Source organism: Pseudomonas corrugata (genome assembly GCF_001269905.1).
In the GTDB taxonomy this organism is placed as follows: domain Bacteria; phylum Pseudomonadota; class Gammaproteobacteria; order Pseudomonadales; family Pseudomonadaceae; genus Aquipseudomonas; species Aquipseudomonas corrugata.
Map to the genome: position 1 here is coordinate 112,216 of NZ_LHVK01000004.1, position 57,489 is coordinate 169,704.

Genomic DNA, 57,489 nt, shown 5'->3' on the forward strand with positions numbered 1-57,489 from the left:
TCTCTAATGGTGCCCGCGAGGCAGCAATGAGCCTGGATATAAAGGTGGTGCTGATTGATGGCTTGGAGTTGGCACGGCTGATGGTCGAAAACAATCTGGGTTGTAACGTGAAGCAGGTTTACGAAGTTAAGCAGCTAGATAGTGATTACTTCGTGGAGGACTGACAGGAATTTCACTATCCCAACAAGGAGTATCCAGGACTCCTTGATAAATCGGGCGGACCTCCTCACCGCATGCACTACCCAAACGAGACGACGTATGCTTAATCAAAATTTGCTGAATGACTTCTCGACTTTGTTTGCCTATAGTTGGTATCGCGACTTCCCCTTGGATGGTTATAGCCGTGACATCGGCTCCCTCTCAGATTGGAATATCCATACCGGATACACCGTGCGCCGTGTCGCCGACCTAATGGGCTATTTCGCACACTTCGAGTCTGGCAATCGAACTGACGCGGTGATACGTGATACTCAACGGGCACCCATTGTTTTCGCCGAGTGGGAATGGTTAAGTCCTTATGAGAACAATATCAACGAGCCTGAAAAGCTCTGCAATGCAGCCCTCAAAGAGCGACCAGGGTTCTGCTTCCTGTTTAGCTATGCGCCGGTAGGAACAATTGAAAGGCAGCTGGGCTATATTTCCAGCAAATGGAACGCTGACGTACCGCTGCTTGTATCACTTGTGGAATTCGAGGGATGTACTACACGTATCTTCAAGGGCATGTCTATATATCGTTTCGACGGCGGAACTTGGCAATTACTGCGAGAGCAGCAAGCATTAGCTTGGAATGTACAAGGTGCGCGTTGGGCATAATGCTCCTACTTGAATTTAGAAGCTAACCTAGCCAGCCATCGACGCTTTTGCGCAGTTGGCCCCAGCTCAAACAACACAGGCTCACTATTCAAGATGAAAGCAAGGCGCACGGCTTTCTCGAAGCAATCAGCTTCTTTCGGCTCACACTGCGATAAGCGGTACCGACAATAGCGATTAAATAAGTCAGCCAGCATAGCTACTGGTCTAGGGCTCTGCCGTGATCATGATCGACATCAGCGATTAAATGAAATGTCACAGCTAAAACGGAACAACGGACCCTCGGCGCTCCCAAACCTGACAGTTCATTGCCGCGAGTTCTCGGGGACAGAAAAGGTCTTGCCAGGCAAGACCTTTTCTCAGACAGGGATAGGCAACTCCCCCGCTACCTCACCTCAACAATATCCAAAGCCCGATTCGCCAACAGCTCACTCAACTCAATCACCTGCAAAATCCCCAACGCCACATGCCGCCTTGACCCATCCAGGTCAAACGCCAGATCGCTGATCATGGCGTTCGCCGAAGCCAGGTTCTCACTGAGGTTCGCAAGCAAACACTCAGAATCAACATCAGGCGCGATAAGAAACAGCGGGTGAGCGTTGTCGGACGTTTCTTTTTCGGGTGTGGGCTTCAGATAGAAGTCCAACGCTCGCGCAGCAGCGTCGTCGAGTTTTTTGTTTCGGGCCGATTGGGCGCGGGAGACGGTATCGTCTGTGGTTGGAGGATTCGGAGTAACTTTTGCCATTGTCTTGCTTCCTGTAGTTGGAGCCATCACCCGCTCGCGACTAAACGATGGGAGGCAGCTGTACGCAGGTTAGTCGACCGGGGAAACAAGAAACCGGCGCGTCCGAGGACGCCCTGCGCACAGCCACCATCGAGTGCAGGATAGGAATCCTGACTGGATGACGCCTTGCACAACCTGTTTCACCCTGGGCGACTAAACCCGATCACTGATGAGCAGTGACGGATTCAAACTACCGAGGTGCCCCAAGACGCACAAGCCGGCGGATTCTGGCGTAGTTGTAGGCAATGGCGCAAGGCGATGTCGGTCGTGGCTAGTCTCGTGGAGTCACGATAAACAGCGGGCCGGAAGGTTGCTGATACACAGCTATCGCGAGCAGGCCCGCACCCAGGGGATTGGGTGTGGGCCAGGTGATCATGTTGCAGAGACGTAGCGTGTCATCCATCGTCAGGTTCTGCCTTTGTTGGGCTACTGCTTATAAACGCCGAGCCATCAGGCATTGTTCTTTCCCCCACGCCTCGAAGCGCTCCACCTCTTCCCAGCCCAGCTTGGCGTAGTAATGACTCTGGCTGTGGGTGTGCAGGTACAAGGTGGAAAATCCAGCCTCTCTCGCGTGAGTACAAATGCCTTCGATCAACTGTGCGGCGAGCCCTCTGCGTCGGGCTTCTGGTGCGATGTAGACGCATGCCAACCATGGCCCCAGTTCTGGCCGGTCGGGCAGGTCGTTGTCGGCCAATGAGGCGCCGCCCAGTAGTTGGCCTTGTTCCGTGGCGATCAGGCATTTCCAGCGTCCATCGTGTTGTCCGGCCGAGAATTCGTGCTGCCAACTGGCGAGAGATTGTTGTGTGAATTCGTAGCTGAACTCCTGATAAAGCCATTCGGCCATCAGGTCGCATTTGTCCATGTGGTGACTGAGCCAATCCATTTGCAGCATGTGGGGCGCTCCTTGGGTGTTCTCTGGTATCACTGATGAGCAGTGACAGGCCTCAAACTACCGACCCAACCCAAGGCGCACAAGCCGGCGGACTCTGGCGTCATTGCAGACAACGCTGCGAGGCAGTGTCGGTTGAGGGGTTTGTCAGGGACATCAACGCAGCATGACCGTTGTTGGCCCCGATCCACGGCGAGTAGACTGACTCACGGTGTGCAGGACGCCATTCCACGGCGGCGTCGAACAGACGGCGAGCATGTCGCTGCCAGTGTACTGAAGGAGAAGAAGCATGAGCCTACCGCCCGACGGGCTTCCCATTTACAGGGTGCTGACAGGCCCCGACGATGCTGCATTTTGCCATCGGGTCAGCGATGCCCTGAAAATGGGTTATGCGCTGCACGGCGGTCCGGCCGTCACGTTCAATGGCGAGCGAACCATCGTCGCTCAAGCGATTATCTGGCCTTCGGGTTCAGGCACGACGGTGCCTTCTGACGAGACCAGATAGCACTAAAAAGCCATGACTCCATCCGGCAAACGGATTGGATCCAGGGCTTGTCTCAAGGTGCGTAATGGGGCTATTTTGTGTCCGCATAAGAATATAGCCGTTCGAAATATTATGACTTCAAGTCAGGTGCAAGCCGTGCGATTCGTCTCGAACAGGAAATTCGAACGCGACGCTCCACTCCCTTGGGCGGGCTTGTGATTCGAACAACTGGGGCAGCGTTCCCCATGACAGTCTTCCTTATTCAAACGATCCGAACTTTCGGATTGCTGCCAATGAAAATGTATGTGGGGTGGCGACTCAGCCACGAGCACACGGATGTTCATAACCTTGCGTTATTAGCCTGATAACGCAGTGGCTTACAGGGAGGTTGACATGCTGGATCGCCAACAGTTGGAAGCGTTTGCCTGTGTCATTGAGCATAAGAGTTTTGAACGCGCAGCCTCGGCGCTCAACATCACCAGCGGTGCCATTTCGCAACGAATAAAGTCGCTGGAAAACTCGCTTTCAACCATCCTGGTCATTCGCGAAAGACCGATCCACCCCACGTCAGCCGGCCAGGCCCTACTGCAGCATGTCTCGGCATTGCGCTCGCTGGAACATGATGTCCTGAGGCTGCTTTCGCGCAAGGGCAATACCAATTCAAAGATTGCCATTGGTGTACATCCCGACTCGCTCAACACCTGGTTCGCCCCTTTACTGATCGAGTTGATGCGCGCCGAACAGGTCTGTGTGGAAATCATTTCCGATGACCGCTGCTCCAGCCTGAACATCCTCAAACGCGGGGATGTCCAGGGTTGCGTTTCGGTGGTTGCCGAGCCCCTCGATGGATTTGAAGTCCATCCGCTGGGGGCCATGGAATACAAATGCGTCAGTACACCTGACTATATGCACCGCTATCTGGCCCGGGGCATGGGCACGCATTCGCTGCTCGATGCGCCGGCGATCACCCGCGGGCGCAATGACACGCGCCATACGGCCTTCCTCCGCGAACTGCTTGGTGTTTCGATCGAGCGCTTCCCTTGTCATTACTTGCCTTCATTGCCCATGGTCCAGGATGCGGTCCTGGCGGGGCTTGGCTATACGCTGATGCCTGCGGATGTCGCCGCGCCGTTGCTCGAAGAGGGGCAGTTGGTCGATCTGATGCCGCAAAACTGCTACAGGGAACCCCTTTACTGGCATGGCTGGATGAACCACTCAGTGGTCAAGGATCTGGTGGGAAGACGCATCATCGATACCGCCAGCAAGTCCCTTCAACCCGCGCCCTGTTGAGCGATCCGTAACGACGTCAAGGCTCGTTAAGCGTTACTGCCGTCGCTTTAAAAAATCTAACGCGCCGTTTGCGCGTCATGCTTGGGCGTAGACTCAAGTGACATCAAGACAGGGTGAGTGAGGGGGCTCGTCATCGTGAAAAGTACTGGATCGGATGCTTACCACGCGCACCCCATGGCCCCCGATGCCATATTGAGATGTTTGACTGATTCCATGGGGAGCGATACCTGGCAACGGGTCCTCGCCCACCGTTTCTCCACGCCGGATGACTGTGTCGCGGAGATATTCAATTCCCGCCGGCCGGGCGGTGCCTATCTCTGTACGCGCTGGGACGGGGTGCCGTCGGGCTGGGCCGTGTACTTTCGGTTTCACGAACGCGCCGGCTACGACGGCAGCATGAAGCTGGTCCTGCACAGTGAGGACGAAGACGCCAGTTCCACTGTTTTCGACGTGCTCTCCACGGCGTGCGTTTCAAGGGGAATAGAGCAAGGCGTTCACACGCTGATCAGCGTGGTGGACAGCCATATGCAACACCATGCCTCATGGTTTTCCGACAGCCCCTTCCTGTTGGGCGGCGCAGTAGGCGCACGCGGAAATTCGATGCTGAACGTGTTTTACAGGAAGTTACTAGATGATTCGGCCGGCCACTCCCGATGATTTGCCCTCCATGGTGGAAACCTACAATCAGGCCATTGCCGACAAGGTATTCGCCAACTGCGATGTCCCCCACGACTCGATTGAAAAGTTCAGGCTGACCTATTTTGGAAAAGATCGGCGCTTTGCCGTGCTTGTCTATCTATCGAGTGATGGCGATACGGTCGCGTGGGGTGCCCTGAAGCCATTTTCCGCCCGGCCCGACGACGAAACCATGGCGGAAGTCGCCGTGTATGTGCGGCGAGACATGCGCGCACGCGGGGTCGGTATTCGATTGTTGCAGGCCCTGGAGGTCTCGGCCCGGGAGGCAGGTTTCGAATCGTTGGTCGCCATTATCCTGGGGCCGAATCACGCCAGTGCCCGCGGGTGCAAGTCTCAGGGCTTTGCCGAATGTGTACGGATTCCTCGAATCGCAAGGCTGGAAAACAATCTGGTCGACATAGTCTGGCTACAGAAAAAAATGGAAGGGAATGCTCATGGTTTTGATCGTTGACGAGTCGTATCAGCTGGGAACCTTTCGTGACAACGAAGACTCCCTGCGCCGCCTGAAATCCCAGGCAGGTATTGCGCTGGACCTGGAGTTCGATCACTTGAGGCAAGCCGGCCTGACCCAGGGACAACGGGTTCTGGATGTCGGCTGCGGTCCCGGCATCATCACCACCCAGATCGCGCTTCGTGCCCAGCCAAGCCGCCTGACGGCACTGGATTGCAACGAAACCAGTATCAGCGAAACGCGCAAGCAATTGTCCAGCGCCGGGATTGACGAAGCGCAGGTACGCCAATGCAACCTTTATGACGACAGCCTGACCGACACCGGGCAGTTCGATTTCAGCTATGCGCGGATGGTCTTCCAGCATTTGTCGGACCCGTTGAGCGCCTTGCGCAATATCCACCGCAGCCTGGCCATCGGCGGGCGACTGTGTATCTGCGACATTGACGACCGTTGGTTCGGCGCGTCACCCCAGCCGCCCGAGCTGCAGTCATTTCTCGCTCGCGTGGCCAGGGCTCAAGCCGCTCGCGGAGGCGATCGTCACGTCGGCAGCAAGCTGGCGAGTTACCTGGAAGAAGCCGGCTACGGCGATATCCGCTGCAGCATGTTGCTGGTCTCCACCTCGTTGATCGGCGCGAGCGCCTTCTGCGACCTGGTCTTTGGCTACAAGATGGAAGTGATTCCAGAAGACGAACTCGAACTGGCCCGACGCGAGATGGCCGTGATCACGCAAAGCATCGAGAGCCCGGGCGGTTGGGCGGGGATCGGCGTATTCTTCGTCTCTGGAGAAAAACAGTAACTGAAAGGAATCGAGCACATGCCTGACAAAACCGAACTCAACCAGAAAATTGCTCCCACGGCGCGGATTGCATCGAGTGCTGTCCTGGAAGGCAATGTGTCCATCGGTGCCGGAACGGTCATAGGGCACGGTGCGGTCCTCGTCGCAGAAGGCGGTGAGCTGTCGATCGGGGAAAACTGCATCGTCATGGAAAATGCAGTGATACGCAGCACCGCCCATGACGACTGCCACATCGGCAATCACGTGATGGTGGGACCGCACTGCCATCTGACCGGTTGCCGCATCGATGACGAGGTGTTTGTCGCAACCGGTGCGTCCGTCTTCAACGGCGCTCGCCTCGGCAAAGGCACGGAGGTCCGCATCAACGGGGTGGTCCATATCAAAACCGTGCTGGAGGCAGGCACGACGGTGCCGATCGGCTGGATCGCCGTGGGCGATCCGGCACAGCTCTTTTCTCCGGACCAGCATGATCAGATCTGGGACGTACAGAAGGACCTGGATTTCCCCCGTTACGTTTTCGGCGTTGACCGCGAAAGCGAAGGCGTCGTCAGGCAGATGATGGAGCGTTACGCACGCTTCCTGCGCAAGCAGCAGGTGGGCGATGAGTGATGTGCCCGGGGATATCGACGAACCGACGCTCATCGACGGCCATAGCCACGTCGCCTCCACACGTTTCACCCCGCTGAGTTTTCTGGAGGGGGTGGCCGATAATATCGAAGTGAAGCTGCGGGCCAGCGGATTCCCGGTTTCCCGGTCGAGAATCATCGATCAGTTCCAGCGCGAATTAAGCGACCACCAGGGGGACGCCCAGGTTGCCGCGATGGACAGGGCGGGAATCAGTCGCTCCGTCCTGCTGCTTCCGGACTTCTCCTTCGCGTTGCCGGACGTCGAACTGAGTATCGATGAGATGTTCCAGGAACACCGAGCGATTCTCCAGCGCCATGCCGGACGTTTCGACATCTTTGCCGGCGTGGATCCACGCTGGGGGCAGGACGGGCTCGACCTGTTCATCCGTGGCATCGAGGAGTACGGTTTCAGCGGGCTGAAGCTCTATCCACCTTGCGGATACCAGGCCGATGACCCGGCGCTGACGCCCTTCTACGAATACTGTGACGCTTATCGCCTGCCGGTATTGCTGCACATCGGGCCGACCTCCCCGGCGCTCTCCTTCGCTCCCGCCCAAGCGATGTGGGTGGACGAACCGGCGCGTCGCTACCGGAATATCCCGTTCATCCTCGCCCACGGGGCGGTCAACGATCAGGCCCAATGTATCCAGCTCTGCAAGTACCGCCCCAACGTCTACCTGGACCTGAGTGGCGCCCAGCACGCAATAGATGCCCGCGGCAACTCACCCATGCTGACCACGCTGTTCCAGAGCGAGATCAATCACAAGATCATCTTTGGCACGGACTGGCCCATCAATAATCATGAAGCGATCAATAAACGACTGCGCGCATTCATCGTCGACCCGGATCAGGGTATTGGCGCTCACGATGCGCGCCTGGTGCTTTCGGGGAACATGCAACGCCTGCTCGACGGAATCACCCCGCACGGCCGGTGAGGACAGTGCATTGCGCTCTTGAGCGCAACGCACCGACCTGTCCGGTCAAGCTCGCAGGTGGATCGGCTCCTCATCCTGTAAACGGTCGACAAAGAACGTACGAAAGGGTGAAGGGTGACGCAGGCTGCGTCCCTGTTGGATGAGCTGTCTTGCACGATCGAATTGCCGGGCCCGTATGGCCGCCTCGATCGTGGTCAGTTCCAGCAGATCACGTTGCGCATTGCTGCCGCCAATGGCCCGCACCGCCGGCAATATCTTGCTCAACAATTCCAGGGCACTGTCGTAGTCCTCTTGCTGGAAGGCAATCAGCCCCCGGCAAACGGTGCGAGTCACGTTGGCAATCATCGGGACCTTGGCATACGTGGCGTCGATACGTCGCAAGATGCGCTGCACCAGCACCTGGTGATTGGAGCTGGCCATCGCCATGATCGAATGCACATCGTTGAACCAGTACTGTGATTGATCGATGGACGGCATCCAGTATTGCGCCACTTCCTGCCACAGTTCGGAGACATCCACCCCCGTCAGCGACAAGCGCCACAACAGACTGACTGCGTCCAGATCCTCATATCCGTCTGGGTCGTTCTTGATCCTGATTTTCTGATGAAAAGTCTGCAGGACCGCATCGGGGCGCTGCATGTAGAGATTGAACAGCGCGTGATGCCACCACAGATGAATGCGCATGCAGAGGTTGTCGGCCCAATTACGCTCGGTGTCGTCCAGCCACTTCAGCGTTTGGGCGTACTGCCCACGTTCGTAGCCGACGTGACAGGCGGCATGGATCGCATAGATGTCCCGCGGGTTGATCGCCAGCGCGCACTCGGCCGCGATACTCGCGGCGTCATAGTCGCCGTTTTCCACCAGGGCAAAGGCTTCGATGCCCCGCACGTACCCATACAGCGGATGCGCGGGTCCCCAGAAGGGCCTTATCGCGACCACGGTTTCGCGCATCCGCTCGGTCCACCCCATGTTGAACTCCAGCATATGCACGCTGAACAAGGCCACGATGTCGCGCGGATGCTGGACCAGCAGTTCGCGCCAGCAAGCATGGGCCTGATCATAGTCCTGGTTGACCCAGTGATTGCAGGCCGCCAGATGCCCTCGCTCACGGGGGTTCAACCGTTCAGGGTCGAGACTGCCCAGCAGCAGCGTGGCCTGCTGGATCTGCCGGTCTTCCATGCTCGATAACCTGACGACACTTTCGATCAACCGAGAAATCGGGCAACGCACTTCGCGCCGCTGCAGGAGTGGGAGTGGATCGAACTCCATTCCAAGAATGCCCGTCAGGGCAGTCTCCAATTCGTCTGCTTCGGCGGCGTCCTGCACTCGCACAGGCACACCGCGAGAATCAATGAACTCGATCATAAAAAGTCCTTCCTGTGGGTCTCTGCGTCGGCCTGGACATTCTCACGCGGCCAGTTCAGCGAGCCTGGCTGGAGTGATGCCGTTGACCAGCGCGGCCGGGTTGATCTCGCGATCGAGCCGCTCATGGATCAGATTCAGTATCGCGATCAACAGCATCGAGTTGCCCCCGGCGTCGAAAAAGTCAGCCTGATCGGTTTGTGCCGGATGCTTGAGCACCTCGGCCCAAATGGTGTGGACCGTCGACAACGCGCTGGTGTCGGTCGGAGTGTGCAGTTCCTGGGTTGGCATGTTCATGGGCGTTCCTCCAGAGAGCGATATTGGATGGGTCACGGTTGATGTTTGTATTGAGCAAGCAGGTTGGCGCGCAGGTTGGGGGCATCGATCGAGAACAGGAATTTCTGGTCCTCGGCCGGCGTGTTCTGTCGGACATAGTCGACATAGTTGATTAACGTATCTGCCGAGAAGCAGTGCCCGCAGCGCGCCACGTTATCCAGGTACAGCTGCCGGCGCGAAAACCCGAGGCGTGTTTCCTTGAGCTGCGTCACGGGGCGGAAGATGTTGTTGCAAAACACTTTGCTGACATCGGCCAGGGTTACCGCGCAAGACTCCAGTACGTCATTCAGGATTCGCCCGTAAAGTTCAGGCTCGTCTTTCCCGTGATTGGACGTGATCGGATCCTGGCTGACACCGAAACGCGCGGACACTATTTCCAGGCCCGGCCCATCGCAACGGGTCACCAGGCAACTGGCCGCCGAATCGCTGAGCAAGGCAAAGTTGTTGAAGCGTATGGACTCGTCGTAGACCTTGTCGGCGGTGATGATCAGGATGTTGTTGTAGATCCCGCTGCGCACCATGCTTTCAGCCATCACGATCGCACTCATGAAACTGATGCAGTTGTTCAGCGTGATGCCGATGGGAAACGCTTTCTTCAGTTCCAGACGTTCATACAGTCGAACGTTGTAATTGATGTACTCGATCTCGTTTCCGGGAAAACAGGTCGAGCAGAACATGACGAAATCGACATCGTCCGAAGATACGCGGCTCTGGGCCAGGGTCTGGCGAGCGGACCTGATGCCCAGGTCGAATATGTCGCCGTCGGTCTTGAAGTAACTTCCCCAGCCAAATACCGAGGGTTCATCCGGATAACCAAAGCGATCAAGCATATTCTTGAAGTCAGGCACATCGTGATAAGGACGTTCGACTTCACCCAAGGCGTAGGAACAAGCGTCAATCATTATGCGCATGCGCGTTCGTCCTTATACAGAACAGGGCCGGAGACGATCCGGCCCGACAGTGATCAGGCAGGGATGAACGGCTCGCCCAGCATGTTCTTTTCGCGAATGCGGTTATGGGTATAGCGGTTCTCGCCCGACACCACGACAGCGCCGTAGTTTTCGAGGCTGACCTCTCCACCGAACTCGTGAAGCATGTCGGTATCGGGGTGGATAAGGACTTCCGGCGGTACGTAGCGAGCGGAGTACCCCAGGCGCATCTTGTCGGTCAGCCCCAGGTGCGGCAGCGAGGAGTGCAGTACCGTCGACCAGAAAATCACGCATTCGCCGGCTTTCATCTCGAAGTAGACCGCTTTCGACTCGTCAGGCTTCCAATCCGGATCGACCTGCAGGTCGCGGTAGTCGTAGCCCCACAATCCACGGCGGACGCCATCCTTGACGAGGTCATTGTTTTTCTCGGGGTTGAATATCAGACGCTTTTCTTCGTCGTAATGCATCATGTTGTGGGTGCCGGGGACGATCGCCATGCAGGCCGTGTCTTTCATCGTGTCGGTGAAAGCGGTCCAGGCGGTCAGCGTCCCGCGCCGCCCCGAGTCATCAGGCCAGACGATATGAGGACGCCCCGCCACCCCGGCGAAGGTGTTCGCCTGGTGCCAGTCGGTCCCGGCATCTCCCGGGTACTTCGAGAAGAACTCGGTGCGCCAGCACAACAAGTCTTTGCCCATGAGGCTGCGCACTTTATGTACGATCCTGGGGTTACAGACATGTTGACCGAGAAAAGGGATATCCAGATGCCGGTCATAGTTGGCGAGATTATTATTGCCTGCGTTGGAGATTGTATTGTCGGAATAAACGGCATTGCTGCGATCGAGTGTCTGCAGACGCACTGTTCGCCATTGCCGCTCCATCTCTTCCGGCTCATAGACCTTGAACGGCTTTACATATCCATTCTTGAAGAAAAAAGCAATTTCCTCATCGCTAAGTCCGAAGTCTTCTTTTAACGCGTCCAAGGTAAATCTCCTTGCCTTCTCAGTGTGGAAGATCAATGTTTTGCGTGACGACTCAGTTGAATACGCAAGTTTCGTATCGGGACGATATGTTCTTGCGCTGCAGTTTCAGGTTTCGGGTCAGCAAACCGTTCTCGGCGGTGAACGGTTCGGTGGACAGGAAATAGTTGCGTATCGGTACACTGGCGCCGGCGTTGTAATCACTGATGGTTTTTTCAATCAGTTGCCGGGAGCCCGAATCAATCTGTTCGACCACCAGCAACATCCCCAGGTGGGGTCGGCTGGCACCCAGCGCTACGGCATACTGCACGCAAGGCAGGCTGTTGAATGATTGTTCGACGGCAGTGGGATGAACCTTCTGGCCACCCGAGGTGATGATCGTGTCGTTCTTGCGACCCTCGATGAAAATAAAACCCTCATCGTCGATGCGACCGACGTCGCCCGTGGCGATCGCGACTTCATCCCGATACACCGCTTGTTCGACATCAACAGGCTGGTCCACATAACCGCAGGTCAACCGTTGACTCGACCTGAGTAGAATTTCCCCGTCACTTTCCAGCGTCACGCTGCCTGGAACCAATGCCCGTCCCACCGAGCCGGGCCGGTTATGCTGGAGAGTGTTGACTGCGATAGGGCCGTACTCCGTCATGCCATAGGCTTCGAGCAGCGGTAGCCCACCAGCGCGATACCCCTCCAGGATGGCCGACGGCAGTGCAGCCATGCCACTCCACATCTGCCGCATGCCAGTACCGAACAACTCGCGCAGCTTCTCGCCGCGTCCATCCGCCAGGCGCCACATCGAGTCATAGAAAAGCGGAGGGGCCAGAAACAGGCTGGGGGACGTTTGCTTCAGGGCCTGCATGACGTTCTGCATGTCACTGAGAACGATGTCGATGCCGGTATCGATGCACCCGTAGATCAACAACTTCTGCTGATAATTGGAGAGGGGCAGGAAGATCAGGAAATTGTCGTCCTGTCGTGCACCGATGGCTGAAAAAAACTGCCGGGCATTCAGCAGGACGGTCGCGTTATTGACACGAATCTTCTTCTGTTTGCCGCTCGTCCCGGACGAAAAAATAATGGGACCTGCAACCGGAGCGAATGCATTCGAACAGGCCGGGTTGCGGAACAGCCTCAAGCCCTGGAGTGTTCCAATGGGTTCCCACGGACCGGTGTCCACCTCATCAAGGAACAAGGCGCTGACCAGCAGAAAGGCAATGTTCTGCTGGCCGATGTCGACCAGGGCGCTCCCGGCGGTTTTCTCGGGAACCTGCAGGGCGATACAGCCGATATCCAACAAGGCGAGATCCAGTAGAAAAGCCGCCTTGCCATTTTCGGCGATCACTGCGACCTGCATGCCCGCCTTCAGTCCAAACTCACCGAGCTGCCGCGAAACAAGCGAAACAGCCTGGTACAAGTCAGAGAACCGGACACGCTCCATTTCAGTACGCCCATGAAACACAACCGTATTTCGCCGGTTCTCTTTCAACTTTGAAATCAGTGTTTGCAGTCCTTCACTTCTCACGCTGCTCGCTCCTGCGTCCGATGGCATCGGTGGTCAGAGCCTACTACCGGCAACCGCCCTCGTGGCGTTGCGTTAGGTTTTTGCAGTGGCCTTTAGTTTTGCTAACGCAAGTTGCGGAGCATGTCGGGGCCTGGGTATTTTCAGGCGTCTTCGTAGCGCCTTGTCAGCCGATCATGAAGGCGAGGACGTGCGATTTTTTTCGAGGACATCGTTCGACGGTCCATGCTTTCGTCACTCACCGGTCATGCGATTGGCCCCACCGGAGTTCCATCATGTCGTCGCGAAACTTGCTGTTCTACGGTGTCGTTGCGCTGTCCACGGCTTGTGACCAGGCCGTATTGACCGGTGTGATCTGGATGTCGCTGAAACTGTCCGGTTCGAGCGTGCCCCTGGGTGTCGTCCTGTGTCTCTCGGTGGCGGTACCGTTCGCGCTGGACCTGGTGAGTCGAGGGCGAGCGGCCAACATCGGCGCCGCCTGGCTGGTCACGTTGCGTGTCGCCGCCTTTGTCATTGCGGCGCTCTTTGCCTGGTTTGGGCTGGCCACGGCCCTCGGTGTATTCCTGCTGATCGCGCTGATGGTGGGTACGGTCGACTTCCTTACAGCCAGCTCCCTGGAAATCGAGAATACCCGCCGGGTCGTCGCCGGCTGGCTACCGGCGGACGATGCCGCGCGCTATATGCAAACCGCCATCCAGGTCGGTGGCTTCACGGGCTCGTTGGCAGGCGGAGCACTGTTGGGCCTGCTCGATGACTCGGTCTTTCTGATCGCCGTGGCACTGACGGGAGCGGCCCTCAGCCCGGTCTTGCTGGCTGGCAGGATGAAACGCAGCGTCGCGATCGAGACTCCAGGTCCTGCACCCACGCAGGCCAGGAAAACCTCTGACGATACCTTCGAAATGCCTTACGGCTGGATGGCCTGCCTTGGGCTGATAGCCCTGCATATCGGCGCATTCAACAGCATGATGCCCGTCGTCTATCAGCAAGTTAACCATTGGAGCCCCACCAGTTTCGGCATTGCTTCCGGCGTCGCGGGCATCGGGGCTTTCCTGGCCGCGCTGATGCCATTGGGCAAACATCGCCTGGTGATGTTCGCGACCTGTCTGATCGTGGTCGACGCGCTGATGGTCCTGGCGCCCCACGTGCTGCTTTCGCTGGTCGGGGCGTTTCTGGTCGGATTCGTCACCAACCACCTGCGAATCGCCGTTCGCAGCCAATTGATGCGCTGCGCGAATAACGATGCCCAGGCGGCGTTGGTCGGCAGTCGCAGTACTTTCTGTGCGTATTCGATGCAGGCCACCGGCCCTTTGTTATTGACCTTTGCAACCTCTGCATCGGTCTTCGGCCCGGGGTCCGGCCCTGGGCTGATGATCGGCACCGGCCTGGTTACCGCCATTGGATTGCTGGGGCTGGCTCAGTTGCGTCGAGCCTCGCAGCCCGTTCCGCTGGCGCGTTCATGATTGATTGACGGAGGCACCCGATGAGTTCCACAGACCTTGAAACCGATCGAAACACCGTACTCGCGCAGATCTATCAATTGATGAAGGAAGTGGCGCCCCAGAGCGTCCAGGTCAACCCTGAGTTGTCTTTTCTCGAAGCAGGTGTTGACTCGATGAAGCTGATGCTCCTGGTGACGCGCCTGGAAGACGCCTTTCAAATCGAGTTCGAAACCGACCATCTGGCCCCCCAGTTCCTGGGCAGCCCGGCGTCCGTCGCCGGGCTTCTCCTGAACCACTACCTGACTGCCTAGGCCAAGGATTGCCCGTCATGGAAGAACAACAGTTCCCCTACGATGTACATCTGTACGACCGGCGTTTCCTCAACTGCTTCCAGCGTCATGCCGTTGTGTTCATGAAGCGCCTGGGCATTGAAGTGGACTGGCTTTTTTATAACGCGCTGCCTGCGGTGGACGACCTCTTCCAGCAAATGGTGGTGGAGAACAAAGCCAAGTACGCGCTGCAAAGTCCCTATTTCGCCGCCGACGACCTGGCACTGCTGGGCATACGTTTTCATGAGCGCAAGGCCGAATGCCTGGATGACCTGCTGCCCGTCATCCATCAGCAGATCCAGGCTTATGGCTGCGCCTTCCTGTCGGGGGATGTGTATTACTTTGCCCATTGCCCCGAATACCGCAGCTCACATGCTCAGCACGTTGTCGTGCTGCGCCAGGCCAATGCCGATGGCACCTGGGACATCGTCGATGACAACCCCGCCAGCGTGCTGTGCGAGTACCGATACCCCCAGGAGGTGCTTGATCAGTTCTTCCAGAATGAGGGCAGTCGGCGAATGTTTTGCCTGGAATGGACGCCGACTCAGCAACACGACGTCGACGCGTCATTCCGACAGCGCCATCAAGCATTCCTGGATAACTTCAAGGCACAACCCTGGTTCTATGGCCACCTGGAACAGTTGCTCGACAATCCCCTGGCCTGCAATACGACCAAGTTCCGCGCGCTGCATGACGTGTTCACGCTCCTGGCCGGCTCCCGCCATTGCTTTGCCCGTTACTTGTCGATGACGGGTGTACCCGAGGCAACCATAGAACGAGTCGAACTGTTTGCCAAAGAAGCCGGCGTGCTCAAAGGCTTGATGGTCATGGCGCAAATTACCGGCAAGGTGCGTCGCCGCGATCTGATCGACCGTTGCGCCGCCCTGGAAGGACTGGAGGCCGACTACCTCGATGATCTTCGTTCGAAACATCGACCCAGGGTGGTTGAGGCCTGACGGGCCCACCTGCGGCGCGGGGGCGATGTCAGCCTGGGCGCAATGCCAGGCGAACAACGCTTGCCGATACTTGTTGCCCGGATCGTTCAACCCAACGTATTCAGGCACACCACTTTCGGCTGGGTCATTTCCTCATAGGCAAACCGCACCCCTTCCCGCCCCAGGCTGCCGTACTTGGAGCCGCCGAACGGCATCGCATCAAAACGAAAATCGGAGGAGTCATTGATCATCACGCCTCCGGCTTCGATTCGGCGTGCGGCGCTCATGGCGGTGGCGAGGTCGCTGGTGAAGATGCCGGCGTGGAGGCTGTAGTCGGGCTCGTTGGCCAGGGCGATGGCTTCGTCGAAAGTGTCGAAGGGCTGCAACACCACCACCGGGGCGAAGACTTCGTTGCGCCAGAGGCGGCTGGCGTGGTCGACATTTTCCAGGACGGTGGCGGCGTAGCAGGCGCCTTGGCGGCGGTGGCCGCAGAGTAAGGTGGCGCCGTCTTGCAGGGCTTCGTTCACTATTTGCTCGGCATTCTGCGCGGCTTGTGGGGTGATCATCGGGCCGATGTCGGTGTCGGCCAGCAAGGGATTGCCCACCACCAGCGCTTGGGCCTGGCTGACGAAACGTTCCCGGAAGGCTGCGTAGACCGGCGCCTGGATCAGCAGGCGTTGGGTGCCGATGCAGTTCTGGCCGGCGGCCCAGAAGGCGCCGGACAGGCAACTTTCGACGGCCGTGTCGAGGTCGCAATCGCCCATGACGATGACCGGTGCGTTGCCGCCCAGGTCCATGGCGAGTTTCTTCAGGCCGGCGGTGCGGGCGATTTGTTCGCCGGTGACGAAGCCGCCGGTGAAGGAAATCATGCGCACCTCGCGGGCGGCGACCAGGGCCTTGCCGAGTTCGGCGCGGCCGGTGGCGACGGTGACCACGGATTCAGGCAAACCCGCCGAAACCAGATACGAGACCAATTTGAGGGCCGACAACGGCGTCAGCTCGGACGGCTTGAGAATCACCGCGTTGCCGCCGGCAATGGCCGGGCCGAGTTTGTGGGCCACCAGGTTCAGCGGGTCGTTGTAGGGGGTGATGGCAACGATCAGGCCCAGAGGCTCGCGGGAGAACCAGCCCTGGCGCGATTCGGCGCCGTCATAGGCATCGAACGGCACCACTTCTCCGGCGTTGCGCCGGGCTTCTTCGGCGGACAACTTGAGGGTGTTGACGCAGCGTTTGACTTCCTTTTCGGCCTGCTTGAGGGTCTTGCCGGCCTCGTCGACGATCAGCCGGGCAAACGCCTGGGCGTCGCGCTGGATGTTCGATGCCGCCTGTTCGAGGATGCTGGCGCGGCGATGACGGGGTAGCGCGGCGCAGGCGTGCGCGCCGCTGCGGCCGGTCGCCAGCAACTGCGGAACCTGGGAGGCGCAGACATCCGCGACGCTGCCGACGAGGCTGCCATCAAAGGGGTTGAGGACGTCGATGTGCGCTTGCGTCACGGCCAGGGCCAGTCGAGATACGTTCATGGATTACTCCTGGTCGCGCGCGGCAGACTGGTGGATAGCGATGATGTCCGAGAGCAGCGCAAACGCTGTTTCCGTGCGCCCGGCCCCAGGCCCGGACACCGTCACGGCGCCGAGCAGTTCGGAGGTGAACGACACGGCGTTGGTGGCGCCGCTCACGCCGGCGAGCGGATGATCGTGGCTCAACAGACGCGGTTCGACGCTGGCGCTGATCGAGCCGTTGGCGTGTCGGCTGGCGGCGCCGATGAGTTTCCAGCGGGCGCCGTCCTGGCGGGCTTTTTCGATGTCGCCGAGGTCAATGGAGGAAATCCCTTTGCAGCTGACATCGCTGACCTTCAGCTTGGCGTCGAGCAGTTCGTTCGCCAGGATCACCACTTTGAGGCGCACGTCGTGTCCTTCGACATCCGCGGTCGGATCGGCTTCGGCATAGCCCAGCGCTTGTGCCTTGCCAACCGCTTCGGCAAACCCCAGTCCGTTTTCCATGCAGGTGAGGACGAAGTTGGAGGTGCCGTTGAGAATGCCCTCGAAACCCGTCATCGCACTGCCGGCCAGCGACTGCTTGGCGACGCGAATGACCGGCGTGCCGCTCATCACCGAGCCTTCGTATTCAAAGGCGACGTTGTTGCGGCGGGCCAGTGCTTTCAGCTCGGCGCCATGCAGGGCAATCGGTCCCTTGTTGGTGGTGACGACGTGCTTGCCGCCTTCCAGTGCCCAGCGGCAGAACGAAGTAGCGGGCTCGCCGTCCACCGGGTTGGTGAAGGTGGCTTCGGCGATGATGTCCGCGCCGCTCTCCTTGATCACCGCTTCGTTGAGCGCTTCGGCGTTGCCTCCCGGCCATTGCGCGAAGGCGCCCTTGGTGGTGGGCAGCTTGGCCAGCAGCGCAGCGTCCAGGCCTTCACGACCCATGACCGAGCCAAGAAACAGGTCGGTCACGCCGACGATCTTCAGGGTGAAACCCAGTTCGGTTTTCCAGCGGTCGTTACGCTCGGCGATCAATTGCGCCAATGCCCGATTCACACCGCCGAAGCCGACCAGCGCCAGTTTGTATTCAGTCATTTTTGTTGTGTCCCTTGATCCGGGTGATGAGGTTGTTGGATCTAGGTTAGGGGGGTGGGCCGGGCAGTGAAATATGCCAATTTGCTCTATTTCATGGGCGTTTTGACCAGGGGTTTGTCTGGGTCGATCAGGCGCGGAACGCGGAGCGTCCCTGGCGGCATTCCCACGCGGGAGCGTGGGAACGATCAACAGACACATAACCCTGTGGGAGCGAGCCTGCTCGCGATAGCGTCAGGTCAGTCAACATCGAAGTCGGCTGGTCTACCGCTATCGCGAGCAGGCTCGCTCCCACAGGGGTTGTGTGTCGGGCTTCAGATCACTGACGACAGCACGAATGAGGTGACAGTGTTCTCCACCCCCGGCAACGCCGAGATGTTCTTCCAGACCCTGTGCACCCGCTCCGGGCTCGCCGCGCCGACCCGCAGCATCAGATCGAATTCGCCACTCATCACATCGCACTGAAGCACTTCCGGCATGGCTTGCAGCGCCTGCAACACTTCCGCGCCGTATAACCCTGGATCGCCCCGTCGCGTTCGAGGCGTTCGATGCGCTGGCGCACGGCATTGCGCGACAGGGAGCGAGGGAACGATCAACAGACACATAACCCTGTGGGAGCGAGCCTGCTCGCGATAGCGTCAGGTCAGTCAACATCGAAGTCGGCTGGTCTACCGCTATCGCGAGCAGGCTCGCTCCCACAGGGGTTGTGTGTCGAGCTTCAGATCACTGACGACAGCACGAATGAGGTGACGGTGTTCTCCACCCCCGGCAACGCCGAGATGTCCTTCCAGACCCTGTGCACCCGCTCCGGGCTTGCCGCGCCGACCCGCAGCATCAGGTCGAATTCGCCACTCATGACGTCGCACTGAAGCACTTCCGGCATGGCTTGCAGGGCCTGTAGCACTTCCGCGCCGCGCATGCGGTCGTAGCGGTAGACGAAAATCACCGCATTGATGTTCGACGCAGCCGAAAGTCCCTCCCCCGTTCGCACCGTATACCCCTGGATCGCCCCGTCGCGCTCGAGCCGTTCGATGCGTTGGCGCACGGCATTGCGCGACAGGTTGACCTTCGCCGCCAGCTCGGCATGGGCGGCCCGGGCGTTGAGGCGCAGTTCGGCGATGATGCGCTCGTCGAGCGGGTCGAGAATTCGCTTCACGTGGCCTCCTTACAGCGTGCCGAGCAGTTGATGGAGGGTGTCGAGGTCATCCGGCTGGATCCGATGGATCTGCACCGGGCCGTGTTCCGCGAGCGGGTGATGCAATGGCGAAACGCTGATCCCCAGCTCGCCAAGCAGCACTGCCGATTTGGCCGGTGAGATTTCCCCCAGAGTCACCATCGGCGCCACCAGGCTTCGCCGGTACAACCTGGCCGCGAGCACGCCGGTGGCGGTGTGGGGGTCAATGACGTAGCCGGTGTCACGGTACAGCGAGGTGATTTCTTCCAGGGTCTGTTCATCGCTGACGGCGTAGGAATCGATGATCATCCGCGCCTGCAGCCAGAACTCGTTGGCGATGGTCATCTCGCCGCTGCTTTCGAAGTGCTCCATCAGTGCGCTCACCGCCTGGTCGTCATGCCCGTAGAGCTCCCAGAGAAAGCGCTCCAGGTTGGAAAAGATCGACAGGTCCATGGCCGGCGACAAGGTCTTGTTGGCGCGCAACCGGGAGTAGTGGTTTTTCAAGAACAACTGGTGCAGCGCATCGTTCTGGTTGGTCGCCACGATCATCTGGGTGATCGGCAAACCCATCTTCTGCGCAATGTAGCCGGCATAGACCTCGGCAAAACTCGCCGCCGGCACGCTGAAACCGATGGGCCGCTGGCCGCCGCCCAGTTGCAGTACGGCGTGGAAATAAAACACCAGTTGCGCCAGTACCCCCACCCAGTTGCTGGAGTTGAAACTGATCGCTTCGTGCCCGGTGCACGGCCACTGCCGGAACAACCGGCTGACGAGGGTCTGGCACTCGTCGAAGCTGCCATTGACGGCGAACTGGTGGACCCGGGGATGCGCCACCGCCTGGAGGTGCCAGAGTTGGTCCTGGGGTACGCCCGCTTCCGGGTAGACCACGACCACCACGGTTTCCTCGCAGTGCTTGAATGCTTCGATGGCCGCCAGCCCGGTATCGCCATTGGTGGCGCCGATCACCACGGCGCGACGGTCGCGTTTGCGCAGGAAGTATTGCACCAGCCGAGCCTGGAGCTGGGCGGCAAAATCTTTCGAGGAGCGGGTCGGGCCATGGAACAGTTCCAGGACCCATTCGTTGCGATCCACCTGATGCAGAGGCGCCAGGGAGCGATGGCTGAATTGGCTGCCAGCTTCCTTGAGCATGCGCTTGAGGTCTGCCTCGGGAATCGTCTCGCCCACGAACGGGCTCATCACTCGATAAGCCAGCTCGTCATAGGACAAGGTCGACCAGTTGGCAATCTCCTGGGGTTCGAACAGCGGCAGCTCCAGCGGCACGAACAACCCGCCGTCCGGGGCCACGCCCGATAACACAACCTTTTCGAAATCGACCTGCACGGCCGAATCTCGGGTACTTACATAGCGCATGGTTGGCTCCGGCCATTATTTGAAACGATGTGCCTGCTCGACCAGCCAGGTGGCGAACATGACGGCGTCGGGGTGCTGCTCGGTCCCGGAACCGCGTACCAGATAGAACGACTCGCTGGCTTCGATGCGCTGGGTGAAGGGTTCGACCAGGCGCCCCTCCTCAAGCAGGTCAGCGACCATCGACGACCGGGCCAGGGCGATCCCCTGCCCCAGTTCGGCCATGCGCAAGGTGCAGACCAGCGTGTCGAACTGCATGCCCGTCGACGAATCGACGTGGTCGGCACCGACCATGTTCAGCCAGTACCCCCAGCCTTCTTCATACCCCAGTACATGCAACAGCGGATGCTTCGCCACGTCCGCCGGTTCCTGCAGCGGCGAGCGTGCCATCAGCGCTGGCGAGCAGACGGGAAACAGGGTGTCCCAGGTCAGCCGCTGCGACACCAGGCCCGACCACTGACCATGGCCCCAGCGAATCTCCAGGTCGTCCTCGCCATCCAGTTCTTTGACCCAGATGTTGCTGATGTAGCGGATGTCGACCTGGGGATGGGCCTGGCGGAAGTCCACCAGTTTCGGCGCCAGCCAGTGCACGAAGAACGCCAGGCTGCCGCGGACCTTGATCGGCCGGCGCTTGTGCTGGCCGAAAATCTCGTTGGTCCCCACCGCCAGGCGTGTGATCGCATCCTGCACCACCGGCAGGTAGGACTGGCCTTCCTCGGTCAGCCCCAAGCCACGGGGCAGGCGTTTGAACAGCGCCACCCCCAGGTGGCTTTCCAGCTGACGGATCTGCTGGCTCACCGCGCCTTGGGTCAAGCACAACTCCTCGGCGGCGTGGGTGAAGTTCAGGCAGCGGGCCGACACTTCGAATGCCCGTAGCCAGTTCAACGGGGGTAACGGTTTCTGCTTCATGATCCTGCCTCATTGACGCCCTCCCCCCGGCACCGTCTAGATTGCATCGGACGGCTGGGCCAACGGGTTCACCAGCAAGCGTTGCTCGCGGCTTTTGCGGGTAATGAAGTACACGAAATAGCACCAGGCGATGAATGGCAAGCCGAAGTACAACGCCACCCGCTGCTCCGGATCGAAGGCAATGCCGACACACGCCAACCCGCAGGAGGCCAAGGCCCCCAGTGGCACCCACGGATAGCCGCGGACGCGGAACGTGAGGTTGCGCACATCACCGCCATTGGCGACGTAGTGACGACGGAAGGCCATCTGGCTGGCAGCGATGCTCATCCACACCACCACCACCGCCAACCCGGAGATCGACACCAGCGCCAGATAGATGGTGTCGGCGGCAAATACGCTGCTGAGCAACGAAGCGGCGCCGCCGGCCATGCTGACGATGATCGCGTTGAGGGGCGTGCCCATGCGGGTCAGGGCCGAGAATTGCTTGGGCAGGTGCCCTTGGTCGCTCAGGGTCCAGAGCATCCGTGAGGCGGCGTACAAGCCGGAATTGGCGGCCGACAGCAAGGCGCTGATGATCACAAAGTTCATGATGTCGGCGGAGTACGGAATGCCGATGTAGGTGAACACGGTGACGAAGGGGCTCTCGACGATGCCGGCCTGCTCGCGGGGCAACAAGGTCGACAGAACGAAGATGGTCCCGACGAAGAAGATCGCCAGGCGCAGCACGGTGGTGCGGATGGCGCGGGGCACATTGCGCTGGGGGTCCTTGGTTTCACCAGCGGCGATGCCGATCAGCTCCGTGCCGGAGAAGGCAAACGAAACCGCCAGCAGCGTCATGGCAATCGGCATGAAACCGGTAGGGAACAGCCCTTCGCGGGTGAAGTTGCTCAAGCCGATGCTGTGGGCCTGGTCAATGTGCAGCAGGCCCAGAATCGCGCCGCCGCCGATCAACAGGAACGTCACCACGGTCACCACCTTCACCAGGGATAACCAGAACTCGGTTTCGGCGAACAAACGCACCGAGACCACGTTGCTCAGGAACACCACGCCGGCGAACAGCGCACTCCAGATCCACACCGGTGTGTCTGGAAACCAGCGCGCCATCAGGATACCGGCGGCGGTGAATTCAGAACCGATGGCCACGGTCCAGGTCAGCCAGTACAACCAGGCTACGGTATAACCGGTGCCCGGGCCGAGAAAGCGCGTGGCGTAGGTGCTGAACGAACCGGTTTCCGGCATCTGCACCGCCAGTTCACCGAGGCACATCATCACCAAGTACACCATCAAGGCGCCAATGATGTAAGCGATCACCGCACCCAACGGGCCGGCCTGGTTCACGGTGTAGCCGGACGTGAGGAAAAGCCCGGTGCCAATCACACCACCCAATGCCAGCATGACGATATGGCGCGTTTGCATTTCCTGCTTGAAGCCGACCTGCGTACTGAGTTGTTCTTGTTTTATGGACATGGTTACTCTCATGAAAGTCGTGAGGACGCGCCCCGACCTCTGCGCGCAGTGACGGCGTAGAAGCAACATGGGTTGTCATCCGGTTTTATTATTTTCCTATTCATGAACACCCCCGTGACCGCCTTGTCGCGAGGGGCTGACGCTGACGGTTCAACGGCTGGTTTCGGTGCACACTTCCAGGGTTGAGGCGTGCGTATTCGTTTGCGTCCGCTGTTCCCGCGAGGCCCGGACAAAGGCGAATGCCTGCTTCAAGTCGTCGAGCAGATCATCGGTGTCCTCGATGCCCACCGAGACCCGCACCAACCCCTCGGAGATGCCCAGGGCGAGCCGCTCCTCCAGGGTGTTTTCGACATGGCTGGTGGTGCGCGCCGGGCCATAGATGGTTTCCACCGCACCCAGGTTGCCCGCGCAGTGGGCGAAGCGCAGACGGGGCAAGAGCGCCGTGACGGTGTCCATGCCTCCGACCAGGACGAAACTGACGATGGCGCCAAAGCCGGCCATTTGCGCACACGCCACGGCGTGGTTCGGATGGCTGCGCAAGCCGGGATAGTTGACCGATTCCACCAGCGGCTCGGTGCACAGGAACTCCGCCAGGGCACGCGCGCTGGCTTGCTGCTGACGCATGCGCAGCACCAGGGTTTTCATGCCACGAATGATCATGAAGGCTGAGAACGGGTCCAGTGCCGCACCGTTGATTTCCCGGTAATGCCGTACCTTGGCCATCAGGGATTCGCTGCCACAGACCAGGCCGCCGAGCACATCGCCATGGCCACTGAGGAACTTGGTCGCGCTGTGAATCACCACGTCCACACCCAATGCCAGGGGATTCTGATTGAGCGGCGTGGCGAAGGTGTTGTCCGCCACCACCACGGCGCCGACCCGCTTGGCCGCCGCCACCAGACGCTGGATATCGAGGATTTTCAAAGTCGGATTGGTCGGCGTTTCCAGGTACACCACCTGGCAGCCCTTGGCGATTTCCCGTTCGATCTCGTCGTGATCGAAGGTCTCGCACAAGGTCGCCTCCACCCCCATGCGCGGCAGGAACTCTTCGAAAATCTTGTTGGTGCCGCCGTAGCTGTCCTTGGTGGACACCACCCGGTCGCCTTGGGCCAGGAAGGTGTAGAGCACACTGCTGATCGCCGCCATGCCGGTGCTGAACGCCACGGCGGACTCGGCCATTTCCAGTTCACGGATCTTGGCTTCGAGGGTCTCGACGGTGGGGTTGCTCATGCGGCTGTAGATAAAGCCCGGGGCCTTGCCCAAGGCGACGTCGTACCAGACGTCGATGTCGTCATATCCGTACGCGGCGCTGACCACGATGGGGGTTTGCGTGGCGTTGTAGGGATGCCTGACTTGCTCGCCACCCCAGACCGCCCGGGTTCCCGCTCCTGCGTTATCAAGCCCTGCGCTGTCAGGTTTGTTATTCATTGAGGCTACTCGCACTTAGGGGGTGAACGCTGAGTCATTCACCGGATCTGGCAGCCAATATAGGGAAAAGCAAAGCACCCGAGAAACGATGTTATCGGTGCCAAAGGTCTGCTTTTTTTAATGGCTGGGTGCGAAGTTATTGGCTGCAACGCGCCTTCTTCGTTCACGCGCTCCAGTGTCCTGCGGAGCCTGAGGAAAAAGGCACAACCAATACAGAAAGCGCCTACAGCCCCAGCCTGAGCCCTTGGGTTAGCGTCTCTCCCGCATCGACTGGACGAGACCTGCCCCTCCGTGACACGCCAAAAAGACATCCCCCAAGTCAAGAACCCACCCGGCGGCGACGGGCATTACGTCACCTATCGGGACATGACACCCAGCGAGCTGGCCGAGCGTGAAGCCGGGCAACTGAAGTATGAAGCCATGCTTGCCCGGCAGGCCGCCTACGAAAAGGAACGCTGGGCCACGGTCGATAGAACGCCACTGCCCGTCACCGGCAGTGTGTTCGCCAAGAGCTGCAAGTTACCCGACGGCGTCATTGATTACCGCAACCCCAACGGTTATGTGCCGGCTGATTTGGTCAAGCAGTACGGTGACCTGGTTTGGCTCGGCGGCAGGCATGCCGATGGATCGGGGACTGTGCCCCTCAAGCAGATGGGCGCCGGCGCGGTAACCGCGTCATGGGGCAGACTTGCTCTCGGCGGCACCGCACTTGAAGCAACCGCGGCAACGGTGGGCGGCACCGCCGTCACGGGGCTGTTAACCGGCATGGTTGCCTTGCTCTGGCCTTCCAGCCTGGGTGATAGCGCCCTTTACTCCGAAGAACAGCTACACAACTTGAAGCAGGCCCGCAGCCGCATGCGCCTGCAAATAGAGCAACAGGCCGATGGCAGCCTCAAGGGCTATGGCTTCTATACCGGCCAGAACCGCGATTGGGAAATGGTCGACATCGTCCACCTGGTCCCTCGCGCCGACCACTACATCGCCGACTTGGGTGACGGCATCGAGCTGATCTGGACGCCAGCCGTCGATCCGTCCGACACCCTGGGTATCCCCGTCCTGGAAGCGGCACCGCAGGCCCCTCCCATCTGGATCTACCCGCCCACGCCGATGGCCGACAGCATCATCGTCGATCCGATTTATCCGCCGGAGTATCGGGATTTCATTCTGGTGTTTCCGGTGGGGGCGGGGGTTCGGCCGGTTTATGTGGTTTTGAACACCGCACATCATGACTACTATCCAAAACCGGACTTTCTCCCTGCTTTCCCGGATGCAAGATGGGCTCCGCCCAAAACGCGCATGAAAGGCGGCGGGTTGCGTCCTCGCTGGAAAGATCCAGACAGAGCGATATATGAATGGGACTTTCAACATGGCGCAGTAGAAAAATATAACAAGCGAGGAAAACACTTGGGTGAATTCGATTACGCTACCGGACTCCAGACCAAACCAGCCAACCCGACCAAGACGGTAGAACCATGAACCACACAATAATGGGCGTAGTTGATGGAGAGGACTTTGCGTCATACGAAATAGCACTTCCTATTGAAAGCAAGGACCTAGCTAGAATAATGAATTGGATAAAAGAGGAAGAACACTTGTATGACTATCAGTTAGATAAAGCTCAAATTGAAGCTTTAGAAGAGGCATGCTCAATCGAACTGCCTCGAAATTTAGTGCTTTTTTTGACCAGCAGCGGCAACTGATCAACAGTGAAACTGTTTGGTGGAGGGTTGACGATCAGTTACCCGGGCGAATAACCACCTTCCCTCGGGCATGCCCAGTGGCGACCTTTTCCACCGCCGCCCGGGTTTCCGCCAGCGTGAAGGTGGAGTCGATGATGATCTGCAATTGCCCCGCACTGAACTGTCGGATCGCCTCGGGAAGGAAAGGCACGGCGCTGGCGAAAAAAACGAACTCACCGGCGTGACCGTCCCGACCCTCGATATTGAATTCCACCAGGGTAGATATGCGTCCGCCCGGACGCAGCATCTGCCAGGATTCTTCCAGCGTTTCGCCGCCCAAGGTGTCGAGCACCAGGTCGATTTCGCCCACGCTGTCCAGGGTCTGGGTTCGGTAGTCGATGACTTCATCGGCGCCCAAGCTTTTCAGCAGTTCGAGGTTCTTCGCCGAGGCCGTTGCGATCACATGGCAGCCGGCAAGATGGGCCAGCTGGACCGCCATGCTGCCAACGCCGCCGGCACCGGCGTGGATCAGCACACGTTCGCCGCGCTGCAACTTGCCAATATCAAAAAGCGCCTGCCTGGCCGTGCCATACGCGGTCGGCAATGCAGCGGCCTGTTCGAAACTCATCGGTGCGGGAATGACACAGAGTTCGGAGGCGGCGATGACCAGATGGGTGGCGAACGCACCGCCATGCTCGGGGGAAGTTCGTCCGGCCACTCGATCCCCGGTCTTGAGGACGCTCACCTGCTCGCCGACGGACTCAATCACACCGCTGAAATCGGTCCCTGGGGCATAGGGGAATGCCACCGGGAAGATCGGCTGCATGTAACCGGCGAGTATCTTGACGTCCAGCGGATTGACGCTGGCGGCCTCAATGCGCACGACCACTTCGTTGGGTTGTGGGCTTCGCAACCTCGCTTCGCTCTCGACGATCACATCCGGGCTGCCGAACTCATTAATCAAAGCGCTCTTCATGGGAAAACTCCTTCAGGCCTGGGCAGGGAACTGGCCGAGTTGAAGGAACAGGGCAAACCAGTCTTCCATGTGCCATGTCGTGGTCAGCTTCGCGTCACGGAACGTGTGGAATTCATGAATGCGCAAACTGACCTGCTTGCCGGTGGCGGCGATGCCGAAGAGTTCGCCTGCATGGGTGCCGGTGATTTCGGCGCGCACGCCCATTTTCCCGGGCTCCTGGACCATGTCGTGGACGACGATCCGCACATCCGGAAACGCCTGGACGAAGCTGCGGATGATGGCCTTGATGCCTTCCGGGCCAGGTACCTGGCCGGGTGCCAACGGGATGTCGTCCCAGTCACAGGTGAGTACTTCATCGACGAGGTCTGGCTGTTGGTCACTGAATGCACGGTAGAAGGTTTCAACGGCCCGGCGCTCGGCGCGCAGTTGTTCAGCAAGGTGGGTGGTTGATAGGGTCATTGGGGTTCTCGCCATTGAAGTGGGGTGGTAGCGAGAGTTTGGGATTGAGGGCTATGATCCGTCTAACAAATAACCGATATGAATGATTATTTGATTTATGGATTTTCATGGGATCGACCTGAACTTGCTGGTGGCCTTCGACGCACTGATGACGGAGCGCAATGTCACCCGCGCGGCGGCTCGGGTGGGTGTCAGTCAGCCGGCGATGAGTGCCGCGTTATCGCGGCTGCGAACGCTGCTTGGTGATGGGTTGTTTGCCCGCAGTGCCGAGGGGCTTTTGCCGACGCCTCGAGCTCGGGACCTGGCGGTGCCGATTGCCCAGGCGCTGCACCAGCTTCAAGTTGCATTGGTCGAGCGGCCCGAGTTCGAGCCTGGCAAGGCTTCGCTGGTGTTCAAACTCGGCCTCTCCGATTACCCGGCCTACGTGCTCCTGCCCGCGCTGTTGCAGGCACTCGCAGAGCAGGCTCCGGGGGTTTCGGTGAATGTGTACGCGTTCAATGACCGAGATCACGCGGTCGACATGTTGGACAGCGGCCTGATCGACGCGGCAGTGGGCGTGCCGCCGACCCAGGCGGCGGCGCGGATATTGAGCCGGACCGTGCTCACCGACGAATTCGTCACCATTGTCGCCCATGACCATCCGGTGGCCCGTCGCGCCATGACCCTGAAGACCTATCTGCAACTTCGCCATGTGCTGGTTTCGCCGGAGGGAGACTTGCACGGTTTGGTGGATCACGCCCTTGCCCAACAGGGCAAGCAGCGCGAACTGGCCCTGACGTTGCCACAGATGTTCGCCGTGCCCTCGCTGATCGCCCGCACCCGGTTGACCGCTACGGTGATGAAACGGGTGGCGATGGGCGCGGCGGGCAGCAACAAGCTGGTGATGTTCCCACCACCGGTGACGTTGCCTCGGATGGCGTTCGACCTGATCTGGCACCGGCGCAGCGAGTCTCATCCGGCGCAGCAGTGGTTCAGAGGATTGATAGCGGATGTTGCTGGGCGGGTTTGATGGTTTTCCTCACAAACCGAAACAGGGCATGATGCAGCACCTGCCGGCAGCCCGAAGACGTCATTTCAGAGTAACGTTCCATGACCGAAGTCGAACTTCTACAGATACTGGCGCGAGGTGAAGATAGTCGCCATCAGTACAAGCGCGACCTAGTCAACGCCGACGGTGTGGCTGCCGAACTCGCGGCCCTGGCCAATAGTGGTGGTGGCGAATTGTTTATCGGCGTGGACGACGACGGTAGCATTCACGGGTTGGACACATCCGCCATACAGCGCTTGAACCAACTGCTCAGCAATGCCGCCAGTCAGAACATACGACCGCCCGTTCACCCTCTGACCGAAAACGTGCAGACAGCGTCCGGGTTGGTCATGGTGGTGTCAGTAGCCGATGGGCTGAACAAGCCGTACATGGATCTGCAGGGTCGGGTATGGATCAAAAGTGGCTCCGATAAGCGCCATGTAACAGCACGTGAAGAGCTGCAGCGCCTATTTCAGAGGGCTGGTTTGGTTTATGCCGATGTGGTGCCTGTAGCAGGTACATCTGTCACCGACTTGAACGTCAAGGCCTTCGACACCTACTTTAACCGCCGTTATGGACAAAACAGTGAATTGGATGGGCTGTCGACAGAGCAGTTACTGCAGAATTTGGGGTTAGGTGACGGACGTGAGTTGACCCTGGCCGGCCTGATGCTATTTGGCCGACAGCCGCAGCGGTGGCGACCGGCTTTCCAAGTGAAGGCCGTCGCGTTTCCCGGTACAAGCTTGGCCGATAATCGTTATTTGGACAGTGAGGATATTGGCGGTACGTTACTGGAACAGTTCAAAGGCAGCTTCGCCTTTATCCGTCGCAACCTCCATCACGTGCAGCATGGTCGTGGCTTCAATACACTGGGCGAGTTGGAGATTCCCGAACCGGCGCTGGAGGAGCTGCTGGTCAACGCATTGATCCATCGCGACTACTTCACCAGCGCCTCGATCCGAATTATGGTTTTTGCCGATCGGGTAGAAATCGCCAGCCCAGGCCATCTGCCCGATAGTCTGAGCGTTGAAGCCATCCGCCAAGGCAGAACCAACCGGCGCAATCCAACGTTGACAGAACACGCCGCGCAAATACTGCCTTATAGAGGCCTGGGCAGTGGTATTCCACGAGCGTTTCGAGAATGGCCACGCATTGAGCTGATCGACGACGTGATAGGTAACCAGTTTAGCGCCCTGGCTTGGCGGCCAGATTCGGAATGGAAACCTGCTACCCCCGAAGTCACCCCCGAAGTCACCCCCGAAGTCACCCCCGAAGTTGCGAGGCTTTTGAGGGCTATACGAGGCGAGCTCACACGCAGCGAAATTCAATCCTTACTAGGTCTCAAGGACGAGAAGCACTTCCGCGATGCCTATATCCGTCCGGCCTTGGAAGGTGGCCTGATCGAAATGACCATCCCCGATAAGCCGCGCAGTCGCTTACAAAAGTACCGGCTTACGGCGCATGGGCGGGCATTGCAATAACAGAGCAGACACCGCAAAGCTCTAATGTGGGAACGGACTTGCCCGCGAAGGCAGCACGTCAGTCGACAGAAACTGAAGCATAAATCAGATGTTTGAGCTTCTGAATCCGGATCTTGTGACATGGAGAAATCTCGTATTAACCATCAAACCACAAAAAACGCCTCACACTCCCATAGCCAACTTTTACTCATTCAGATCTCTTATAGAGTCCATCCATAGAAAAAAATAATCTTTCTGTAGCTGAGGGTCGTTCACTATGTCCTGATCCTCATACTGAAATATATTGACGAGATTACTATTCGAAACACGCTCACCTAAAACATACTCATAAGCCGCTATTCCCGAAGACATCTGAGAAGACATACTAGAAGGGCGAACATTACGCTTGGCCCCTTTGCATAAAAACTTTACATCCGCGTGCTCCTTGATTATTTTCCCGAGACATTGATACACATCTACTCCCAAATATTTTTTTGACCAACCATCTTCAAGGGTCAATAAGATAGTGGATTTTCCCACACCAACATCAAACCACGCTTCCTCTCTCTGACCGTCTTTTAAAATTGAAATAACTTGCCTCTTCACTTTTACCTCCCCCTTAGATATTAGAAGCTCAGGACGGTGCCTTAAGGAGCCAGGGAACAGGACCATATTACTTCCTGACAGATTCAATCCAGCTTCTGTAGAACAACTTCTGCTGGCGCGGATCGTCTGCCAAATTTTCATCATCATAGTCAAAAATGTATACTACATCTTCGAGAGATGGCGCCACACCCAACTTTAATTCGTAGGCTTTCAATCCCAGCGACATCTGTGCTGACATCCCGGATGGATGGACGTTCACCTTGGAACCTTTGCATAAAAACACGACGGCAGGGTTATCCTGTCGAAGAATTGCAAAGCATTTATAAAAATTGCTACTCGTATAAGTTTTATATACTCCATCGGTCGCAAAAAATGTTATCGAAACGTGTTCTGGATCACACAAGAGACAAGTCAAATTTCTCTCCCCCCCCACGCAGGTATAAACCTTAACTTTTGAGATCATTTTCTTATTTTCCTGTTGGGATTCGGTATGGAATAACCAAACTCTTTACCATTTTCTAGAATCAATGTTGCACCAAGCACGTCCTCGTTACTTATTTTTCCAGGTATGGCTATTTCTTTTTCTGCCTTAAACAAATATGCTGCCCCCAGCTCCTTCTGCAAGTCATATCCTGGCACCTTCTGAAGCGAGTACAAGTAACCCACAGTCGCAAAATCATTAGTGGCGAATTTTTTCCCCACTTCCCTAGAGTAGGAGGTAGGAATGAAATAACTAGGAGGATCATCACTGTCTAGGGAGTGCAAAAACAAATCCTTGCTAAATCCCTTACTCTTAAATCCATTTTCAAATACATCCTCCGGATCTCGCTCGTCACCACGGTATAAATAATCATCTTCTCTCTTAGGTTCAGGTGTTTTGGACTCGCCCTCATCCACCCCAACCTTCGCAGCCGGATCCTGCTCCCCAACCGCCGGCCTGCACCCACCCTTCCCCGGACAATCCACCAACCCCAACGGATCCACCCACCCCGTCGGGTTCAGGGTGTACCGATACCCATTGAGCCCACCCGCCAGTTTGCTCGGATCAGGCGTCAGGTAGCGGCCCGTTTCCGGATTGTAGTAGCGGTGCCGGTTGTAGTGCAGGCCGCTTTCCGGGTCGAAGTATTGGCCCTGGAAGCGCAGCGGTTGTTCCAGTTGTTCGCCGCCGCCGTGCTCTATCGCTCGGACTTTGCCGTAGCCGTGGTAGCGCGCCGACCAGACGATCTGGCCGCCGTAGTTGGTCAGTTCCTGGGGTGTGCCCAGGTGGTCGAGGTGGTAGTAGAACGGGCAGGCGTTGAGGCCTTTGCCGTCGAGCAGTGCCAGCGGGCGGAAGGTGCCGGGTTCGTAGAGGTAGCTGCGGTGGTGATGGCGGCTGCTTTCAGCGACGAGTTGGTCGCCCTGCCAGAAGAACTCGGTGGTCAGGCCGGCCACGGTCTTGCTGATGCGTCGGCCGAAGGCGTCGTAGCGGTAGGACGTTTCGCGACCGTCCGCCGTGGTGACGCCAATCAGGCGGTGCTGGCTGTCGTAGCGGTATTCGGTGACGAGGGCCTGAGCCTTGCCGCGGCGTTCGCGGATCAGGTTGCCGAAGGCGTCGTAGTGACGGTCGCCCTCCATCAGCAGGCGATTGCCCTTGAGGTGGGTCGGGCCGGGGCGGTCCTGCATCAGCAGGTTGCCGGCCGGGTCGTGGGCGAAGTGTTCCGCGGGATCGGTGTGGGAGTGTTCGATCCGGGTCAGGCGGTCCAGCGGGTCGTACTGGTACTCGCGCCGCCCTCGACGGCTGTCGGAAAGGGCGGCGAGGTTGCCCTTGGGGCTGTAGGCATAATCGCGCCAGAACAAGGTCTGCTGGTTCTGCAGCACGGTGTGGGCCTTGAGCCGGCCCTGTTCGTCATGTTCGTACTGGCTGAGCAGCAGGCCCTGTTGGCGCTGGTGTTCGCGGCCGCCACGCAACTGGTGTTCGGTGAGGCGTGCGCCGTTCAGGTCGATGGCGGTCAGCGCGCCACCCGGGGCGTGGTGGTAGTCGACCTTGCTGTTGTCCGGCAGGCGCAGGTGATTGAGCCGTCCGCAGGCATCGTAGCCATAGCGCAGGGTGCCCCAGCCCTGGTGCTCGGTGATCAGCCGGTCCTGGGCGTCGTACTCGAAGGCCAGCGGATGGTCGCTGCCGTCATCGATATCAACCAACCGGCCCAGCCCGTCGTAGCGGTACTGGATCGCCTGGCCGTCGGGCAGGGTCTTGATCAGCAGGCGTCCGGCCGTGTCGCGCTGGTAGGCAGTGACAAGCTGGCTGCCGTCGGCACCGAACTCGGTTTTCTCCAGCAGCTGTCCATTGAGGTCATAGGCATAGGCGGTGCGTTGGCCGTCGAAGCCGACTTGCTGTCGGATCAAGCCGCCGGGGGTGTAGTCCAGCTGATATTTTTCCCCGGATTCGTTCTCGATTTCGGTCAGCAGCAGCCGCGCCGAGTCGTAGCGGTAGTGCAGCGTGCTGCCGTCGGGATTGACGCGGCGGCTGACCAGGTGCAGGTCATCGGCGTACTCGTAGCGGGTGACGCGGCCCTGTTCGTCGCGCTCGGCGGTGACCTTGCCGTAGGCGTTGTAGCTCCAGGCGCGGGTGGCGCCGGTGGGCAAGGTGGTCTGCAGCAGCCGGCCCACGGCGTCCCATTGGTAGTGCGTCACCGCGCCGTGTTCGTCCTGGCGGGTCAGCAAGCGCCCCAAGACGTCGTAGGTAAAAAACCGCTGGCTGGCGTCAGGCAGGGTTTCTTCTGTCAGTTGGCCGAGCCGGTTCCAGGTGAAGCGGTGTTCACTAGTGTCCGGGTAGTGGATCGACAGCAACTGCCCGTGGGCGTCGTAGGCATACCGGGTGCGCTGTTGATCCGGGTCGATGGCTTCGATCACCTCGCCCCGGTCATTGCGCTGATAGGTCCATACGGCCTTGCCGCGGGCCCGGGCGTGCAGGAAACCGTTGCGGTATTCGTAGGACGTGGGCGCGTCTTCGGGGGGAATCAGCGCCACTAGCCGTCCGACTTCGTCGTAGTGATATTCGGTGACGGCGCCCAACGGGTCCTGTTCGGCGATCAGCCGGCCTTGTTCGTCGTAGGCCTTGAGGTGTTCGCCGCCGTCGGGCTCGACCTTGCGCACCAGCCGTGCGCGGTCGTCGTGGACATAGATTTCCTCGCTGCCATCGAGGTGGCGGACCGTGACGCTGCCGTCCTCGCTCCAGCTGTAGCGCGTGTCCATCTGCGCGAACGAGGCCCAGTGCCGCACGCAGCGGGCCGCCTGCCCGACGCCCTGCCATTCCCAGAAGAAACTCGCACCGCCAGCCAGTTGCCGCTGGAGGATGACGTGAGCATCGTCGTAGTCGTAGCGCTCGCTTTCCCCGGCGGCGTTGGTAGCTTCGATCAGCCGTGAGCGCGCGTCGTAGCGATAGGTCGCCAGGGTCTGCTCGGTACGCCAGGCTTCATCCAGGGTGAGGGCCGGGTGCAAGCTCTGGTAGTCGATAGCCACCAGGTGGCGCTGCTCGTAGCGCAAACGCAGGCAGCGCCCGGCACCGTTGTCCAGGCGGCTGATGTCGCCATGGATGTTGCGCTGGATCGTCAGGCGGTTGTCGTAGCGGTCGCTGAGGGCGGTCAGATGACCGTCGCGAAAGTGTAGGAAAGGTGCGTTTTCGCCGGGCTGGGCGACGATCAGTTCGTCCGGCTCGCTGCCCAGGTAGATGGCCGCCCGGGCCAGGCTGTTGTGGATCGCCGAGCGCTGGGCGTTGGGCAGCGGAAAGGTCGTGCGGCGGTTTTCCTGGTCGATCCAGATGACCTGCTCACCCTCAAACAGCAAGCGGTGCGCCAGGGCATGGCTCCAGCCGCGCCCCAGGCCCACGTCCAGATCCGCCGCGCTGCTGCGGTACAGGCGGGTGAAGACAAACGGCAAGCGGCCATCGAGCGTGCCGTCGTCCAGGGTCAGCAGTTCTTCGCCGGTGACCATCGACACCGGACAGCCGTCGGTGCGGGTCAGGGCCGCGCTGTCGGCGCTGTCGCCGTTGGGGTTTTTCGATTGGGCCGGGGCGTCGTCGTGGGGTTCGTACTTGCTCAGCCGGGTAGCACTTTGGGATTTTTCCCGCGCCACGGCAGCCGGATTACTGACAGACAAGGACGGCCCATGCTCAGGCGTGATCTGCAACGGGCCAACAGGGGTCGGCTTCAATGGCGCGCCCTGGGCGCTGATCACCACCGGTTTCAACACATCGGCATGCTGGTTGAGCCGGTCAGGGGCGAATTGGCCCAGCCGTTGGCTCGACGCTCGTAACCACTCCCGTGCTCGCCCGGACTGAAGCTGGTCCAGCACCTTGCCACTCATGCGCACGCCCAGGCCGAGGGTGCCGGTCAATCGGATCAGCAGAAAATTGATCAGCACCGAGACCCGTATCTGCCCGACGACTTCGGCCAGGTACTGGGGCGGCAACATCCGCAGCCAACTGGCGAATGCGGCCATGTGCACGAAGAGCAACGGCTCGTCGCTCAGCAGCATCAGTCCCTTGGCAATGGCCTCGGATGAGGCCTTGAGCAACTGGTCGAGTTCGACCTGGGTCAGGTACTCCAGCAGTTTCTCGCTGTTGGCTTGCAAATCCGCCAGCAGCTCGAAGAGCTGCTTGACGTCATTCCACAGTGCCTGCAGGGCGTTTTCGAGGCCGCGCCAGTCGGCTTGCTGCAACAGGTTGTAGCGTTCGCGAAACCCGGCGTCGGAAAACTCCGCCCAGAGCGGTTGAAACTGGATTTCCCATTCCTCTTTCAGCCAGCCCTCGAGCTCGCCAATCACCCCCTGATAAGACGCATACAGCGCCTTGACGTGATCCACTGTGACCTTGGGGAAGAAGCTGATGCGATAGCGGCGCCCCCGCCAGCACTTGGGAATTTCCAGGATGCCGCTGGGGCCGATGATGTGATGGACCGGCTCGCCAAAGGTTTCCTTCCCCGGTTCACCGTCGATGACCGGTTCCAGCATCACCGGCGTGTTGCCGATCGGCACGAAACGCGCCGCCTGGAACATGTGCACCAGCGTCAGCGGGCCGCTCGCCGGACACCTCGCCATAGTCGCAATGAAGGGTTCATCCAGGTTTTTCGGCGCCGCGAGGGCTACTTCGTTGCCAACCTTGAAGACCTGCTCGATGTCCAGCGCCGAGCTGGTCCAGAAGCTCTGCGCCCAACTGTCGTAGTCGTTCAGGCAGTTGCGAAAATCCGCCAGCACCGCTGCCGCATCGGGATGATCGGGGTCCATGGCCGCCACCACCAACAAGCCGATGGCGTTGTTCAGGCGCAGGAGTTTGTCGGGGGCAAACATGCAGGGATCTCGCGGTACAGGGACGGACGCGAGACTTTGCCGGGGCGAGCTGGAGAAATAAGTCAGGGAAGGAGGTATTGGCTGTAGGGCGATTCGCTAAATCCGGTCGCGATGCCATCGCGAGCAAGCTTTGCTCCCACAAGGGATCAGTGCTGGAGTTTGGGATTCGGGAGATCCGCAACTCCATGTGGGAGCGAGCCTGCTCGCGATAGCGTCGGCACAGCCAGCATCAGCGACGACTGACACACCGCCATCGCGAGCAGGCTCGCACACATTTGAATGGTGTTTCCATCCCTGGCTGATTCAGCACGAGATGTAGACCGAAGCTCATTCCCAACAAATACCCACCAGCAAACCCTCAACCTATCGTAATCTCGCAGCTGAATCCTTTACGCCCGCAACCGGCCCGAGATCCCGCCCCGATGCCCTCCATCTATCAACTCAAACCTGCATTCCAGAACCTGCTGCGCCCTACCGTTCAACGGCTCTACGACAAGGGTGTCACAGCCAACCAGGTCACCCTGCTAGCAGGCATTGTTTCCGTGCTGGTGGGTGCGGTGATCGCCTGGTTTGCCAGCCATCCGTGGGTGTTTGTGCTGGTGCCGGTCTGGATGTTCCTGCGCATGGCCTTGAATGCCGTGGACGGCATGCTGGCGCGGGAGTTCGGGCAGCAATCTCATCTGGGTGCCTACCTGAATGAGCTATGCGATATCATCGCCGACGCAGCCCTGATCCTTCCCTTTGCCCTGATTCCCGATGCCAGTCTGTTGCTCGTGTTGTTGGTCACGCTGTTGGCGTTGTTCAGCGAATACGCGGGTGTGCTGGGGGCGATGGTCGGGGCGTCGCGGCGCTATGACGGGCCCATGGGCAAGAGTGACCGCGCCTTTGTATGTGGCGTGCTGGCGACCGGTATTGCCTTGGGTTGGTTCGGAGCGCTGTGGGTCGATGGTGTGATGGCGGTGGTTGCTGCCCTGCTGGTTTATACCTTGGTCAACCGGGTCCGTCATGGCCTGGACCAAGTGAAGGAAAACGCTCCCTCAGCATAAAGGAACTTGCAATGCGCGAAGCTCAAGACCGGACATTCACCACCCATGATGGCGTGGAATTGTTTTATCGGCACTGGCCAGCCGTGGCCGCGGACCCGGGCGAACCCAGCAAGGCTGTGCTGCTGTTTCACAGGGGGCACGAGCACTCCGGGCGCATTGCGCATCTGGTGGATGAGCTGGACCTGCCCGGTTTCGACTTCTTTGCCTGGGACGCCCGCGGCCATGGCCAGTCTCCCGGAGAACGCGGTGACAGTCCGAGTTTCGCCACCAGCGCGCGGGACGTGCAGACCTTCTGCGACCACATCGGCGCGGCGCATCAGATCGACGAGCAAAACATCGCCGTGGTGGCGCAAAGCGTCGGCGCGGTAATTGCGTCCACCTGGGTCCACGATTATGCGCCGCGCATTCGCTCGCTGGTGCTGGCATCGCCGGCGTTCAAGGTAAAGCTGTATGTGCCTTTCGCCCGCCCGGGCCTGGCGTTGATGCGCAAATTTCGCGGCAATTTCTTCGTCAACAGCTACGTCAAGGCCAAGTTCCTCAGTCATGACCCGGAACGGGTGGCGTCCTATGACAGCGATCCGCTGATCACCAAGGCGATTTCGGTGAACGTGCTGCTGGGCCTGTACGAAGCCGCCGACCGTGTGGTCGCCGATGCCCAGGCGATCCAGGTGCCGACGCAGCTGTTGATCTCCGGTTCCGACTTTGTGGTGCATCGCAAACCCCAGGAACAGTTCTTCGAGCGACTGGGCAGCCTGCACAAGGAAAAACACATTCTGCCGGGATTCTTCCACGACACCCTGGGCGAGAAGAACCGCGCGCCGGCCGTCGCCAGTGCACGCCGTTTCATCCTGCAGAATTTCGCCCGCCCGCTGGACCGTCCTTCCTTGCTGGATGCGGACCGCATCGGCGCGACCTGTGCCGAGTCCGAAGCCCTGGCGACACCCCTGCCCCACAATTCACTGCGCGACCTGTACTGGCGCATGACCCGCGCCAGCATGCGCTTCGGCAGCAAGCTGTCGGCCGGGGTGAAGTTGGGTTTCGACACCGGTTTCGATTCCGGCAGCACCCTGGACTACGTCTACCGCAACCGCCCCACCGGCACCTCGCCGATTGGCAAGATGATCGACCAGAACTACCTGAACTCCATCGGCTGGCGCGGCATTCGCCAGCGCAAGCTGAACGTCGAGGAGTTGCTGCGCCTGGCGATGGGCAAGTTGCGCGAAGAGAATCGCGAGGTGCGCATCGTCGACATCGCCGCCGGTCATGGCCGTTACATTCTCGAGGCGCTGCAAGGCGTCAGCCCGTTGCCTGAGTCGATCCTGCTGCGCGACTACAGCGATATCAACGTGCGCGACGGCAGCGCGCTGATCGTCGAAAAAGGCCTGGGTGACATCGCCCGGTTCGTCAAAGGCGACGCCTTCGACCGCCAGGATCTCGCGGCGCTGGAGCCCAAGCCGACCCTCGCCGTAGTGTCTGGCCTGTACGAATTGTTTGCCGATAACCAGATGGTCGGCGGCTCGCTCGCCGGCCTGGCTGAAGCGGTGGAGCCTGGCGGTTACCTGGTCTACACCGGCCAGCCATGGCACCCGCAACTGGAACTGATTGCCCGCGCCCTCACCAGCCACCGTGCCGGCCAAGCCTGGGTGATGCGTCGGCGCAGCCAGGCCGAAATGGATCAATTGGTCGAGGCAGCGGGCTTTCGCAAGATCACCCTGCGGGTCGATGAGTGGGGCATCTTTAGCGTTTCGCTGGCGCAGCGCGTGCAGTGATGAGTGCCGTCATCGCACCGCCCCGCGAACCTGCCCTGCTGAAACCGGCGGTGTGTTGGCTGCTGTTGCTCGCGCCGCTGTTCTTCAGCACCTACGGTTTCGCCACCTGGGTGACGGCCCAGCGCAGCGACGTCGACAGCCTGGTGTTCGGCTGGGAAAGCCACATGCCGTTCCTGGCCTGGACCATCGTGCCTTACTGGTCGATCGACCTGCTTTACGGCCTGTCGCTGTTGCTGCCCACCAGCCGCGCCGAACTCAAGCGCCACGCCCTGCGCCTGCTCACGGCCCAGGCCATTGCGGTCAGTTGCTTCCTGATCTGGCCGCTGCGCTTCACCTTCCCCCGGCCGGAGATGGACGGGGTGTTTGGTTGGCTGTTCGAGGTGCTGGCCGGTTTTGACAAGCCATTCAACCAGGCACCGTCGTTGCACATCGCTTTGCTGGTGATTCTCTGGGTTTGCTATGAGCGGCACTTGCGGGGCGTATGGCGCTGGGTGATGCACGGCTGGTTCGCGTTGATTGGCGTGTCGGTGCTGACCACTTATCAGCATCACTTTGTCGATGTACCGACAGGCGCACTGGCCGGTTGGCTGTGTGTCTGGTTGTGGCCGCTGGACCGGCCGAGCCCGCTGCAGAGTGCCCGCCTGACGTCTGATCGCAGCCGTCTGCAATTGGCCCTGCGCTATGGCGTGGGTGCGGCGGCGCTGTTCATCCCGGCGCTCGCCTTTGGCGGCGCATGGCTCTGGCTGATCTGGCCGGCGGTGGCGGTACTGTTTGTGGCGCTCAATTATCTGCTGTTCGATGCCGGCGGCTTCCAGAAGCGGGCCGATGGCCAACTGAGCCCAGCGATACGCTGGTTGCTGGCGCCGTATCTCGCCGCCGCCTGGATCAATTCCCGCTGGTGGACGCGCAACCATCCGCAGCCGGATCACGTGACCGACAACGTCTGGCTGGGTCGCATTCCCACGCCACTGGAGTTGAAAGACAGTGCGTTTACCGGGGTGCTCGACCTCTGTGCCGAAATGTCCATGGACAGCACCGGGATTGCCTATCGCTCGCTGCCAGTGCTCGATCTCACGGCACCGACCCGCGAGCAATGCCTGGAGGCCGCGCGGGCCATTGAACAACTGCGCCAGCGAGGGCCGGTGCTGGTCTGTTGCGCCTTGGGTTATTCGCGCAGCGCCACCGCCGTGATCGCCTGGCTGTTGCACAGTGGCCGGGCGGCCAGTGTCGATGCCGCGATTGTGCAGCTCCAGCGCGTCCGCCCCCATATCGTTTTGCATCAGGCGCACCGTCAGGCGCTGGAGCCACTGCGCAAAGGCCGTCGCCATGAGCAGTGATATGCAACTGCACGCCGTGGCGAGCCTGTTGCGTCGAGGCCATTCGCTGGACCAGTTTTCCACCGGTCTGACCCTGCTGGCGGCGCTGCTGGGGTTGGGGCAATGGCTGGTGGGCAGCGTCGACCCCTGGTTGCTGCTGTTCAGCATCACGCTGTTCAGCCTCGGCGTGTTGCAAAAATACTGGGCGTTGTGCGTGGCGTTCGATGCCGATCTGTTCCAGCGCGTGGCTGACGGTATCCAGCCATTGGCCGAACGCACCCAGGCACTGGATCAGGCCTTGAGCACGCTAGGCCTTCAGCCGGCCGAACGCGCTGGCCGCCCCTGGAGCGAACGCAGCCACGGCGCCTTGCGGTTGCTGCGCAGGCAGTCGCTGTTATTGGCCGCACAGATTGTCTTGACGCTGGGCTTCATCCTGGCCAGCCCTTGGTTAGCTTTTACAGGATAAGGAATCCTCATGCTCGAACCCGTCGTTGCCAACCTCATCACCTCCGCGGCCCGCATGGTCACGGGCGCCCGCAGCCTGTGGCTCGGCAGCGCGCCGCAGCCGGTGCAGCGGATCTATTTCGCCAACCACAGCAGCCACGGTGATTTCGTGCTGCTCTGGGCCTCGCTGCCGCCGGCGCTGCGCAAGCTCACCCGGCCCGTGGCGGGTTCCGATTACTGGCAAAAGAGCCCGGTGCGTCGCTACATCATCAACCGGGTGTTCAACGGCGTGCTGGTGGATCGGGAGCGCAAGGACCCGTCCTACAACCCTCTGCAGCCGATGCTCGAAGCCCTGGAAAATGGCGACTCGCTGATCATTTTTCCCGAAGGCACGCGCAACCCCGACGAAGGCTTGTTGCCGTTCAAGAGCGGGATCTATCACTTGATGAAGAGCCACCCCGAGGTCGAGGTGATTCCGGTGTGGATCGCCAACCTCAACCGTGTCATGCCCAAGGGTCGCGTGCTGCCCCTGCCGCTGTTGTGCACCACCAGTTTCGGCGCACCGCTGTGCATCGAAGAGGGTGAAAGCAAAGAGCATTTCCTTGAACGCAGCCGCGCCGCGCTGCTGGCACTGGCCCCGGAGCACGTCTGATGGATCGATATACCCTGATGTTGTTTGGCGGGATTGGCGCGATTCTGGTGCTGGCCTCGCTGATCGGTTTCATTCTCAAGCTGAAGACCAAAGGTACGCCGAACTCGGTCATCGACAACCTCAACGCGCGAATCAACGCCTGGTGGATCATGGTGCTGGTGATCGGCGTCGCGTTCTGGCTCGGCAATGCGGCGGTGATCCTGCTGTTCTACGCGGTGTCATTCTATGCCCTGCGGGAATTCCTGACCCTCACACCGACCCGACGCAGCGATTATCCGGCGCTGGTGGCCGCGTTCTACCTGGCGCTGCCGCTGCAGTACCTGCTGATCTACTACGACTGGTACGGGCTGTTTTCGATCTTTATCCCGGTGTACGTGTTCTTGCTGCTGCCGATCCTGGCGTCCCTGGGGGGCGACAGCACGCACTTCCTGGAGCGTGCTTCCAAGGTGCAGTGGGGACTGATGATCGCGGTGTTCTGCATCTCCTTCGTCCCGGCACTGCTGACCTTGGACATCGCCGGTTTTGAGGGACGCAACCTGCTGTTGATCGCGTACCTGGTGATCGTGGTGCAATTGTCGGACGTGCTGCAGTACGTGTGCGGCAAGCTGTTCGGCAAACACAAGATTGCGCCGAATCTGTCGCCGTCGAAAACCGTCGAAGGCTTTGCCGGCGGTATTTTCCTGGCTTCGCTGATTGGTGGAGCGCTGTGGTGGATCACGCCGTTCAACCCTTGGCAGTCGTTCCTCATCGCCTTGCTGATCAACCTGCTGGGGTTTGCCGGCGGCATCGTCATGTCGGCGATCAAGCGCGACCGTGGCGTCAAGGATTGGGGGCACATGATCGAAGGCCATGGCGGCATGCTCGACCGGTTGGACTCGGTGTGCTTCGCCGCGCCGATCTTCTTCCATCTGGTGCGGTACTGGTGGACCTGAGGAGTAGGAGCTGTCGAGTGCAACGAGGCTGCGATCTTTCCCCTGACACTTGAGTCTCAAGCGAAAGATCAAAAGATTGCAGCCTTCGGCAGCTCGTACAGTCCAGCCCGGCGGGAGCAAGCTCCCTTGCCACGGTATCAGTCAAGGATCAGATGCGGCAGAAACCGGCTGGAATCCTTGGTGATCAGGCTGTTGTCTTCCCGCACACCAATGCCCGCGGCCTGGTCGCCGATGACCCAGGAGCCGATCAGCGTGTAGCTGTCGTCGAACTTCGGTAACGGGGCAAATTCCTGGAGGATGAACGGCGCGTCGGTGTACGGGCCGTCTTCCTTCACGATCAGGCCATCAGCGGTTTGCAGCTCGATGTTGGCACCTTCCCGGGAAAAGAACGGCTTGCGCACCCAGCCCTTGGGCACCGCTTTGCTCGTGTCGGTATCCAGGTGGGCCGCGAGCAGGTTCGGGTGGCCTTTGTTGAATTCCCACAGCAGCGGCAGGATGCCTTTGTTGGAGATGATCGACTTCCAGGCCGGCTCGAAAAACTGCGTGTCACATTGGGCAATCGCGGCGCCAAACGGCTCGTGGAAGATGAACTCCCAGGCATGCAGCTTGAACAGGTGGGGAATCCAGCGCTCTTGCAGGTCGACAAAACGCCCGTCACTGTTGAGGCCGATGTCTTCGACATCGATGTGCCGCGATTCAATGCCGACTTTTTCCGCGATCAGGCGCAAGTAGTCCGTGGTGCCCTTGTCTTCCACCGAGCCTTTCATCGAGGCGAAATAAAACGGCTCCTTGAGCTGCAACTGGGCAAAAGCCTGGTGCAGCTTGGTATCGATGCTGTTGAACTGGTCGGCATGAGCCGGCAGCAAGCCGCGTTCGATGCATTGCTCCAGCCAGCCCCACTGGAACGCCGCCGCTTCGTAGAGGCTGGTCGGCGTGTCGTAGTTGAGCTCCAACAGCTTGGCGGGGCCGCTGCCGTTGTAGGAGAAGTCCATGCGCCCATACAAGTGCGGGTGGCCTTCAAGCCATGAAGTGCGCACCAGGTCGAAGAACGGCGCGGGAATGCTCAAACGTTCCAGCAACTCTTCGCTCTGGACCACGCGGGCCACGAGGTCCATGCACATTTCATGGATCTCGGTGGTCGGGTCTTCCAGGTCGTCCTCGATCTGCTTGAGGGTGAACTGGTAGTACGCGCTTTCGTCCCAATAGGGTTCGTCGTCGATGGTGTGGAACAGAAAGCCGAGTTGCTCGGCGGTCTGTTTCCAATCATGACGTTCTGCGCAATGGATCTTCTTCATGGCCCTCGTTCCTCAGCCGCCAAAGCTGCTCGAACCGCCCCAACCGCTGCGGGCGCTGGACTTGCTGCCGAAGCCACCGCGAGAGGTGGAGGATGCGACGGACATCGGCTTGCTGGTCTTGATCGAGTCGGTATAGCTGCCGTACCGCGCCTGGTTGGACTTGGTGAAGGTCGAGCCTCGGGAAACTCGCTGGCTGAGCGTCGAAGACCCGAAGTTGCCGCGATCATCGCGGTAACGGTAAACCGGCTCGGAGTAATAGCTGTTGCGGTTGCCGCTCAACATATTGCCGATCAGCATGCCAGTCAGCAGGTTGCCGAAGCCCGAACCACCGACGTTCGCTTCCGAAGCCGGCAATTGGGCCCGGGCGGCGTCGACCTGGGATTGTGTGACTTCGCCATCGGCGCTCAGTTCGAAACCACCCAGCTTGGGAATGAACTGGCCGGATGAGTCCTGCTGGCACCAATCGGGGACGAAGTCAGCATCGCAATCGGCCTGACTGACGTAGGTCGGCGCGATGCGACGATGCTCGGCCATGGCGGTCATGTAGGCGTCGGCGCAGATGTCAACCGGAAGCTTTTCATCGACACATTGCTGGACGGACTGGAAGTTGTACTTCTTCTGCAACTTGTAGGTTTTTTCCGTTGGCCCACAGCCGGATATCGCCAGGGCGACCGACGCGGCCAGCGAAAGCTGGACGTACTTGCTTCGTTTCATCGGGTTCTCCGTGGCGCAATCAGTTCGAGGAAGGCGTCATGCACGCGGCGTTCAACATGCCCACGCTGATGGCAACGGCGGCGATGTAGATACCCGCGGCGATTTCACCGTTCTTGATGCGCGCGGAAGCGCCCTTGAGCACCAGGCTGGTGACCAGGAACGCCAACAACTGGACGACAGCGGCGATCACTGCCCAGACGACGAAATCCAGCATGTTGATCGAGTAGGCGATCACGTTGCTGGCCGGAATGGCGAAACCGATGACGGCGCCGCCCAGGGCAATGGCCGCAGCCACGTTGCCCGAGCGGATCAGTTCGAATTCCTTGTGCGGCGTGACGCGGGTGTAGATGAACTGGAACAACGCGAACAGCACGGCGGCGCCGAGGATGTACAAGACAAAGCCGAGCACGGCGGCTTTGTTCAGGGAAATGGAGAGCGCTTCAAGCATGGATTTCTTCCTTATTCAAAGAGTGTTCAGGTCAGTGGTGTACAGCGAAATACCCAGCGAAGTACTCAGGCTGACGGCGCCTTCGGCGTCTTCTTCAACGGAGAACAGCAGGAACTCCCGGCGATCCGTCAGGCCGGTGTCGCGGGCGTACAGCATCGAACGGTGCTCGATGCTGTAGGACTCATCCGGATTGCTCACGCGCTCGCTCAACGCCACCAACTCTGTCTGGCCAGCCTCGGTACCCCATTCGCGGGAGTACTGGACGCCATCGTGGGTGTAGGTCGGCAGGCCGATCAGGCTTTCAGGGCCGGCCAGGCGACGCAACTCCGCTTCACTGTTGATCGTGACGTAGCTGAGGTAGTTGAACAGGATCACCGACTCGACCTGCCCTGCGATATCGCCGCTGGTGTGCACTTGCAGCCAGTAGTCTTCGTCGTTCATGTAGCAGCGCGACAGCCAGTTCGACTGCCCGAGGTCGACGATGCCCAAGCTCCAGATCTGTTGGGAGGCCGGGATGACCACGGTGCTGTTGCCGTCGAGCAACAACTTGAGCGTCGCATCGAACATGACCTGCTTGCCGGAGGCCAGGCCAAGAGGCCCGGTGACAGACGCGCTATGACTGGCGGTGTTCGCGTTCGGGGCTTCAAGCCCCATCAACTGTTTAAACCACCCCATGGGAAATTTCCTTGAGACGCGCGGAGGCGATGTAGAAAAGCTCGCCACCCACGACTCGGGTGGCGCCGGGCGGATTGATCGACGGCTGGCGAGCACCCTGGGCGCGATAGCCAATCAGCGTAGCGTTGTGCTGCTCTTTCAGCCGGGCATAAAGCTCGCCAAACGTCGCTTCAAACGCCTCGGGGAGCTTCATCAGGTACTGAGTGGCGCCCTGGCCGACACAGAGCAATTCGTTGATGACTACCGACGAGCCAGGGTCCTGGGAGGCACGCACCAGCATTTCGATAGCCATGCTGGAGGTGCATTCCAGACTGGGGGCGTAGGCGCTGGCGAGAGCGGCGATTTCGCTGTCATTGAAGTGCGCGACCACATGCCCGATCGGCCCCAGTTGATTGACCGCCAGCACCGTGGCCAGGGTCAGGTCGTCGGAGTGGGTTCGTACCAGCACGCGTTCGGCCCCCGGCACGCCGGCACGCTGCAACAACGCGACGGAGGACAGGCTATCGCCCTTGATGAACGAAGTCTTGCCGGGCATGGGGTTTTCTTCGAGATCGCAGTCGCAGATGACGATCAGGTTGTCATTGGAGGTTTCGTCCTGCAGGAGCAATTCGATGACCCGCTCGCTGGAGGCGCCCTCCCAGCCGATTAGAACCGTGTGGCCGACGTTGCCGGTGAAATCGCCTTTGCCCTTCATGCCTTTTCTCCATACATCGATGACGCTGCTGGTGGTTTTGCCGATGACCGTCGTCAACAGGGCAATGCCCCCGAGCATGATCCAGGTCGCCACGAAAATTCGCCCGGCGGATGTCTGTGGCAACAAATCGCCATAGCCGACGGTGAGCGTGGTGGTGAGATAGAAGTAGATAAATGTGGCGGCGGCGATGAGGTGTTGCTCGCCCAGCAGCACCAGGCCGATCCAGGCCGTGGCCAGGTGCACGCCCACCGCAATGGCCAGGCCCGCCCAGCCGAACCGATGAAAGAAGGACGCAGCGAACGTGCGCAACAAAAGAAAAATCGACATTTCGTCCCTGACTCCGTGGGGCTTTGTTCCTGGCGAGGTCATCGCACTGACGTCTGACGGCTCGAGCATAGTGGCCGGACAGCATTAAACCTGCTGCGCAGCTTGGATAAAAGTACCTTCACCACAATTAAATCCGTCGGGTGCCGGACACTACTGTGGCAAGGGAACTGCGTAGGAGCTGTGTAGGAGCTGTCGAGTGCAACGAGGCTGCGATCTTTCCACCCACACTTGAATCTCAAGCGAAAGATCAAAAGATCGCAGGCTTCGCCAGCTCCTACAAAGTCCAGCGAGCATCCCTCGCTACAGGTTTGCTGTGCGCGAACCGATTACTCAGCCGATTTTTTCTTCAGGCGTTCCAGGATCGCATTGGCGCTGCCTTCGTTTGGCGTGATGCCAGCATCGCGCAGTTTGCGCTCCAGGTCGGAGCCGGTCGAAGCCTCGGCCAGTTCGTCCTGGGCTTGCAGTTCAGCGGCCCGTTGCTGTTGCTTGGCCTGCAGGCGATTGAGCGTGCCGACGGCGGTTTCCAGCTTGCCATTGGCGCCGCCGCTGGCGATCGAGGCACTTACCTGGGCCTTCTGCACGCTTTCGCGGGCCTTGGCCATATCCACCTGCTGACGCAGGCTCTTGATGCGGGCTTCGGACTTGGAGATGTCTTTGCGCATGTTGTCCGCGTAACCGCCAAATTCGGTCGCGTGCTTTTGCTCGGCGTCCAGTTCGTTGGTCAGGGTCGAAATGGCTTCGGCCACTTCCAGCGCCAAGTCTTCGCGGTTGGCCTGGATCGCGGCCAGGGCCTTGGCTTCCAGGTCCTTGATCTTGGCGTTGTATTCGCCGACGCGATCAGTCGCCAACTTGTGCTTGGCCATGATGGTAACCAGTTCACGCTTGGCGTTGGCCAGCGCGCTGTCGGCATCGCGGATTTCCTGGTCGAGGATGCGCAGGGCTTGTTGGTCGACGATCGACTCGCCGACTTCGTTGGCACCGCCACGCAGTGCGGTGAACAACTTGCTCCAGATGGACTGAGTCATTGGATGGTTCCTATTCGGCGAATTAAATGAAAAAGCGTTCGAAGGCTTCGCTGGCGCGCTGGACGTTGTCGACGAGGGTTTTGACCTCGGTCACGACGTTGGTCAGGCTGGAGTCGGAGCTCAACGCACCGAACATGTTGTAGACAACCTGTCCGTTGGGCATGGTCTCGATGCCGATGGACGACAGAGGGAACATTTCCCGGCTGCGCAGCACGGCGTCATTGAATGCCGCGACATCGTTGATCGACTCGACGTCCACCAGGACGGTGTCGACGATAATCTGGTCACCGACCACCGCGATGTAAATCGGCAAGCCACCGAAGTCGTTCATTTCCAGCTTGATGCTGGATTCGGAGCCTTGCACGAGGGAAAGGGTGATGTCGCTCGCGACCACTTCGTCCAGGGCCTGAAGGGCGCTGTAGAGACGATCAATGTTCCAGTTGTTACCTGCGCTCATGTATTCCTCCAACATGAATGAGCCAGCCAGAATCGGTTGGCGTAGCTGTTTCTCCATTTGCTTGAGCAGGCTTCGGTTTTCGGGAAGCACCCAAGTCTCGTGTTTCACATACCCGGCGGCACTCAGGCCCGCGCGCATCTGCTTCATGTAGAAGCTCGACGGCTTTTTCGCGGAGGGTTTGGCGCGCTCTCCCGTGCGGCTCGCTGAATCGGTCACAGACCCGTCAGGCGGATCTGATGGAGAGCTGGTTGACATGGTACTGACCCCACTGTGAATAACTCACGCGTGAGAAACACTACAGGTAAGCTCTGAACCTCACAATAGCTCACGCGTGAGATTTTTATCTGTCATAAATGCCGACGCTCTTGTGGGAGCTGAGCTTGCTCGCGATGGTGATGGGCCAGCTTGCATCGATGTTGGATGCAAAACCGTCATCGCGAGCAAGCTCGGCTCCCACAGAATATCTCCACAGGCTGCGGCATTAGTTGTGGCTACCGATGGCGGCTTACGGATAGCTGAAACTTTTTACCAACGTCAGCTCGCCCACCGCCCGCATCGGCACGACGAAGGTTTCCATCTTCTCGTTCGGGGTGCCTTCTTCGGTGATCACGGTGACCTGTGCGGTGGTCAAGGCTTGTTGCGCTTGTTCTCCACCGCCCTCACCGTCCTCGCTGTCTTCCTGATAGCGATAACCGCCGCCGTAGTAGTTCACATACACCAGGTATTGGCCTTTGATCGGCGCGGGCATGGCGAAGATTTCCGGGCCGTAGCCTGTGGTGACGTCGACGTCGAGGGCGCCGCCGTTGGGGGCGACGCGGTCGCCGTACCAGATGTGGGCGCCGTCCGGGGTGATGACGTGCAGGTCCAGGTCGGTGCCGTCGCTGTCCCAGGTCAGCAGTACCCGCAGCTTGGCCGGGGTGGCGCCGCCGCTGGTGTTGAGGAACTGGGTGCGATGACGATGCAGGCCATCAGGGCTGCGCACTTCGACGCTATTGCTGCCGTTGGGGAACGAGAACGGCCGGTCGAAGCGACCTTCCTCATCGAGCTTCAGCGGCAGGGCCACACCGTTGACGATGAGTTTCCCCGGCTCGTTGCTGTCCTTGGGCATGGCCTTGATCTGACCAGTGATGCGTGCAGTGTTGGCCTGGCCCTGGGGCGTATTGACCGACGAGGCCGGGTAATTGACGGTCTGGCTGAAGTTCTCACCTTCGCCGCCCGGCGCCCCGCTGCGCCACCCACCAATCGGAGTGTCGAGTTTGATCCCATCGGCAGCAACGGCCAGGGGCAACGCGGTCATGGCGCAGAGCAACAGCAAGACCTGTGGATAACGGAGTGTCATGGTCTATTCCAGCAAGAGGTGACGGGCGAGCCCTTCGATATAGTCTTCGTCCTGGCCGTTGGGGTGAGCTTCAAAGGCCAGGTGCAAATATTCGTGAGTCAGGTCGAGACGGTCCTGCAGCGACAGCACGCCACGGACATAGATGCGCTGGCGTTCACGGTCGACGTAAGGCCGGCCGAACGCGACGCGGCACACCGCGAATGAGCTGATTTCGTTGTAGCCCACTTCGCTTTCCAGTCTGGACCGCCAGCCTCGACGCTGCTTGAGCAGCCAGTCCTGGGCGGCCGGCAGTGCTTCGCAGGATGCCACCGGATTGTCCCAGCGGCTGAGACTGGCACGCGGGTAGGCATGCAACAGAATGGCGTCGTAGCGTTGGCCGGCGTTGGCTTGTTCCACAGCTTGCAGCCAGGACAATTTGTCCGGGCCGGATTGATCGGAGTGGTAGGTGACATCGGTGCCGGCCAGGACCAGGTCGCTCGTCCAGGCCGCAATGGCGCGGGTTTGCGGTGCCGCCGGGCGTGGAGCAACACGCTGGCGATGGCTGCTGTCGTCGATACTCAGACAATCGCCGTTACGTTGGGCGTTTTGCAGCAGGTAGGTGCGTATCGCCACTGCCAGGGCCTTGGCTGCTTCGGCGGGCTCGGCCTTGGCCTCGCGTTGCAAAACCCGGGCGACGTACTCTTCCCGATCCAGGCGCGCCACCAGTTTGCCGGGCGTCAGGAACAGCTCGCCATCACTGTGGATATCCAGCTGGTTGCCATTGGTGAACTCGGCGCGGTAGTCACCCCGCAATTGACCCGGCGAGGCTGGCTGGCTGCCCGACATGACCCGCTGCAATGGATAACGGGCAAACAACCTCACTTCCACGCAGCGCCCGGTTTCGGCCGGCCAGTGTGCCGGCAGCGCAGTGGCCAGGCCATCACCAAATGCCCTCAGGATCTGTTGGCTGGTGCCGCGGCCACCGGCCCATACGGGCGTGCCATCGGCCAGCCAACCGGCGAAACCGCCCTGGCGCGATGAAGGTCCCTGGTCGCCCAGCCAACTCCAGGTCTTGACCCGCAAGCGACTGCCCAGTTGCCCGACGAGACGACCATCCGCCGCATTGAGTACCACGTCCAGCAGCACCCGACGGGCCTGGTCCTGGGCCGGCAGTGTCGCCAATGCCTTGAGCAATTGCGCGACGGGAACCTGTTTTTGAGGTTGCAGGGCTGGTAGGTCCAGCAGCCAAGCCGGGGCCTGACGGGCCTGCCAGTAGTCACGCCAACTGGCGGCCGAAAGCCCAAGCCGCTGCGGTTCGAAATACAAGCCGCAGGACTTCACCAGTGCCTGATCGCGACCGATGCTTTTCCCCGCGCTGCAGCAATAAACCTCTTCTTTCGACTCCCCGCGGCACTCATAGGCCGGCTCGTGGGCATCGGTATCCACCAGCCACGCGTAGACAAACAGCTTCCACAGACTGCCGAGCGGGGCCTGCAGGGAATCGGGCAATGGCTGGCGATCGAGCACCTGGGTCTGGCTCACCCGCAGCAACTGGCCGTCGAAGGCCAGGCGCAACGGTTCGGCCTGCGCTGTCGCCAGCGCAGGCATCAAGCACAACAGCCACCCAACCCAGCGCTTGCGCATGTCAGTTGACCGTGACCTGACCGAGCGCCGGTTTCTTTTCCCAAGCCTGATTCTGTGGCGCGTAGACCTGAGTGAAGCGCACCGGTGGCAGGTTGAACTGCCCCTTCTGGGAGAAGCGCACCAGATGCCGCAGGCGCAGTTCGCCACTGAGGGCATCCACCGGCACCGCATAAACCATCTGGCCCGGCTCGAAGCGCGCCTTTTCCAGCGATGTCGGTTCGCTGTCGGCTTTGCCCTGCAACTGGATGCCCCAGGTGGTGCGCTCCACGTCGGCGCCTGGCGGCAGCGGCACTTCGAGCATGCCGTAGCGCAGCGGTGTATTGGCCTTGCTGTTGATGATCACTTCATCCAGGTAGAGGCTGTCGCTGGACAACGGTTTGTTGCCTACGGCCTCAAGGGTAAAGGTAAAGGCATCGCCACCCGGTACCAGGCGCGACAGCCGACGGGTGATGGACACCGCCATCGGCGCCACCGGCGGTTGCTGGCTCTGGAAGCTCAGCGCCGCTTGCAACGGACGCTGCTGCACTCCGCTGAGGGTCAGCGTGGTCGGCAACTGCGCGCCCTGCCACTGCCAGTAGGTTTCCCCTGTGGCGCCTTGGCGGGCTTTCCAACCTTCGCCCGGGGCCAGTGCCACGGCCGGCGATGTCTGCTCGATGCTGCGCTGCAGCCAGGTCAAGGCCAGGGCCCGTTCCAGGGTGGACTGTTGTGGCATCAACCGCTCCAGCAGCGCGGCGGCTCGGGCCTGATCGAAGGTTTGCAACGACAGCACCAGAGCCTCGACAAACGGCTCGGCGCTGACGTCCAGTTGCTGCTGGGCGGCGGCCAGTTGACGATTGAAGGCATCTGGCAAAGGCACTTTCGCCTGCTTGGCGAGGGCTGCGGTCAGTACGCGAGCACTGGCCAATCCCAGGGCCGAGTCCGGCGCGTTCATGACCAGGCTGTCGTCACCGTTGTCCATCACGCTCCCGGCGCCGCCCGCACCGGCCTTCGCCAGATCGTCCATCAGGCCGCTGAGCAAGGTGTTAACCGGCAGTTGCATCTGCTTGGCGAACGACAGGATCAGCGCCCGCTGCAACAGCGGCGTATCACCGGCCTGTTTGGCATAGACCTCCAGCACCCGCTGCCAGTGTTCCGGCGGCAGGCTGATGTCCAGCGCCTTGCTGGCGTGCCAATCCGCGTAGTAGGCGTAAGCGGTCAGGAAGGCATCCGGCTCGCCGTCCTGGCCCCACCAGGTGAAGCTCGCCGATGGTCCGGCCATCTGCACCAGGCGCAAGCGGCTGTTCTGCATGATCAGGCGCAAGCGGTCGCGGGTCTGCGAGTCCGACGCCAGGGTCGGGTACGCGATGCTCAACGGCAGCAGGCGACTGGCGGTCTGCTCGACGCCACCGTAGGGGTAACTCAACAGGTCGTCCAGGGCGCTACGGAACAGCGCTTGCGGGCTGTCGTCCAGGCGCAGGCGGACATCGCTGGCGTCGGCCGGCAAGGCCAGCGGAGTGTCGCCGGCGGCCACGTCGAGGCGTTGGCTCTGGGTAACCTGCCAGCCATTGCCACTGGCGTTCAGGTGAACAGCCAGGGCGTCCTGGGTTTCACCGTTCAACTGCAACTGGACGCTCAGGTCACCGCTGCTCAACTCCATGGCAGGCAGCGCCACATAGTTGATGCCCTTTTTCAGGTCCGCCACCACACGTTGCTCGGCACCGGCATAACGGATCAGCAGTTCCGCCTTCAGCGGTTTATCCGACTGACTGAAAGCGAACAGGCCCAGTTGCGGTTTGTCGCCGGTGCGGAACCGGGTCGGACCGCTCCACTTCAGGTACAGCGGTTTCTCCGAAGCGATGAATTGCTTTTTCTGGCCAACCTGGCCGTCGTCGGAGATGGCCTTGGCGGTGATGCGCCAGCGGGTCAGCGAATCCGGCATCTTGAAGGTGAAGCGGGCCTTGCCGTTGGCATCGGTAACCAGTTCCGGCTGCCAGGCAGCTGTGTCCACGTCTTCACGACGGGGCCGTTCCAGCACCTTGACACCGCGCTCGCTGCGGTTGGCCTTGCCCGGCGCGCCAGGGCTGCCCGGCAACGCCACGTCGTAACTGATGAACGACAGGCTGGCGCTGGTGCGCACATTGTTGCGGCGCGGATGATAGAAGAACTGATCGATGGTCGGCGCCACTTCCGGTTGCAGGGCGTAAACCATTTCGTCCACGACACTGACGGTCAGATGCGCCGGAGTCGCCTTGCCGGCGAACTGGGTGCTCAGGTCCACGGTCACCGTATCGCCAGGCCGGTAGGTGGCCTTGTCGGTGACGACCGCGACGTCGATCTGCGGCGTAATCACCTTGATGCCGGCGTTCTGGAAGCTGTATTGGCCGCCCTTGGTGTACAGGACGGAGAAGGTCAGGTTCGGCGCAAAGTTGTCTTTCACCGGAATGCGGGCGCGGTATTGGGTCGGGCTGAGGCTTTCCATTTTCAGCCAGTCGCCACCCTTGGACAGCAACGCCGTGGCCTCCACCTTGTCCCGTTCGAGGGACAGCAGCGCATCGCTGACCGGTTCCGGGAAGGTAATCAGTGCCAGTGCTTCGTCACCGGCCTTGTATTCCGGCTTGTCGAGGACGATCTCGACGGTGCCCGGCACGGCCTTGACGCCTTCGCCGGTCACCGCATGAGCCGCAGCGCCGATGACCCGGCCATGGTCGTCCTTGAGGGTGAGGTTGTAGGTACCGGGACGGTCAAAGGCCACGGTGAAGCCCTTGTCCTTGGCCGTCAGCTTGCCCTCGCCAGTGCTCTGGTCTTCCAGGCGCACCCAGGCGTAGCCGGCCGGCGTCACGGCCTTGCTCTGTTCGCTGCCGCCTTCGTTGACATAGCTGAACGCGACCTTCTCGCCGGCCGCACTGAAACGCTGGCGAGCGCTCAGGCGGAAATTCGCGGCACCGCGGTCGATGAGGATTTCCTTGGTGGTCTTGACCCGATACGCCGCGCCATCGCTGGCAAACACGGTAAGCGTGTAGCGGCTCGGCTTGTCGGCGGCCGGCAGTTCGAGCGTCGCGACGCCCTGGCCGTCGGTGGTCACTTCACTGCTGGTCAACTCTACCGGGAATTGCCCCAGGTATTGCAGTTCGTTGTCCACCATCGACAGCTGCTGGGCCCGCAGGCTCAGGCTCACCGTGGCATCGACCACCGGCTTGCCGTCCGGGTACAGCAACACGAGGTTGCCCTTGACCGGCTCGCCGGTGCGGTATTCCTGCTTGGCCAGGTTCAAGGCGATCTCGAAATGCGGCTTGATGTATTCAGCCACGCGGAAGGCGCTGCTATAAAGCTGGTCCTTGTAGCTGAAGCGCAGTTCATAGCCACCGGCCACAGCGTTTTCCGGCAGTTGGAAACGGCCTTGGGTACCGGCCTTGGAGTCCAGTTTCAGGGCCAGGGTCTGCAGCACGGTGCCCGTGGCATCCAGCACGCTGACGTTGACGTCGGCCGCCGTCGGTTGCACCGAGTCGCGGGCATTCTTGAACTCACGGCCGACGATCTTCAGCGAGACCCAATCCCCCGGGCGATACAGCGGCCGGTCGGTGAAAGCGTAGAGCTTGGTGTCGTAGATTTCGCTGTCGTAGTAGAAGTTCTCGGAGACGAATACCCCACCCTCCTCATCCTCGCCAATGACAAACGAACGTTCCGGGCTGACGTGCTTGAGGCGCAGCAGGCCTCTTTCATCGGTAGCGCCGCTGTTCATCACGCCCAGGCCGTCGGTCCACAGCACATTGACCTTGGGCACCGAGCTGCCTTCATGCTTGCGAGCGGCCCAGACCAGCAGTTCGTCGCCGGAAATCTTGCTCACCGCCACGGTGTTCGAGACGAAGACCATGGTGGTCGCCCGGTACTTGCCGACCAGTGCTTCCACCAGGTACAGGCCAGGCTTGAGCTGGCCCAGCGGGATGTAGACGTTGCCCTGCGCGACGCTGACGAACTCGCTGGACGAACCGGCCAGGTTGACGCCGGCAGGCGGCTGGATCGGCTTGGCCTGCCACAGCGGATAACGGAACTGGCTGACCAGCGGCAGGCCCGGGATCAGGGCGAACTGGGCCGGTGCCTCGTAGGGCGTCGGTGCGACCAGGGCATCACCGATCTTCAGCTCCGGTACTTCCTCGGTGACCTGTTGGCGGGACTCGTAGGAGAACGCCCGCTGCATGACCCGACGGGACTTGCGGTACCAGTTGTCCCACAGGTACGCGAGGGTGTTCGAAAGCCCTTCACCCTTGAACTGGCCGTCGCTGACGACGCGGTGCAGGTTCTTCTGGCGCTTGAGGAAGTCCAGTGGCTTTTCAATCCGATAGACGCGGATATCGGCGCCACCGTAAGGCTCCATGCGGAACCGGCGGTAGTCACGGCCCGGCGCCTCGAGGCGGACCATGGCCTGTTCATCGCTGGCGAAACTGCTGTCGGCCAGCAGGAAGAAGCTTTCACCGGACACCGGCGTGTAGCCACTTGGCTCCACCGTGTCTTCGGCGTGAACGAAGGAGGCCAGCAACAAGGCAAACAGCAGGGACAGTTTCGAGCACAAGCGCAGCATGCGGGCACCGGTCATTGGGAGAGAAAGTTGAGTCGATAGACGCCGATGAAGTTGGGGTTGGCTGCGTCGGGTATCCATCGGGTGTCCTTCCAGTTCATGAGTTGTTGCAGGCTTGCGGAGCGCATGCCGTTGTCGGTAGGGGTTGTGGTGCCGGTGTGATAGGCGATGTAGCGGCCCATCCAGATCATCAGGTGCTGGTCGTCGCCCTGATCGAAGAACATCAGGTCGCCGGGACGGGCCTGGGCCACGTCACGCCCCACCAGGCGACTGTTGAACTGGATCAACTTGATGGCATTGACGTAAGGCCCGACCTTGCCGCCGCCCTGCTGCCACTGTTGGGCCAGGCGCCGCTGGGCGTCGCTCAGCTCAAGCTCCGGCGGCAGGTAGCGATTGGACAGGCCGTTGCTGCGCAGCCATTTTTCGTTGTGGACCTTCAGTGCTTCGTTGGCGGCAAAACGCACCAGTCCCGCACAGTCCTGCTGATACCAGCGCGGGCTCGGGCCCCGGCTCAACTGTTCCTCGGCGATGCGCACGAACCAGGCACGGAAGACCTGGGACTGCTGCACATCCAGCGCAGGCGCTTCCATGGCAAACGCCTGCCCCGCCAGGAACAGTGCTATCAGCCCGAGCGTGCGGATCAGTCCGGTCATAGTGCTTTCCATTCCAGCGGCAACCACTGCCAGTGACCGTCCGGCTCGCTGCCTGCCGGCAGGGTCAACGCGTATTTGCCATAACCACCGAGGGTCCGCAGCTTTGGAATGAGGTAGGTCTGCGCGGCGTTGTAGAACACCGGCTCCATGTCCTGGGGCAAGCTGTCCAGGGTTTCACGCTGCATCAGCTGCGCCATGGAGTCCGGGCCGAAGTAGAACGGCATCAGCAGGTCCTTGGGCACCACGTCGGCCATCGGCGGGAAGTGCTTGTCCAGGGTGCCGATGGCCTTGTCCACCAGTTTATCGTCGAGGGAGAACAGCAGGGTCGATCCGTGGCGCGCCAGGCTGACCCGCATGAACGCCTTGCCAGTGATGGCATCGGGTTGCAGGGAGTCCTTGGCCAGGTACGGGCCGAAGTTGGAGCTCACCTGGCGCTGCCAGTGATGCATCGAGCCTTCCTGCTTCTCGACGACCGGGAACGCATGCTCGGCCACGTTGCTTTCATAGGCGCCCACCATCGACCCGAACAGGTGGCCCAGCTCGGCGTCGATCTTGCCGTCTTCTTCGTTCAGACTGGCCACCAGCAGCGGCGTGTACAACCGCGAATCGGCGTACCAGCACAGCCCCGCCGCGCCGGCCATATGGTCGACCATGGCCTGGGCGGCTTTCTCCTCGGCACCGAGTTTTACCAGCAGCGGCTTCTGTTGCTCAGCCGCCAATGGCAAGGCCACGCAGGCACTGGCGCCCATGGGCATGGCTTGCCAGATCGGCTTGAAGTCGAAATCCGGCTGGTTCTCCAGTTCGTCCATGGCCAGGAAGCTGTGCCAACCTTTGTCGTCCATGTCGAAACGCAACCCGGCGAAGTTCGGGATGAAGCGCTGGTAGCCCATGGCGAGCACGCTGGCGTTGACCGAAATGCGTTGCTTGACCTCAGGCGCCTTGGGCGGCAAGCCGAAGGCTTCGGTGAAGAGTTTGTCGCCATTGAGCAGTGCCGCCAGTGCGGTGGTGGAAACGGCGCCATGTTCGTCGAACGCGCCGTTGGCCGGGTCATAGAGCTTGCTCGGGTCGGACAGCACCACCAGTTTGTCGCCGTGGGAGGCGAACACCAGGGATTTGCTGGCGTTGTAGCTGAGCTGGTAGAGCGCTACTTCATCGCCGCCGACCTTCAGGTCGCTGAGCTTGCTCAACTGCGTATCGTCCAGGGCGACTTTTGCCAGCGGCTCCAGCAGCTTGGCCAGCCCGCCGCGATCCATCACCAACAGGAAATCCTTGAGCCGGCCATCAGCACCGCGCCACAGCGCCACATCGGCCGGCTGGTCGAACAGTTCTTCGATCAGGCTGTCCTGCAGCTTCAGGTCATGCTCGTAGATGATCCGGCGCAGGCTGCCAATCAGCCCCAGGCGGTCGGCATGGGCTTGGTAATAGAAAACGAAATCCTCGGTGAGCGTGGCCTTGAGGAACGGCACCGCCAACAGGTCCTTGGGCAGCTGGCT

General features: G+C 60.3%; 53 protein-coding genes and 1 pseudogene (2 of these 54 cut by a window edge). 22 read left to right on the plus strand and 32 right to left on the minus strand.

The window, feature by feature from the left end; genetic code table 11:
- Positions 1-164, plus strand: the final stretch of a protein-coding gene (locus AD665_RS06025; protein ID WP_024780091.1) for a restriction endonuclease. The gene continues 748 nt to the left of window position 1, outside the view; only the last 164 of its 912 coding nucleotides appear in the window; its start codon lies off the left edge, out of view; its stop codon occupies positions 162-164.
- A gap of 94 nt (positions 165-258) precedes the next feature.
- Positions 259-813 (plus strand): hypothetical protein, encoded by a 555-nt coding sequence (locus tag AD665_RS06030; RefSeq protein WP_024780090.1) that lies wholly within the window; start codon positions 259-261, stop codon positions 811-813.
- A gap of 382 nt (positions 814-1,195) precedes the next feature.
- Here the strand turns inward: AD665_RS06030 and AD665_RS06035 are convergent, their stop codons facing one another.
- Together AD665_RS06035 and AD665_RS06040 are read right to left on the minus strand one after the other, a co-directional pair.
- Positions 1,196-1,555, minus strand: coding sequence for a DUF6124 family protein (locus tag AD665_RS06035; RefSeq protein WP_053191369.1), 360 nt, complete (start codon positions 1,553-1,555; stop codon positions 1,196-1,198).
- Between the two features lie 472 nt (positions 1,556-2,027).
- A complete protein-coding gene (locus AD665_RS06040) occupies positions 2,028-2,486 on the minus strand; it encodes a GNAT family N-acetyltransferase (RefSeq protein ID WP_053191371.1) in 459 nt (152 codons plus the stop codon).
- Between the two features lie 286 nt (positions 2,487-2,772).
- Here AD665_RS06040 and AD665_RS06045 point away from each other — a divergent pair, with 286 nt between their 5' ends.
- The 7 genes from AD665_RS06045 to AD665_RS06075 all read left to right on the plus strand — a co-directional run bounded on the left by AD665_RS06045 (position 2,773) and on the right by AD665_RS06075 (position 7,761).
- Entirely contained in the window at positions 2,773-2,988 is a 216-nt protein-coding gene (locus tag AD665_RS06045) for a DUF1737 domain-containing protein (RefSeq protein WP_024780087.1), read from the plus strand.
- A 372-nt stretch (positions 2,989-3,360) separates the two neighbouring features.
- A complete protein-coding gene (argP, locus tag AD665_RS06050; RefSeq protein WP_024780086.1) occupies positions 3,361-4,257 on the plus strand; it encodes an HTH-type transcriptional regulator ArgP in 897 nt (298 codons plus the stop codon).
- A 201-nt stretch (positions 4,258-4,458) separates the two neighbouring features.
- The gene (locus AD665_RS06055) at positions 4,459-4,914 is read left to right on the plus strand and encodes a hypothetical protein (protein WP_147460407.1); all 456 of its coding nucleotides are present in this window, start codon (positions 4,459-4,461) and stop codon (positions 4,912-4,914) included.
- Positions 4,889-5,404, plus strand: a complete 516-nt coding sequence (locus AD665_RS06060) for a GNAT family N-acetyltransferase (protein WP_024780084.1) — start codon at positions 4,889-4,891, stop codon at positions 5,402-5,404. Before AD665_RS06055 ends, AD665_RS06060 begins: the two co-directional genes overlap by 26 nt.
- Positions 5,388-6,200 (plus strand): class I SAM-dependent methyltransferase, encoded by an 813-nt coding sequence (locus tag AD665_RS06065; protein WP_055136279.1) that lies wholly within the window; start codon positions 5,388-5,390, stop codon positions 6,198-6,200. Before AD665_RS06060 ends, AD665_RS06065 begins: the two co-directional genes overlap by 17 nt.
- Positions 6,201-6,218: 18 nt before the next feature.
- Positions 6,219-6,809 carry a gamma carbonic anhydrase family protein gene (locus AD665_RS06070; RefSeq protein WP_024780082.1) on the plus strand — a complete coding sequence of 197 codons (591 nt, stop codon included), beginning with the start codon at positions 6,219-6,221 and terminating at the stop codon, positions 6,807-6,809.
- Positions 6,802-7,761, plus strand: a complete 960-nt coding sequence (locus tag AD665_RS06075; RefSeq protein WP_024780081.1) for an amidohydrolase family protein — start codon at positions 6,802-6,804, stop codon at positions 7,759-7,761. The genes AD665_RS06070 and AD665_RS06075 overlap by 8 nt, the downstream gene beginning before the upstream one ends.
- Before the next feature lie 45 nt (positions 7,762-7,806).
- On the opposite strand, the gene AD665_RS06080 is transcribed toward AD665_RS06075, so the two are convergent.
- Genes AD665_RS06080 through AD665_RS06100 form a run of 5 tightly spaced genes read right to left on the minus strand, consistent with a single transcriptional unit; the run spans position 7,807 to position 12,722 of the window.
- Positions 7,807-9,126, minus strand: a complete 1,320-nt coding sequence (locus AD665_RS06080; RefSeq protein WP_024780080.1) for a tetratricopeptide repeat protein — start codon at positions 9,124-9,126, stop codon at positions 7,807-7,809.
- Between the two features lie 42 nt (positions 9,127-9,168).
- Positions 9,169-9,420 carry an acyl carrier protein gene (locus tag AD665_RS06085; protein ID WP_053191375.1) on the minus strand — a complete coding sequence of 84 codons (252 nt, stop codon included), beginning with the start codon at positions 9,418-9,420 and terminating at the stop codon, positions 9,169-9,171.
- A 32-nt stretch (positions 9,421-9,452) separates the two neighbouring features.
- Positions 9,453-10,370: a hypothetical protein gene (locus AD665_RS06090; protein WP_053191376.1), complete on the minus strand. Its 918-nt coding sequence runs from the start codon at positions 10,368-10,370 to the stop codon at positions 9,453-9,455.
- Between the two features lie 53 nt (positions 10,371-10,423).
- Positions 10,424-11,368: a chlorinating enzyme gene (locus AD665_RS06095; protein WP_033034807.1), complete on the minus strand. Its 945-nt coding sequence runs from the start codon at positions 11,366-11,368 to the stop codon at positions 10,424-10,426.
- A 52-nt stretch (positions 11,369-11,420) separates the two neighbouring features.
- Positions 11,421-12,722: an AMP-binding protein gene (locus AD665_RS06100; RefSeq protein WP_053191378.1), complete on the minus strand. Its 1,302-nt coding sequence runs from the start codon at positions 12,720-12,722 to the stop codon at positions 11,421-11,423.
- 440 nt (positions 12,723-13,162) lie between these two features.
- Here AD665_RS06100 and AD665_RS06105 point away from each other — a divergent pair, with 440 nt between their 5' ends.
- From AD665_RS06105 to AD665_RS06115, 3 genes are read left to right on the plus strand one after another with little or no spacing between them, the layout of a single operon-like run.
- Positions 13,163-14,347, plus strand: a complete 1,185-nt coding sequence (locus AD665_RS06105) for a hypothetical protein (RefSeq protein WP_053191380.1) — start codon at positions 13,163-13,165, stop codon at positions 14,345-14,347.
- Positions 14,348-14,367: 20 nt separating this feature from the next.
- A complete protein-coding gene (locus AD665_RS06110) occupies positions 14,368-14,637 on the plus strand; it encodes an acyl carrier protein (RefSeq protein ID WP_024780075.1) in 270 nt (89 codons plus the stop codon).
- 17 nt (positions 14,638-14,654) lie between these two features.
- Positions 14,655-15,611, plus strand: a complete 957-nt coding sequence (locus tag AD665_RS06115; protein WP_024780074.1) for a hypothetical protein — start codon at positions 14,655-14,657, stop codon at positions 15,609-15,611.
- Between the two features lie 86 nt (positions 15,612-15,697).
- Here the strand turns inward: AD665_RS06115 and AD665_RS06120 are convergent, their stop codons facing one another.
- From AD665_RS06120 to AD665_RS06155, 8 genes and pseudogenes are all read right to left on the minus strand, one after another.
- A complete protein-coding gene (locus AD665_RS06120) occupies positions 15,698-17,110 on the minus strand; it encodes an aldehyde dehydrogenase family protein (protein ID WP_024780073.1) in 1,413 nt (470 codons plus the stop codon).
- 3 nt (positions 17,111-17,113) lie between these two features.
- Positions 17,114-18,163 (minus strand): homoserine dehydrogenase, encoded by a 1,050-nt coding sequence (locus AD665_RS06125; RefSeq protein ID WP_024780072.1) that lies wholly within the window; start codon positions 18,161-18,163, stop codon positions 17,114-17,116.
- Positions 18,164-18,474: 311 nt separating this feature from the next.
- Positions 18,475-18,740: pseudogene (locus tag AD665_RS06130) on the minus strand (Lrp/AsnC family transcriptional regulator); the annotation flags it as partial.
- A 138-nt stretch (positions 18,741-18,878) separates the two neighbouring features.
- Positions 18,879-19,316: an Lrp/AsnC family transcriptional regulator gene (locus tag AD665_RS06135; protein WP_053191382.1), complete on the minus strand. Its 438-nt coding sequence runs from the start codon at positions 19,314-19,316 to the stop codon at positions 18,879-18,881.
- A 9-nt stretch (positions 19,317-19,325) separates the two neighbouring features.
- On the minus strand, positions 19,326-20,705 hold the full coding sequence (gene thrC / locus AD665_RS06140) for a threonine synthase (RefSeq protein ID WP_024780782.1): 1,380 nt from the start codon (positions 20,703-20,705) through the stop codon (positions 19,326-19,328).
- 15 nt (positions 20,706-20,720) lie between these two features.
- The gene (locus AD665_RS06145; protein ID WP_024780783.1) at positions 20,721-21,611 is read right to left on the minus strand and encodes a LysR substrate-binding domain-containing protein; all 891 of its coding nucleotides are present in this window, start codon (positions 21,609-21,611) and stop codon (positions 20,721-20,723) included.
- Positions 21,612-21,647: 36 nt separating this feature from the next.
- Entirely contained in the window at positions 21,648-23,078 is a 1,431-nt protein-coding gene (locus AD665_RS06150; protein ID WP_024780784.1) for an amino acid permease, read from the minus strand.
- A 150-nt stretch (positions 23,079-23,228) separates the two neighbouring features.
- Entirely contained in the window at positions 23,229-24,506 is a 1,278-nt protein-coding gene (locus AD665_RS06155; RefSeq protein ID WP_024780785.1) for a cystathionine gamma-synthase family protein, read from the minus strand.
- 291 nt (positions 24,507-24,797) lie between these two features.
- Here AD665_RS06155 and AD665_RS06160 point away from each other — a divergent pair, with 291 nt between their 5' ends.
- The gene (locus AD665_RS06160) at positions 24,798-25,982 is read left to right on the plus strand and encodes a colicin E3/pyocin S6 family cytotoxin (RefSeq protein WP_053191385.1); all 1,185 of its coding nucleotides are present in this window, start codon (positions 24,798-24,800) and stop codon (positions 25,980-25,982) included.
- A complete protein-coding gene (locus tag AD665_RS06165; protein ID WP_024780787.1) occupies positions 25,979-26,206 on the plus strand; it encodes a hypothetical protein in 228 nt (75 codons plus the stop codon). Before AD665_RS06160 ends, AD665_RS06165 begins: the two co-directional genes overlap by 4 nt.
- A gap of 34 nt (positions 26,207-26,240) precedes the next feature.
- On the opposite strand, the gene AD665_RS06170 is transcribed toward AD665_RS06165, so the two are convergent.
- Both AD665_RS06170 and AD665_RS06175 read right to left on the minus strand, forming a co-directional pair.
- Positions 26,241-27,161 carry an NADP-dependent oxidoreductase gene (locus tag AD665_RS06170; RefSeq protein WP_024780788.1) on the minus strand — a complete coding sequence of 307 codons (921 nt, stop codon included), beginning with the start codon at positions 27,159-27,161 and terminating at the stop codon, positions 26,241-26,243.
- 12 nt (positions 27,162-27,173) lie between these two features.
- Positions 27,174-27,620: an ester cyclase gene (locus AD665_RS06175; RefSeq protein ID WP_053191387.1), complete on the minus strand. Its 447-nt coding sequence runs from the start codon at positions 27,618-27,620 to the stop codon at positions 27,174-27,176.
- 97 nt (positions 27,621-27,717) lie between these two features.
- On the opposite strand from AD665_RS06175, the gene AD665_RS06180 reads away from it, so the two are divergent.
- Positions 27,718-28,629, plus strand: a complete 912-nt coding sequence (locus tag AD665_RS06180; RefSeq protein WP_024780790.1) for a LysR family transcriptional regulator — start codon at positions 27,718-27,720, stop codon at positions 28,627-28,629.
- 80 nt (positions 28,630-28,709) lie between these two features.
- Entirely contained in the window at positions 28,710-30,128 is a 1,419-nt protein-coding gene (locus AD665_RS06185) for a Fic family protein (protein ID WP_053191389.1), read from the plus strand.
- Positions 30,129-30,311: 183 nt separating this feature from the next.
- On the opposite strand, the gene AD665_RS06190 is transcribed toward AD665_RS06185, so the two are convergent.
- From AD665_RS06190 to AD665_RS06200, 3 genes are all read right to left on the minus strand, one after another.
- The gene (locus tag AD665_RS06190) at positions 30,312-30,713 is read right to left on the minus strand and encodes a hypothetical protein (RefSeq protein ID WP_231995015.1); all 402 of its coding nucleotides are present in this window, start codon (positions 30,711-30,713) and stop codon (positions 30,312-30,314) included.
- Positions 30,714-30,780: 67 nt separating this feature from the next.
- A complete protein-coding gene (locus tag AD665_RS06195) occupies positions 30,781-31,176 on the minus strand; it encodes a hypothetical protein (RefSeq protein WP_053191393.1) in 396 nt (131 codons plus the stop codon).
- A complete protein-coding gene (locus AD665_RS06200; RefSeq protein ID WP_053191397.1) occupies positions 31,173-36,035 on the minus strand; it encodes an RHS repeat-associated core domain-containing protein in 4,863 nt (1,620 codons plus the stop codon). The genes AD665_RS06195 and AD665_RS06200 overlap by 4 nt, the downstream gene beginning before the upstream one ends.
- Before the next feature lie 422 nt (positions 36,036-36,457).
- Here AD665_RS06200 and AD665_RS06205 point away from each other — a divergent pair, with 422 nt between their 5' ends.
- Genes AD665_RS06205 through AD665_RS06230 form a run of 6 tightly spaced genes read left to right on the plus strand, consistent with a single transcriptional unit; the run spans position 36,458 to position 42,194 of the window.
- Positions 36,458-37,081 (plus strand): CDP-alcohol phosphatidyltransferase family protein, encoded by a 624-nt coding sequence (locus tag AD665_RS06205; RefSeq protein WP_053191399.1) that lies wholly within the window; start codon positions 36,458-36,460, stop codon positions 37,079-37,081.
- Between the two features lie 11 nt (positions 37,082-37,092).
- Positions 37,093-38,850 (plus strand): bifunctional alpha/beta hydrolase/class I SAM-dependent methyltransferase, encoded by a 1,758-nt coding sequence (locus tag AD665_RS06210; RefSeq protein WP_024778391.1) that lies wholly within the window; start codon positions 37,093-37,095, stop codon positions 38,848-38,850.
- On the plus strand, positions 38,850-40,187 hold the full coding sequence (locus AD665_RS06215; RefSeq protein WP_053191401.1) for a phosphatase PAP2/dual specificity phosphatase family protein: 1,338 nt from the start codon (positions 38,850-38,852) through the stop codon (positions 40,185-40,187). The genes AD665_RS06210 and AD665_RS06215 overlap by 1 nt, the downstream gene beginning before the upstream one ends.
- Positions 40,177-40,632, plus strand: coding sequence for a hypothetical protein (locus AD665_RS06220; RefSeq protein WP_053191403.1), 456 nt, complete (start codon positions 40,177-40,179; stop codon positions 40,630-40,632). Before AD665_RS06215 ends, AD665_RS06220 begins: the two co-directional genes overlap by 11 nt.
- A 9-nt stretch (positions 40,633-40,641) precedes the next feature.
- A complete protein-coding gene (locus AD665_RS06225) occupies positions 40,642-41,262 on the plus strand; it encodes a lysophospholipid acyltransferase family protein (protein WP_024778388.1) in 621 nt (206 codons plus the stop codon).
- Entirely contained in the window at positions 41,262-42,194 is a 933-nt protein-coding gene (locus tag AD665_RS06230; RefSeq protein WP_024778387.1) for a phosphatidate cytidylyltransferase, read from the plus strand. The genes AD665_RS06225 and AD665_RS06230 overlap by 1 nt, the downstream gene beginning before the upstream one ends.
- Positions 42,195-42,331: 137 nt before the next feature.
- On the opposite strand, the gene AD665_RS06235 is transcribed toward AD665_RS06230, so the two are convergent.
- The 12 genes from AD665_RS06235 to AD665_RS06290 form a co-directional block, all read right to left on the minus strand.
- Complete coding sequence (locus AD665_RS06235) at positions 42,332-43,489, minus strand: glutathionylspermidine synthase family protein (RefSeq protein ID WP_053191404.1); 1,158 nt, start codon at positions 43,487-43,489, stop codon at positions 42,332-42,334.
- 12 nt (positions 43,490-43,501) lie between these two features.
- Complete coding sequence (locus tag AD665_RS06240; protein ID WP_024778385.1) at positions 43,502-44,203, minus strand: DUF1190 domain-containing protein; 702 nt, start codon at positions 44,201-44,203, stop codon at positions 43,502-43,504.
- A 19-nt stretch (positions 44,204-44,222) separates the two neighbouring features.
- Positions 44,223-44,651 carry a DUF350 domain-containing protein gene (locus tag AD665_RS06245; protein WP_024778384.1) on the minus strand — a complete coding sequence of 143 codons (429 nt, stop codon included), beginning with the start codon at positions 44,649-44,651 and terminating at the stop codon, positions 44,223-44,225.
- Positions 44,652-44,666: 15 nt separating this feature from the next.
- Entirely contained in the window at positions 44,667-45,326 is a 660-nt protein-coding gene (locus tag AD665_RS06250; protein WP_024778383.1) for a DUF2491 family protein, read from the minus strand.
- Positions 45,313-46,347: an ion channel gene (locus tag AD665_RS06255; protein WP_024778382.1), complete on the minus strand. Its 1,035-nt coding sequence runs from the start codon at positions 46,345-46,347 to the stop codon at positions 45,313-45,315. The genes AD665_RS06250 and AD665_RS06255 overlap by 14 nt, the downstream gene beginning before the upstream one ends.
- A 326-nt stretch (positions 46,348-46,673) precedes the next feature.
- Positions 46,674-47,372: a PspA/IM30 family protein gene (locus AD665_RS06260; RefSeq protein ID WP_024778381.1), complete on the minus strand. Its 699-nt coding sequence runs from the start codon at positions 47,370-47,372 to the stop codon at positions 46,674-46,676.
- 22 nt (positions 47,373-47,394) lie between these two features.
- Positions 47,395-47,976 carry a YjfI family protein gene (locus tag AD665_RS06265; protein WP_024778380.1) on the minus strand — a complete coding sequence of 194 codons (582 nt, stop codon included), beginning with the start codon at positions 47,974-47,976 and terminating at the stop codon, positions 47,395-47,397.
- A 358-nt stretch (positions 47,977-48,334) separates the two neighbouring features.
- On the minus strand, positions 48,335-49,168 hold the full coding sequence (locus AD665_RS06270; protein WP_053191406.1) for a YfaP family protein: 834 nt from the start codon (positions 49,166-49,168) through the stop codon (positions 48,335-48,337).
- 3 nt (positions 49,169-49,171) lie between these two features.
- Positions 49,172-50,791, minus strand: coding sequence for a DUF2300 domain-containing protein (locus AD665_RS06275; RefSeq protein ID WP_024778378.1), 1,620 nt, complete (start codon positions 50,789-50,791; stop codon positions 49,172-49,174).
- Between the two features lies 1 nt (position 50,792).
- Positions 50,793-55,361, minus strand: coding sequence for an alpha-2-macroglobulin family protein (locus AD665_RS06280; RefSeq protein WP_080996566.1), 4,569 nt, complete (start codon positions 55,359-55,361; stop codon positions 50,793-50,795).
- Entirely contained in the window at positions 55,358-55,996 is a 639-nt protein-coding gene (locus AD665_RS06285; protein ID WP_053191410.1) for a DUF1175 domain-containing protein, read from the minus strand. The genes AD665_RS06280 and AD665_RS06285 overlap by 4 nt, the downstream gene beginning before the upstream one ends.
- On the minus strand, positions 55,993-57,489 hold the 3' portion of the coding sequence (locus tag AD665_RS06290; RefSeq protein WP_024778375.1) for a DUF2138 domain-containing protein. It continues 213 nt past the right edge of the window; 1,497 of the gene's 1,710 nt are visible here — the last part of the coding sequence; its start codon lies beyond the right edge, outside the window; it ends in the stop codon at positions 55,993-55,995. The genes AD665_RS06285 and AD665_RS06290 overlap by 4 nt, the downstream gene beginning before the upstream one ends.

Bases quoted from the DNA above. Each gene is read 5' to 3' on its own strand.
- AD665_RS06030 (WP_024780090.1), top strand. From the start codon at position 259: ATGCTTAATCAAAATTTGCTGAATGACTTCTCGACTTTGTTTGCCTAT.
- AD665_RS06035 (WP_053191369.1), bottom strand. From the start codon at position 1,555: ATGGCAAAAGTTACTCCGAATCCTCCAACCACAGACGATACCGTCTCC.
- AD665_RS06040 (WP_053191371.1), bottom strand. From the start codon at position 2,486: ATGCTGCAAATGGATTGGCTCAGTCACCACATGGACAAATGCGACCTG.
- AD665_RS06045 (WP_024780087.1), top strand. From the start codon at position 2,773: ATGAGCCTACCGCCCGACGGGCTTCCCATTTACAGGGTGCTGACAGGC.
- argP (WP_024780086.1), top strand. From the start codon at position 3,361: ATGCTGGATCGCCAACAGTTGGAAGCGTTTGCCTGTGTCATTGAGCAT.
- AD665_RS06060 (WP_024780084.1), top strand. From the start codon at position 4,889: ATGATTCGGCCGGCCACTCCCGATGATTTGCCCTCCATGGTGGAAACC.
- AD665_RS06065 (WP_055136279.1), top strand. From the start codon at position 5,388: ATGGTTTTGATCGTTGACGAGTCGTATCAGCTGGGAACCTTTCGTGAC.
- AD665_RS06070 (WP_024780082.1), top strand. From the start codon at position 6,219: ATGCCTGACAAAACCGAACTCAACCAGAAAATTGCTCCCACGGCGCGG.
- AD665_RS06075 (WP_024780081.1), top strand. From the start codon at position 6,802: ATGAGTGATGTGCCCGGGGATATCGACGAACCGACGCTCATCGACGGC.
- AD665_RS06080 (WP_024780080.1), bottom strand. From the start codon at position 9,126: ATGATCGAGTTCATTGATTCTCGCGGTGTGCCTGTGCGAGTGCAGGAC.
- AD665_RS06085 (WP_053191375.1), bottom strand. From the start codon at position 9,420: ATGAACATGCCAACCCAGGAACTGCACACTCCGACCGACACCAGCGCG.
- AD665_RS06090 (WP_053191376.1), bottom strand. From the start codon at position 10,370: ATGCGCATAATGATTGACGCTTGTTCCTACGCCTTGGGTGAAGTCGAA.
- AD665_RS06100 (WP_053191378.1), bottom strand. From the start codon at position 12,722: ATGCAGGTCGCAGTGATCGCCGAAAATGGCAAGGCGGCTTTTCTACTG.
- AD665_RS06105 (WP_053191380.1), top strand. From the start codon at position 13,163: ATGTCGTCGCGAAACTTGCTGTTCTACGGTGTCGTTGCGCTGTCCACG.
- AD665_RS06110 (WP_024780075.1), top strand. From the start codon at position 14,368: ATGAGTTCCACAGACCTTGAAACCGATCGAAACACCGTACTCGCGCAG.
- AD665_RS06115 (WP_024780074.1), top strand. From the start codon at position 14,655: ATGGAAGAACAACAGTTCCCCTACGATGTACATCTGTACGACCGGCGT.
- AD665_RS06120 (WP_024780073.1), bottom strand. From the start codon at position 17,110: ATGAACGTATCTCGACTGGCCCTGGCCGTGACGCAAGCGCACATCGAC.
- AD665_RS06125 (WP_024780072.1), bottom strand. From the start codon at position 18,163: ATGACTGAATACAAACTGGCGCTGGTCGGCTTCGGCGGTGTGAATCGG.
- thrC (WP_024780782.1), bottom strand. From the start codon at position 20,705: ATGCGCTATGTAAGTACCCGAGATTCGGCCGTGCAGGTCGATTTCGAA.
- AD665_RS06145 (WP_024780783.1), bottom strand. From the start codon at position 21,611: ATGAAGCAGAAACCGTTACCCCCGTTGAACTGGCTACGGGCATTCGAA.
- AD665_RS06150 (WP_024780784.1), bottom strand. From the start codon at position 23,078: ATGTCCATAAAACAAGAACAACTCAGTACGCAGGTCGGCTTCAAGCAG.
- AD665_RS06155 (WP_024780785.1), bottom strand. From the start codon at position 24,506: ATGAATAACAAACCTGACAGCGCAGGGCTTGATAACGCAGGAGCGGGA.
- AD665_RS06165 (WP_024780787.1), top strand. From the start codon at position 25,979: ATGAACCACACAATAATGGGCGTAGTTGATGGAGAGGACTTTGCGTCA.
- AD665_RS06170 (WP_024780788.1), bottom strand. From the start codon at position 27,161: ATGAAGAGCGCTTTGATTAATGAGTTCGGCAGCCCGGATGTGATCGTC.
- AD665_RS06175 (WP_053191387.1), bottom strand. From the start codon at position 27,620: ATGACCCTATCAACCACCCACCTTGCTGAACAACTGCGCGCCGAGCGC.
- AD665_RS06180 (WP_024780790.1), top strand. From the start codon at position 27,718: ATGGATTTTCATGGGATCGACCTGAACTTGCTGGTGGCCTTCGACGCA.
- AD665_RS06185 (WP_053191389.1), top strand. From the start codon at position 28,710: ATGACCGAAGTCGAACTTCTACAGATACTGGCGCGAGGTGAAGATAGT.
- AD665_RS06195 (WP_053191393.1), bottom strand. From the start codon at position 31,176: ATGATCTCAAAAGTTAAGGTTTATACCTGCGTGGGGGGGGAGAGAAAT.
- AD665_RS06200 (WP_053191397.1), bottom strand. From the start codon at position 36,035: ATGTTTGCCCCCGACAAACTCCTGCGCCTGAACAACGCCATCGGCTTG.
- AD665_RS06205 (WP_053191399.1), top strand. From the start codon at position 36,458: ATGCCCTCCATCTATCAACTCAAACCTGCATTCCAGAACCTGCTGCGC.
- AD665_RS06210 (WP_024778391.1), top strand. From the start codon at position 37,093: ATGCGCGAAGCTCAAGACCGGACATTCACCACCCATGATGGCGTGGAA.
- AD665_RS06215 (WP_053191401.1), top strand. From the start codon at position 38,850: ATGAGTGCCGTCATCGCACCGCCCCGCGAACCTGCCCTGCTGAAACCG.
- AD665_RS06220 (WP_053191403.1), top strand. From the start codon at position 40,177: ATGAGCAGTGATATGCAACTGCACGCCGTGGCGAGCCTGTTGCGTCGA.
- AD665_RS06225 (WP_024778388.1), top strand. From the start codon at position 40,642: ATGCTCGAACCCGTCGTTGCCAACCTCATCACCTCCGCGGCCCGCATG.
- AD665_RS06230 (WP_024778387.1), top strand. From the start codon at position 41,262: ATGGATCGATATACCCTGATGTTGTTTGGCGGGATTGGCGCGATTCTG.
- AD665_RS06235 (WP_053191404.1), bottom strand. From the start codon at position 43,489: ATGAAGAAGATCCATTGCGCAGAACGTCATGATTGGAAACAGACCGCC.
- AD665_RS06240 (WP_024778385.1), bottom strand. From the start codon at position 44,203: ATGAAACGAAGCAAGTACGTCCAGCTTTCGCTGGCCGCGTCGGTCGCC.
- AD665_RS06245 (WP_024778384.1), bottom strand. From the start codon at position 44,651: ATGCTTGAAGCGCTCTCCATTTCCCTGAACAAAGCCGCCGTGCTCGGC.
- AD665_RS06250 (WP_024778383.1), bottom strand. From the start codon at position 45,326: ATGGGGTGGTTTAAACAGTTGATGGGGCTTGAAGCCCCGAACGCGAAC.
- AD665_RS06255 (WP_024778382.1), bottom strand. From the start codon at position 46,347: ATGTCGATTTTTCTTTTGTTGCGCACGTTCGCTGCGTCCTTCTTTCAT.
- AD665_RS06260 (WP_024778381.1), bottom strand. From the start codon at position 47,372: ATGACTCAGTCCATCTGGAGCAAGTTGTTCACCGCACTGCGTGGCGGT.
- AD665_RS06265 (WP_024778380.1), bottom strand. From the start codon at position 47,976: ATGAAGCAGATGCGCGCGGGCCTGAGTGCCGCCGGGTATGTGAAACAC.
- AD665_RS06270 (WP_053191406.1), bottom strand. From the start codon at position 49,168: ATGACACTCCGTTATCCACAGGTCTTGCTGTTGCTCTGCGCCATGACC.
- AD665_RS06275 (WP_024778378.1), bottom strand. From the start codon at position 50,791: ATGCGCAAGCGCTGGGTTGGGTGGCTGTTGTGCTTGATGCCTGCGCTG.
- AD665_RS06280 (WP_080996566.1), bottom strand. From the start codon at position 55,361: ATGACCGGTGCCCGCATGCTGCGCTTGTGCTCGAAACTGTCCCTGCTG.
- AD665_RS06285 (WP_053191410.1), bottom strand. From the start codon at position 55,996: ATGACCGGACTGATCCGCACGCTCGGGCTGATAGCACTGTTCCTGGCG.